The sequence below is a fragment of the Streptomyces sp. NPDC007164 genome, from assembly GCF_040634135.1.
In the GTDB taxonomy this organism is placed as follows: Bacteria; Actinomycetota; Actinomycetes; order Streptomycetales; family Streptomycetaceae; genus Streptomyces; species Streptomyces sanglieri.
On sequence record NZ_JBEYFB010000012.1, the window covers coordinates 56,553 to 112,816 of the forward strand.

Genomic DNA, 56,264 nt, shown 5'->3' on the forward strand with positions numbered 1-56,264 from the left:
GCGGTGACGTGGGCGCTCGGGGTGAAGGACGGCTTCAGCTTCTCGGCGGGTCTGATCGACTACGTCATCAACTGGAGCCTGGCCACGAAACCGTGGCTGATCATCCCCATCGGCCTGGTCTTCGCCGCCGTGTATTACGCGATCTTCCGGTTCGCGATCACCAGGTTCAACCTCCAGACACCGGGCCGCGAGCCCGATGAGCTGGAGGAGGAAATCGAGAGGAACCTCACGAAGTAGCAGCTCGGACGGGCTTCGGGCCCGCCCGGAGCAGGCCCCGAAGACCCCCGGACCCATGTGGTCCGGGGGTCTTCGTCATGTCACCGAGCGTGGGTGATGGCTCATGCGAAGTAGTCGGAATTTGCAGGTTCCTTATCTATCACTCACCGTGCTACAACTGGTCTACACCACTGAGTGGTCCAGACCACGTGGCGCTCTGCCGCGTATTTCGAGTCGCCGCCTCCCCCCTCAACGACCCGGGCGGCGCCTTGTCCAATGGAGGAAGTTGATGTCCACGGCAGACACCGCACCCGCGGTCACCAAGAAGAAGGGTGCCGGCGTGATGTCGGTCATGCAGCGCATCGGCCGCAGTCTCATGCTGCCGGTCGCGGTGCTGCCCGCGGCCGCGCTTCTGGTGCGCCTCGGCAACGACGACATGCTCGGCAGGGCCTCGTTCCCGGACTTCGTCACCAAGATCGCGAGCTTCATGGCCGCGGGTGGCAACGCGATCCTCGACAACATGGCGCTGCTGTTCGCCGTCGGCATCGCGATCGGCTTCGCGAAGAAGTCGGACGGTTCGACCGCGCTCGCGGCCGTCACCGGCTACCTGGTCTTCCAGAAGGTGCTCGCCACCTTCACCGACAGCAACCTTCCGCAGGTCGCGAAGGTGGTCGACGGCAAGATCGTCATGACGGACGCCCCCGTGGACGCCAAGGTCCTCGGCGGTGTGGTGATGGGCATCGTCGTCGCGCTGCTCTACCAGAAGTTCTACCGGACGAAGCTGCCCGCCTGGGCCGGCTTCTTCGGCGGCCGCCGCCTGGTCCCGATCCTCTCCGCCTTCGCGGGCCTGGTCATCGGCATCGTCTTCGGTTACATCTGGCCGGTCCTCGGCACCGGGCTGCACAACTTCGGCGAGTGGCTGGTCGGTTCCGGCGCGGTCGGTGCGGGCATCTTCGGTGTCGCCAACCGTGCGCTGATCCCGGTCGGCATGCACCACCTGCTGAACTCGTTCCCGTGGTTCCAGGCCGGTGAGTTCCACGGCAAGAGCGGCGACATCAACCGCTTCCTGGCCGGTGACCCGACGGCCGGACAGTTCATGACCGGCTTCTTCCCGATCATGATGTTCGCCCTCCCGGCCGCGTGCCTCGCCATCGTGCACTGCGCCCGCCCGGAGCGCCGCAAGGTCGTCGGCGGCATGATGTTCTCGCTCGCGCTCACCGCGTTCGTGACCGGTGTCACCGAGCCGATCGAGTTCACCTTCATGTTCATCGCCCCGGTGCTGTACGCGATCCACGCGGTGCTCACCGGTGTCTCGATGGCCCTCACCTGGGGCCTCGGCATGAAGGACGGCTTCGGCTTCTCCGCCGGTGCGGTCGACTTCTTCCTGAACCTCGGCATCGCGAGCAAGCCGTGGATGCTGGTGCTGGTCGGCCTCTGCTTCGCGGTGATCTACTACGTGGTCTTCCGCTTCGCGATCACCAAGTTCAACCTGCCGACTCCGGGCCGCGAGTCGGACGAGGAGCTCGCCGAGCTCCTCAAGGCCGAGGCGAAGTAACCCTAGCCCGCCGTACGTCGAAGCCCTCACCTCCCCGGCGGGAGGTGAGGGCTTCGTCGTGTCCGCGACGGGGGCTGGGGCCAAAGGCCCTAGACCTCGTACACCGCCCCGGGCACCGCGACCTCCGCCGGTCCGTCGAAGACCACGCGGGCGTCGGCCAGGTTGCGGTCGGCGTCGGTCCACGGCGGGATGTGGGTGAGGACCAGGCGCCCCACGCCGGCCCGGGCGGCGACCTCGCCCGCCTCGCGGCCGTTGAGGTGGAGGTCCGGGATGTCCTCCTTGCCATGGATGAACGATGCTTCACACAGGAACAGGTCGACGCCCTCGGCGAGTTCGTCCAGTGCCTCGCAGGGCCCCGTGTCGCCGGAGTACGCCAGCGAGCGGCCGCCGTGCTCGATGCGGATCCCGAAGGTTTCGACGGGGTGGCAGAGCTTCTCGGTACGGACGGAGAAGGGGCCGATCTCGAACGATCCGGGCTTCAGCGTGTGGAAGTCGAAGACCTCGCTCATCGCGTGCTCGGACGGGGTGTCGGCGTGCGCGGTGGTCAGCCGCTGTTCGGTGCCCTCGGGCCCGTGGACCGGGATGGGGGCGGGGCGTCCGCCGTCGTGCCGGTAGTAGCGGACGACGAAGTACGCGCACATGTCGATGCAGTGATCGGCATGGAGGTGACTGAGGAAAATGGCGTCGAGGTCATAGAGACCGACATGGCGCTGCAGCTCGCCGAGGGCGCCGTTGCCCATGTCGAGGAGCAGCCTGAAGCCGTCGGCCTCTACGAGGTAGCTCGAACACGCTGATCCCGCGGACGGGAACGAGCCGGAGCAGCCGACGACGGTGAGCTTCATGGAGCGTGAACCTCCGAGACGTGGGAACGGGGAGGGTTCGTGCGGTCTGTTGAGCGGTTCGTCGAGCGTAAGGCGCGAAACAGCCGGTCGCTCCTCCACGGCCGTCCGTTGTGGGGGAACTCACCTGCTCTGTCACCGGTTCGATGGAAGCGGTGGTGACGCCGGTACGGTCGGGACATGGACATGTCCTGGTGGTGGATCGCGCTCGTTCTTGTCGTGCTGCTCGCGCTCGTCGCGGCGGTCGCCGATGGGCGGGGGCGGGGCGGGCGCCCACCCCGTGGACGTTCCCGCAGGTCGGCGGGGACGGAGGGGGCGCGTTCCGGTGGGCGTCCGGGCGGCCGGACGCGCCCGCCGGCGGGGCCCGGTCGTGGGCCGGGGCCGGAGCGGCGGCCGCGGCCGGGCGAGATCTGGTGGGCCGAGGTGCCGTACGAGGACGGGCCCGGGGCGAAGGACCGGCCCTGTCTGGTGCTGTCGGTACGGGGTGGCTCGGCGCTCGTCGCGAAGATCACCAGCAAGCATCACGAGGACCGGCCCGGGGTGATCGCACTGCCCGCGGGAACGGTGGGCGACGCTCGGGACCGGGCGAGCTTCCTGGAGACGGACGAGCTGCGGGAGGTGGCGGTGCGCGGGTTCCGGCGCCGGGTGGGGGTCGTGGACCCGGGGGTGTGGGAGCGGGTGCGGAACCTCGGATGAGGTGAGGTCCCGGACGGGGTGAGGTGCGCCCGCGCCGGGCGCACCTCCCCGAAGGCGGTCAGGCCCAGAGCTGGCCGTGCAGGGTTTCGATGGCTGCTTCCGTGGTCGGGGCGGTGTAGACGCCCGTCGACAGGTACTTCCAGCCGCCGTCCGCGACGACGAAGACGATGTCGGCCGGCTCCCCCGCCTTGACGGCCTTGTTGCCCACGCCGATCGCCGCGTGGAGTGCGGCGCCGGTGGAGACGCCCGCGAAGATGCCCTCCTGCTGGAGGAGTTCGCGGGTGCGGGTGACGGCGTCGGCCGAGCCGACGGAGAAGCGGGTGGTGAGGACCGAGGCGTCGTAGAGCTCGGGGACGAAGCCCTCGTCGAGGTTGCGGAGTCCGTAGACCAGGTCGTCGTAGCGCGGCTCGGCGGCGACGATCCTGATGTCCGGCTTGTGTTCGCGCAGGTAGCGGCCGACGCCCATGAGCGTGCCCGTGGTGCCGAGGCCGGCCACGAAGTGGGTGATGGACGGGAGGTCGGTAAGGATCTCCGGGCCGGTGGTGGCGTAGTGGGCGCCCGCGTTGTCCGGGTTTCCGTACTGGTAGAGCATGACCCAGTCGGGGTGCTCGGCGGCCAGTTCCTTGGCGACGCGGACGGCCGTGTTGGAGCCGCCCGCCGCCGGGGAGGAGATGATCTCGGCGCCCCACATGGCGAGCAGGTCGCGCCGCTCCTGGGAGGTGTTCTCGGGCATGACGCACACGATGCGGTAGCCCTTGAGCTTGGCCGCCATGGCGAGCGAGATTCCGGTGTTGCCGCTGGTGGGCTCCAGGATGGTGCAGCCGGGGGTCAACCGGCCGTCCTTCTCCGCCTGTTCGACCATGTGGAGCGCGGGGCGGTCCTTGATCGAGCCGGTGGGGTTGCGGTCCTCCAGCTTGGCCCAGATCCGGACGTCGTCGGAGGGTGACAGCCGCGGCAGGCGGACGAGCGGGGTGTTGCCCACCGCGGCGAGCGGGCTGTCGTACCGCATCAGTTCATGCCGCCGGCGACGGCCGGGAGGATGGTGACGTTGTCGCCGTCGCTGAGCTTGGTGGAGATGCCGTCGAGGAAGCGGACGTCCTCGTCGTTGAGGTAGACGTTCACGAAGCGGCGGAGTTCGTCGCCGTCGACGATGCGCTCGCGGATGCCGTTGTGGCGGCTCTCCAGGTCCGTGAAGAGGTCGGCGAGGGTCGCTCCGTTGCCCTCGACGGCCTTGGCGCCGCCGGTGTAGGTGCGGAGGATGGTCGGGATGCGGACCTCGATGGCCATGGCGTGGGCTCCTGTCGGAAGCGGAGAGGTGGCGTGGGGCGCGCGGCTGGGCCCCCGCGCGGGGGTGGTGCGTACGTGTTGGTGTTCGGGCCGCGGGCCCTGCTCAGGCCTTGCGGCCGGCGGGCAGGCGGCACGTACAGATCGCGCTGCAGAGCCTGCACAGGTCGACGTGCAGCCGCGCGACGAGCAGCACGCCCGGCGTCTTGTCGCTCACGTCATGGAGAACCATGCGCTCATCGTATCGATTCCCGGCCCGTAATCCCGAGTGTGATCTCACCTGATGGATGCCGGGTGTTCGACAGGTGGACGGGGCCGTCGGTGAGTGCGGTCCCGTCCGGCCCGGTGTCCGGCGGTACGGCGGGGTCAGGCGGGTTCGTACGCCTCGACGACCTGGACGTCCTCCTCGGTGATCACGCCGTCCACGATGCGGTACGAGCGGAACTGGAAGGGGCCCGCGTCGTCGGTGTCCGCCGTGGAGACGAGGACGTAGTGGGCGCCGGGTTCGTTGGCGTAGGTGACGTCGGTGCGGGAGGGGTAGGCCTCGGTCGCGGTGTGGGAGTGGTAGACGATCACCGGCTCCTCGTCGCGGTCGTCCATCTCGCGGTAGAGCTTGAGGAGGTCGGCCGAGTCGAACTCGTAGAAGGTGGGCGAGCGGGCGGCGTTGAGCATCGGGATGAACCGTTCGGGGCGGCCGGTCCCGGCCGGGCCCGCGACCACGCCGCACGCCTCGTCGGGGTGGTCGGCACGGGAGTGCGCGACGATCTGGTCGTACAGCGCCTGGGTGATGGTCAGCATTTCGCCAGGATAGGCATGCGGGCCCGGCCGTACCGAAGTGTGGTACGACGGGGCCCGCATGGTGGACATGGCCGCCGGGGCGGCCGGGGGGGGGTGGAGAGGGCTCAGTTCTTCGCGAAGGCCTTGTTCTCGGGGTTGCGGGCCTTGAGGACCATGTACGAGATACCGAGGAGCGCGGCCCAGAGCGGGGCGCAGTACAGCGAGATCCTGGTTTCCTTGTCGATGCCCATCATCACGATGACCATGGCGATGAAGAACAGTGCGAAGACGCTGGTGTACGGGGCGCCGGGGGCCCGGAAGGCGGACCGCGGGAGCACGCCGAGGTCGGAGAGGCGCCGGTAGCGGAGCTGGCTGATCAGGATCATGATCCAGGCCCACATGCCGGAGATGGTGGCGAACGAGACGACGTAGGTGAAGGCGTCACCGGGCCACTGGTAGTTGATCCAGACACCGACGAGCATCAGGGCGGCGGAGAAGGTGGTGCCGACGAGCGGGGTGCCGCTCCTGGTGAGCCGGGTGAAGAACTTCGGGCCCTGCCCGTTGAGTGCGAGGTCGCGCAGCATGCGGCCGGTGGAGTACATGCCGGAGTTGCAGGAGGAGAGCGCGGCGGTCAGCACGACGAAGTTGACGATGCCGGCGCCGAGGCCGAGGCCCATCTCCTTGAAGGCGGCGACGAACGGCGAGACGTCGGGCTGGAACTCGGTCCACGGGACCACGGAGAGGATCATGATGAGGGCGCCGACGTAGAAGACGGCGATGCGCCACGGCACGGTGTTGATGGCCTTGGGCAGGACGGTCTTCGGGTCCTTGGACTCGCCCGCGGTGACGCCGACCAGCTCGACGGCGAGGAATGCGAACATCACGATCTGCAGCGTCATCAGGGTGCCCTTGATGCCGTGCGGGAAGAATCCGCCATCGGCCCAGAGGTGGGTGACGGACGCGGTGTCCCCGGCGTCGGAGAAGCCGAGGGTGAGAATTCCGGCGCAGATGAGGATCATGCCGACGATGGCGGTGACCTTGACCATCGAGAACCAGAATTCGAGTTCACCGAAGAGTTTCACGGAGATCAGGTTCACCCCGTACAGGATGACTGTGAAGATCAACGCGGAAACCCATTGTGGAATGTCGAACCAGAACGTCATGTACTGGGCCGCGGCGGTGACTTCGGTGATTCCGGTGACGACCCAGAACAGCCAGTAGGTCCAGCCGGTGACGAAGCCCGCGAAGGGGCCGATGAATTCACGGGCGTACTCGGAGAAGGAACCCGAGACCGGTCGGTACATGAGGAGTTCGCCGAGCGCCCGCATGATGAAGAAAATCACCAGACCCGCGACGGCATAGGCCAGGACGAGACTGGGCCCGGCCTTGGCGATCGCCTTTCCCGCACCGAGGAAGAGCCCGGTGCCGATGGCCCCGCCGATGGCGATCATCTGGATCTGACGGGCGCCGAGGGCCCGCTGGTATCCCTCACCGGACGCGCCGGAATCCGCGGTCTCTACGGCCTGCCCGCCGCTGTTCCCTTTGTCGACCTGCGCCGATGTCATGTGCTGCGCCTTTCTCCACACCGATCCGCGCCGTCGAGGCTGCGGATCGGGTCCTGATCCCCCCGGATATGGATGGAGTGCCGCCGGTGGTTGCCGGCCCGTAGCGCCCTCGGGAACAGGGGTGGCGTCCCCGAGTGGTCGTGAAGATTTATCACGGGCACCCGGGCGGCCCACCGGACGTTATGTGGCGTACACCACAGTTAAAAGCGGACAAGAGTTTCCTGCCGCGGCAAAGACGACCGTTCAGGTGACGGGATCGTTATTCGGATTTGAGCGTCTGTTGAGCGAACACTCGATGCTCGCCCAGAAGCGCGGCACTACGGCACTACGGCACTACGGCACCGACTGCGGGACGGCCCTTACGGCATCAGCGTTTCCACGAGCGTCTCCTGGAGCGCGCCGAGCCAGAGATAGGCCATGACCATCGGCTTTCGCGGGTCGCTGTCCGGGAGCCGGTAGAGCGAGCCGGCCTCGCCCTCGTCCTCGTCGGAGACCTCCAGGCGGGTGCCGATGGTGAGCCGGAGGTCGTTGAGGGCGCCGAGCCAGTTACGGCATTCGTCGCCGGTGAGTTCAAGTACGGCGCCGCCGTCCCCGTTGACTGTGAGCCCGTCCAGGGTGCGTACGACGGCGAGGGCGTCGGTGCGCTTGCGGGCGCGCAGGTCGTTCTCGGTGAAGCGGCGGAACTCGGCGGAGGCGGCCCGCAGTTCGGTGTCCCGGTCGCCGTACGCCTCGGGGAAGAGGCGGGCCAGGGCCGGGTCGGTGGGCGGCTCGCTGGGCCCCTCCGCGAAGAGGGCGGCGAGCGGGTCCGCGCCCTCGGCGGGCTCGTCGCCGGGTCCGATCAGTTCCAGCAGCTGGACGGCGAGGGAGCGCAGGATCGCGATCTCCACCTCGTCGAGCGCGACGGCCGCGCCGCCGCCGGGGGTGGCCTCGAAGTGGCCGGCCATGGGTTTTCTCCGATGGTGGGTCGGGCGGGGCAGGAGTCGGGCGAACGGGCGAACGGGCGAACGGGCGGGGAGGTCCGGCGGGGAGGTCTAGTTGCGGTCCTGCGTGAGCGTGGCCCACAGTCCGTAGCCGTGCATGGCCTGGACGTCGCGCTCCATCTCCTCGCGGCTGCCGCTGGAGACGACCGCGCGCCCCTTCTGGTGGACGTCCAGCATCAGCTTGTGCGCCTTGTCCTTGGAGTAGCCGAAGTAGGCCTGGAAGACATAGGTCACATAGCTCATGAGATTGACCGGGTCGTTGTGGACCAGCGTCACCCAGGGGACGTCCGGCTCGGGGACGACAACACTCTCCTCGGCCGATTCGGGACGCGTGATCTCTGTGGGTGCGACGCTCACCCACCCCATGCTGCCACTCGGGAGGGGGCATCGCACAAACGACCCGAGATCTCGTCACTCTGACGAAATAGGGGTAGCATCCGAAACATGAACTCTGCGGACCTTGGGCGACGGGTCGGTGTGCCGTCGACCGCGCTCTTCACCGACCAGTACGAGCTCACGATGGTGCAGGCCGCGCTGAAGGCCGGCACGGCCGATCGGCGCTCGGTCTTCGAGGCGTTCACGCGCCGGCTTCCCGAAGGGCGGCGCTACGGCGTCGTCGCGGGCATCGGACGGGTACTGGACGCGGTGGAGAACTTCCACTTCGACGACGAGATGCTCACCTTCCTGCGCGAACAGAACGTGGTGGACGGGCCGACCCTCGCCTGGCTGGCCGATTACCGCTTCAGCGGCGACATCTGGGGCTACCCCGAGGGCGAGGTGTACTTCCCCGGCTCCCCGATCCTGCGGGTCGAGGGCTCCTTCGCCGAGTGCGTGCTGCTGGAGACGGTCTTCCTGTCGATCCTCAACCACGACTCGGCGATCGCCGCCGCGGCCTCACGGATGTCCGCCGCGGCCGGCGGGCGCGGCCTGATCGAGATGGGTGCACGGCGCACCCATGAGCTGTCGGCGGTGGCCTCGGCGCGTGCCGCGTACATCGGCGGCTTCAACACCACCTCCGACCTGGCGGCGGGCTTCCGCTACAACATCCCGACCGTCGGGACGAGCGCCCACGCCTTCACGCTGCTCCACGACACCGAGCGCGACGCATTCCGGGCCCAGGTCGATTCACTCGGCCGGGGCACGACGCTGCTGGTCGACACGTACGACGTCACCGAGGCGGTGCGTACGGCGGTCGAGGTCGCCGGGACCGAGCTGGGCGCGGTACGGATCGACTCCGGCGATCTGCTGCTGGTCGCGCACCGGGTGCGGCAGCAGCTGGACGAGCTGGGCGCCACGGAGACGAAGATCGTGGTGACCTCGGACCTGGACGAGTACGCCATCGCCTCGCTGGCGGCGGCGCCGGTCGACGCGTACGGGGTGGGCACACAGCTGGTGACCGGCAGCGGGCAGCCCACCTGCTCGATGGTCTACAAGCTCGTCGCCCGCGCCGGCTCCGCCGATCCCGCCGAGCCGCTGCGTCCGGTGGCCAAGAAGTCGCTCGGCGTGAAGTCGTCGGTGGGCGGTCGCAAGTGGGCCGCGCGCCGGCTGGACGAGTACGGGGTCGCCGAGGCCGAGGTGATCGGCACCGGCGCGGTGCCCGCCGAGCTGGCCGACCGGCAACTGCTGGTCGAGCTGGTCAGGGGCGGCGAGGTGATCGCCCGCGAACCGCTGGACGCGGCGCGCGAGCGGCACATCGCGGCGCGGGCCGGGCTGCCGATGTCGGCGGTGCAGCTGTCGCGCGGCGAGCCGGTGATTCCCACCGAGTACATGTGACGGGGGCCGTGCGGTGCGGTGGCCGGGCGACCCCGGTCACCCCCGCGACCCGTGCCAGGTCCGCCACCTCGGTCACCCCGGCAACCTCTGCCACGTCTGCCACCCCGGTCACCTCCGCAACCCCGGTCACCCCGGTCACCTCCGCAACCCCGGTCACGTCTGCGGCGCCGGACGGCGCAAAGGCCGCGTTCCGTCCCCTCGCTGTCCGGGGCCGGAGTCTCTAGGCTCGAATACGCCCCCACAACCGCCGACCGTCCCCCACCTAAGGACACCCGTCATGCACCGCGCGTTGATCGTCGTCGACGTCCAGAACGACTTCTGCGAGGGCGGCAGCCTCGCCGTGCCGGGCGGCGCAGAGGTCGCCGCCGCCGTCACCGACCTGATCGGCGACGCCCAGGCCGGGTACCGCCATGTGGTGGCCACCCGCGACCACCACATCGACCCGGGCAGCCACTTCTCCGACCATCCGGACTTCGAGAACTCCTGGCCCCCGCACTGCGTGGCCGGCACGGAGGGCGTCGGATTCCACCCGAACTTCGCCCCCGCGGTCACCTCGGGGTCGATCGACGCGGTGTTCGACAAGGGCGCCTACGCGGCGGCGTACAGCGGCTTCGAAGGCCTCGACGAGAACGGTGTGGGGCTGGCCGACTGGCTGCGGGAGCACCATGTCACCGAGGTCGACGTGGTCGGCGTCGCGACCGACCACTGTGTGCGGGCGACGGCGCTGGACGCGGTCCGGGCGGGCTTCACCACACATGTGCTGCTCGACCTGACCGCCGGGGTCGCCGAGACGACCACGGAGCGGGCGCTGGAGGAGCTGCGCAGGGCGGGCGTGAAGCTGTCCGGCAAGCCGGTGGTCTGACTCGGTCTTCACCCGGCACGGCGGGAGCCGTGGCCCCGTGTCAGGCCGTCCGCCGGACGGGTATGGCCGGGCGGAGCAGGGCCCGGATCGGGTGCCAGAGCTCCTGTGCCCGCTCCGGTCTGGCGCGCCAGAGCAGCCCGTCGGGGTGGTGCAGCACGGCGGTGATCTCGTCGGGGGTGGGCGGCTCGGCGTTGCCGCGGAGGTAGACCGCGCGCAGTCCGGCGTTGCGCAGCCGGGTCAGGGCGCGGGCCCGGTTGGCCGCGTGCACCAGGACCCGGACCGGGGTGCCGGAACCCGGCCCGTCGACCGGATGGGGCAGGGTGATCGCCACCACCACATTGCCGTCCGGCAACTTGCAGAATCCTCCGCCTGCCATGTTCCGCGCTCCCCCGTGAGACGTCGTGTCAATAAGAATCCGAACAAGACGCACCTAAACACGATCGGCCGCCGCCCGCTAGAGGGCGACGGCCGATCATGCTCTGACCTGCGGTTATGCGGAACTACTTGTGCGAGGGGCCGACCTTGACGGTGATCGTCTGGCCGCTGCGGGGCTCCTTGACGATCGAGATCCGGGTGTTCGTGTCAGGGACCTGAACACTTCCGGTCGGGTTCTCCTTGTACCAGTAGGTGCCCTTGTGGTCGTCGAAGGCCGGGATGCCGTGCTGCGACTTGATCCGGACCGGTGCGTCCGCGTTGTGCAGCGTGAAGGCGTCCGTCGAGTACCAGCTGAAGGGCGCGTCGAACGGCTGGATCTTGTTGCGGATGATCGAGCCGTCGGCCCACTTCAGGGGCTTGGCGTGCGCGTCGACCGGCAGGATCAGGCCCTGGCCCGGGTGCTGCGACACGTTGTTGTCCTTCTGGGACTTGTCCCAGAGCCAGACGAGCAGACCGTTCTGGTACGGGTAGTGCTCGACCCAGTCCGGACGGGTCTTGGAGAAGCCGAAGTTGTACGGGCCGACCTTGAGGGTCTTGTCGTAGCTGACGTACTGACGGTTCTCCGCGATGTAGTACTGCGGGTAGTCCTTGGTGAACGACTCGCCGACGCGGGAGAAGCCCTTGGCGGTCCAGCCGTTGTCGTCGCCCTCGGCGTTGTCCGTGAAGAGCGCGGCGCCGTCGGCGGTCACCGAGATGGTGTCCGCGGCGAAGCCGATGCCGCCCGCGCCGCCGTCGGTGGCGTAACGGAAGCGGACGTCGATCTTCTTGCCCGCGTACGCGTCCAGCGGGTACGAGAGCTTCTGGTACTTGCCGGAGGCATCGGTCAGGGCCGGCTTGTCACTGGCGTCGCGCGTGATCGCCTTGCCGTCGGCCGTGCCGTCGATCGCGGTCCAGCTGGTGCCGCCGTTGTCCGACACCTCGGTGTAGAGGTAGTCGTAGTCCTTCTCGATGTCCCACCAGCCCGCGAGGTCCAGGGAGGCCTTGGACTTGCCGGTCAGGTCGACCGAGCGGGTCAGGGTGTTGTTCAGGTTGTCGCCCATGTCGCTCCACCACTGCTTGGAGCCCTCCGCCGGCTTGGTGACGGCGGTGGTGACGGGCTTCTCGGGCAGCGTGACGACGAGCGCCTGCTTGTTCTTGGTGTTGTACTCCGACACGCCCAGCTTGTGGGTGGACTTCGTCGAGGCCTTGGCCTCGGCGTAGTCGAGCCAGCCCAGCTGGAGCTTGTCCCAGGCGGTCATGTCGCCGGGCAGGTCACCGATCGAGTCCTTGCCCTTGCCGAGCCAGGAACCGGCCGACATCAGGGACCAGAAACCGACCGAGTTCTCGGCGGTGTTGGTGGTGTCGTAGAGGTCCGGCAGACCCAGGTCGTGGCCGTACTCGTGGGCGAAGACGCCCAGGCCGCCGTTCTCGGGCTGCGCGGTGTAGTCGCCGACCCAGATGCCGGTGTCACCGATCTGGGCGCCGCCCGCCTTGTTCTCGGCCGGGCCGGTCGCGCCGGCGTCGGTGCCGTAGGCGTACCAGCGGTGGGCCCAGATGGCGTTCGTGCCCTCGACGCCGCCACCCGCGGACTCGTCCTCACCGGCGTGGACGATCTGGAAGTGGTCGATGTAGCCGTCGGGCTCGTTGAAGTTGCCGTCGCCGTCGTAGTCGTAACGGTCCCACTGGTCGTACTTGGCGAGATCCGTCTTGATCTGCTCGGGCGTACGGCCCTGGGCCTTCTGGTCGGCGGCCCAGGCGTTCACGCCGTCCTTGATCATGTCCCAGGCGTTGGCGCAGTTGGTCGAACCGCAGTAGTTCGAGCCGTAACGGGCCTCGTTGTAAGGCACCTTGACCCAGTCGGAGACCTCGCCGTCGACCGAGTAGCGCCCGGAGGACGTCTTCTCGTAGTACGTCTTCAGCGAGTCCTTGCCGGCGCCCTCACCGAAGTAGAGGTCCTGGAAGTGCGCCTGGTTGTAATCGGCCTGCCAGGCGGTGCTGTTGTCCTTCTTGGGGTCCGGCTTGGCTATCTTGTTGTGCAGCGGGCCGGGCGTGCCCCCGTACTTCGGGACGGCCGGCTTCGGTCCGTCGCCGTCCGGGTCGAACATGGTGGTGTTGTCGACCTTGTCGCCGAACTCCACCAGGATCGTGAAGATCTTGTCCGTCTTCTCGCGGCCGAGCTCGACGTACTTCTTGTCGTCGAGCTTGACGACCTTGGAGCCGCCCCGCTTCGAGATCTTCTTGTCGCCCGATATGACCTGCTCAAGGGCGGCCTGACGCTGTGCGTCCTGCTGCTCGCTGAACGGGCCCTTCAGGTCGTGCTCGTTGCCCTTGGCCGACCCCGGGTCACGGCGGTCGACGCTGGTGCTCTTGGCTCCCGGCGCCTTGTCGTCTGCCTGGGCCGTGGCGAAAGCCGACGCCGTGGCGGCAGTGGCGGCCATGGCCACGACAACCGCAGCGGCGCGAAGCGCCCGTCTGTTTGTGGTCACTTGATGCAGTCCTCCCCGGCGCTCGCCGCTGCGGCCAGGGGGTGATGTGGGGCCGCGCGCGCGATACGCGTCACAAGTGACGACATTCGACCGGAGTTACGCGAGAAAAGACAGATCTTGACTTGGACAGGCCAAGTGCACTATGTAGGAGAACGCTTCCGTTATCCGGACGTTCACAAAGGGCCAACCGGCGCGTCGCGGACCACGGTTGGAGCGGCAAATGACTCCGTGCGCCCCCTGTGCACCGGCACCTTGGGTTAGGCCGTGCTTACCGGTGGCTCCGCTCGGGCATCCACCGTCGTAGAGTCGCTTGACAGTGCGACCGTGTTGAGAGACCGCCCATCCGATGCCCCGAGGACGGATACCGCCATGCCGCGTCCGACAGCCGCACAGCTCTCCTACGGTTCGGTCACCGTCATCTTCTCGACCCTCGCCATGCTGCTGCTCTCCCGTACGGGGTCGGGCCTCGGCATCGCCGTCATCGGGACCGCGGCGCTCGCGCTCGGTCTGCTGGTGGCCGTGACCGTACCCCAGCCGTCACGCGCGAAAACCGCGCAGCGGGCAGGTGCCCGCTCCGCGGTCCGGGTGAATCAGGACGCGGTCTCCGCGGCCGTCGAGGCCGAGGGCCTCGCCCGCGACGGGGCCCATGCCCCGGTCCCCGCGCCCCGAGAGGCCGCACCGCGTCCCGCGGCCGCCGCGGACGAGCGCGTGAGCCGGCACTCCGTACGCCACTGAGCCACCGGGGGCCGCGGGACGGGAACGGGGCCGGGACCGCGGGAGCGCGGGACGGCGTCAGTTGGTCTGGACGACCACCGTCTTCGCGGCCTTGTCCTGCAGGCCCTGCCGGTACGGCTTGTCCGTGAACATGAGCACGATGTTGATCAGCCACCACAGGCACGGGCAGCACAGCAGCGCCGGCAGCCACAGCACCACGGCCCGCAGGAACGAGGCACCGGTGTCCGGCACCCGGCCGTCGTTGAGCATCGCGACGCGCAGCTTCAGCAGCCGCTTGCCGATGGTCCGGCCGTCCTTGTGCGTGAAGTACGTGTCGTAGGCGACGTACACGACCAGACCGATCAGCGACCAGATCAGCTGGTGCCCGCTGTACGTCTGGCTGAAGACATCGCCGACGCCGCTGCCGTTGCCGTTGTTGTCCGACACCTCGACCGCACCGCCCCACGGCAGCGAGATCAGATACAGCGGGATCGAGACGATCAGGAAGTCGATCAGCCGGGCCAGGATGCGCTTGCCCGGCTCCGCGAGCGGCGGCATGCCGGCCAGCGGATCCGCACCGCCGTACGGTCCACCGCCGCCGTAGGGGCCCGGATCGTACGGCGGCGGGGGCGGGGGCGGAGCGCTGTCGTACGGCGAACCCGACGACGGCGGGGGCCCATGCGGCTTCTTGAGGAACGGGTCGTCCTCGGGCGGCTGACCGGACGTCGGCTGATCGTTGCTCATGGGGGCAGTGCACCCCGCCCCGGAGGCGCCCGCAACGGCTCAGGTGCGTTCGGGGGACGCCCGGCCCCGACGGCCCTTCACCCGGTGGGCCGTCGGCCGACCGGGTGCGGTCAGCCCGCCACGAAGGTGTGTGCCGCCTTGTCGTGCCAGCACTGGCGCCACGGCCGGTCGATCAGGCACCACAGCACATTGACCACCCCGATCACAAGGATGCCCAGCACGCCGTAGACCAGCCATCGGCGCAGTGCGGCACCGAAGGACGGGGCGCCGTGGGACTCGATGCCCCGCACTTCGAGCCCGCAGATCTTCTTGCCGAGGGTGCGCCCCCACTTGGCCGTCGGCAGCGCCTCCAGCAGGACCCCGAGTACGAGGAAAGCACCGAGCACCGCGCCGAACAGGCCGGCCGTGGTGGAGTCCACCAGCCAGACGGTGACCGTCTCACCGGAGAGCTTCGCCGCGTTGATCTTCTCGTCGATGTGGTCCAGCGCCTGCGAGACGAGCGGGAAGCCGGTCGCGCCGACGACCGCCATCAGCACGACGCTGTCGATCAGCCGGGCGGCGAACCGCTTGCCGAGCCCGGCGGGCCTGGCCGCCGCCTGGGCCTGCGCGAGCTGCTGGAAGGGGTCGTCGGCCGGCGGCTTCCAGGGCACGACGGGCTGCTGGGGCTGTTGTGCCTGTTGCTGCTGTTGGGCCTGCTGGAGCTGCTGGGGCTGGGGTCGGAGCTGCGGTTGGTGCTGCTGCGCCGGAAGTTGGGGACGGGCTGCCTGAGCGGGCGGCTGGGCGGGCTGATTGCCCTGCTGCGCCCAGGGGGCCGGGTTCTGAGCCTGCGCGGGGCTCTGCGTCTGTACGGGGTTCTGCGCCGGGGCGGAGGGCTGTGCGCCCGGCCCCGGGGGGATCGCGCGGATCGCCATCGTCCCCTCCGACGCCGCCGGTTCGGTCGTCCGGCGGGCCGGCGGACCGCCGCCCTGGCCCACGGCCCGGATCGTGACCGTCCCGTCGGTGGGCGGGCGCCCCGCGTCACCGGTGCCCGCGTCCGTACCGCTGCCGGGCCGGCCCTGACGGCCGATCCTGATCGCAACGGTGTTCTCCGGAGCGGGAGAAGGCGGAGAGGGAGACGGAGACGGGGAGAGAGAGGGAGACGGAGACGGGGAGAGAGAGGGAGAGGGAGAGAGCGGGGGCAACGGAGACGGCGACGGCGACGGCGCGGGAGAGGCGGCGGGCTGTCGCGGGTCCGGCGCGGGGGCGCGGTCGGCGGGGGTACGGACCGCCGGGACGCGATCGCCCGGCACCGGGTCGGCCGGGGCGCGCTCCGCGGGCGTACGCGGATCGCTCTGCCCGTCCGGCCGGCCCTGTTCGCCGTCCGGCCCGCCCGGCTCGCCGGGCTGCCCGGCGCCGCCCCAGGAGACCCGCCGGTCGCGTTCGCCGCCGAATCCGGTCTGCCGGGAGGCGTCGGCCTGCCAGGCGGTGGCCGGTTCGGGGCGGTTGCCCGCGTACGGCCCCTCGTCCAGGAAGACCGGACCGGTCTCGTCCACCGGAGCCGGTACCGACGACTGCGGCTGCGACTGTGGCTGCGACTGCGGCTGCGGCTGCGACTGTGGCTGTGGCTGTGGCTCGGGCTGCGGCTCGGGCGCCGGTACGGAGGGTGCTTCTCCGGAGGGGGCCACAGGCGTCGGCCCACCCTGCTCAGGGGCTGGGCGGCTCGTGCCTGGCACCCACGAAGCACCGTTCCAGTACCGGACATATCCGGGAATGGACGGGTCGGGGTAGTACCCCTCGCGGGGGCTTTCGTCACCGGGTGCCGGGGTTGGGGCGCTCATCACCGTGGTCCCGTATCTCTTCGAGGCCTGAATGCAACGGGTCCACATCTACCAGACGCCCGCGTACCCCTGGGCCACTCCAGGCGTTTGAGCCTCTTTCCCGTCGCCCGAAAATTTTTCTCGGAAGTCGCGTAATAGATGGCGTGGAAGGCGCTCTCTCCCTGTGCGGGCCGGTCATAAGACCGGTCCACAGGCACCGGAAGGACGCACTCATGCACACCACCGTGGAACGCGAGCTGGAACTCAAGCTGGTCCTGTCGCCCGAGCGCAGCATCCCCGTCCCCGCCCGTCTGACGTACCGAACGGAGGACCCGTACGCCGTGCACGTGGCCTTCCACATCGGCTCCGACTTCCCGGTCCACTGGACGTTCGCCCGCGATCTGCTGGTCGAGGGCGTGTTCCGGCCGTGCGGTCACGGGGACGTCCGGATCTGGCCGACCAAGGTCGACCGGCGCAACGTCATCTTCGTCGCGCTGACCTCGCCCGACGGGAACGCGCTCCTGGAGGTGCCCTCCGCCGCGGTGGCCGCCTGGGTGGAGCGGACGCTGCGGGTGGTCCCGCCCGGCACGGAGGCCGAGCGGCTCGGGATCGACGAGGGCCTCGCCGAGCTGCTCGCCCCGCTGCCGGCCGACGACCTGTGGCTGCGCGACCCGTGGCCGTCGGACGAGTCGCAGGACGGCGAGGCGTGAGCGGGCGCCGTTCCGCCCGGCCGTCGAAACACCGGCCGTCGAAGCGCCGACCGCCGTCGCGCCCGCCGTCGCGCCCACCGTCAGAACACCTTGCCGGGGTTCAGCAGCCCCAGCGGGTCGAAGGTCTGCTTGATGCCCCGGTGCAGCTCGACGCTGACCTCGCCGAGCTCGCGCGCCAGCCACTCCTTCTTCAGGAGGCCGACGCCGTGCTCGCCGGTGATCGTGCCGCCGAGCTCCAGGCCGAGCGCCATGATCTCGTCGAACGATTCGCGGGCCCGCCGGGACTCGTCCGCGTCGGTGTGGTCGAAGCAGACGACGGGGTGGGTGTTGCCGTCGCCCGCGTGCACGCAGACACCGATGGTGAGGTCGTACTTCTCGGCGACGGCCGCGGTGCCCTCCAGCATGGCGCCGAGCTTCGAGCGGGGTACGCAGACGTCGTCGATCATCGTGGCCGACTTGACGGTCTCCAGCGCGGTGAGCGACATCCGCCGGGCCTGGAGCAGCATTTCGGACTCGGCGGCGTCCTCGGCGGGGACCACGTCGGTGGCGCCCGCGGCGGTGCACAGCTCGGCGACGGCGGCCAGGTCGGCCGACGGGTCCGGAGTGTCGAAGGCGGCGAGCAGGAGCGCCTCGGTGGTGTCGGGGAGGCCCATGTTGGCCATCTTGTTGACGGCCCGGACCGTTGTACGGTCCATCAGTTCGAGGAGTGACGGAGTGTGACCACGCTCCATGATCCGGCAGATCGCGTCGCAGGCGCTCGCCGCGCTCGGGAACTCCGCGGCCAGGACCAGCTGCTGCGGCGGCCGGGGCTTCAGCGCGAGCACGGCCTTGACGACGATGCCGAGGCTGCCCTCCGAGCCGACGAAGAGCCGGGTGAGGTCGTATCCGGCGACGCCCTTCGCGGTACGGCGGCCGGTGGTGAGCAGCCGCCCGTCGGCGAGCACGACCTCCAGGCCGAGCACGTACTCGGCGGTGACCCCGTACTTCACGCAGCACAGGCCGCCGGACGCGGTGCCGATGTTGCCGCCGATGGTGCACATCTCCCAGCTGGAGGGGTCCGGCGGGTAGTAGAGACCGTGCTCGTCGACCGCCCGGGACAGCACCGCGTTGATGACGCCGGGCTCGACGACGGCGATCCGGTCGACCGGGCTGATCTCCAGGATCCGGTCCATCTTCACCAGGGACAGCACGATGCAGCCGTCGGAGGCGTTGGCCGCGCCCGACAGGCCGGTACGGGCCCCCTGCGGGACCACCGGGACGTGCAGGGCCGTGGCGGTGCGCATGACGTGCTGGACCTGCTCGACGGTGCGCGGGAGCACGACGACCGCGGGCGTGCCCGCCTCGCAGAAGCTCGCCATGTCGTGGGCGTACGAGGCCGTGACGTCGGGATCCGTGATCAGGGCCTCGGCGGGCAGACCGGCACGGAGTTGTTCGAGAAGACCGTCCATGATCCAAGCGTGACACCCGGGCCCATTGGTGTGAACCCGTCTGCGGCGGCCTTCACAAGGCGCGGTGTGCTCTTATTACTGACGCAGAGTGATCGGCATGGATGTCATGCCGCAGCAGCCTCCGCAGCCCCCCGATCCGAGCAGCCGCCCTCCCCTTGACGTCTCCGATTTCTCCGGCGCCTCCGCGCTCTCCGCGCTCGCCGACCCGGCGTCACTGGCCGAGCCCCCGCCCGTCTCGCTGCGTACGACGCTGCGCAGGGCGGCCCTGGGGACGGTAGCCGCCGCGGTGCTGGTGACGGGTGCCGTGGTGGCCGTTCCGGACGACGGGAAGAAGGCGTCGCGGCCGCCCGTGCCCGGCCCGGTCTCGCGTGCGCTGAGGGCGACCGCCGCCGGTGCCCCGGCCTCGCTCTCCGATCTGACGGCGCTGATCGGGGACCGGCAGCAGTGGGTGGGCACGCATCCGTCCGACGCACGGTCCTGGGCGCTGCTGGGTACGGCCTACGTGGAGTGGGGGCGGCGTTCCGCGGACGCGGCGTACTACGGCCGGGCCGAGCAGGCGCTGAAGCGCTCGCTGAACGTCCAGCCGGGCGAGAACGGGAACACGGCGGCCCTGGTGGGGCTCGCGGAGCTCGCCGATGCCCGGCACGACTTCGTCGCGGCGCGGAAGTGGGGCGAGACGGTGCGGGCGCGGGAGCCGAAGCAGTGGGCCGTGTATCCGGCGCTGATCGACGCGTACGGCGGGCTCGGGGACCACCGGGCCGTGCACACGGCGGTGGAGCGCTTCACGGCGCTGCGCGCGGGGGTTCCGGCGCTCGTGCAGACGGCACGGATGCAGCGGGACCGCGGCCGGCCCGAGGACGCGCTGGCCGACGCGCGGGACGCGGCGGACCGGGCGGCCACGCCCGCGCAGAAGGCGGAGTGCCTGCATCTGCTGGGCGAACTGGCCTGGGAGCGGGGCGAGCCCAAGGAGGCGGTCGCGCAGTTCGGCGCGGCGCTGCGGACCGACCGGGCCCACCACGCGTCGCTCGCGGGCCGGGCCAGGGCGCTGGTGGCGCTCGGCCGTACGGACGAGGCCCGGCGCGACTACCGGGCGGCGCTGGCGCAACTCCCCCGGCCCGAATACCTGCTGGAGCTCGGGGAGCTGTACGAGTCGCTGGGGCTGGGCACGGAGGCCGACGAGCAGTACGCACAGCTCGGCCGGGCGCTCGCCCTGGACGAGGGCCAGGGCGTGGACCACGCGCTGCTGCGCGGCCGTTTCGAGGCCGATCACGGGGATCCGGCGGCGGCGGTCGGGCTGCTGGACGCCGCGTGGTCGCGCTCGCACCGCAGCGCGGCGGTGGCGGACGCGCTGGGCTGGGCCCTGCATCGCTCCGGCGCCCCGTCCGCCGCCCTTGAGTACGCGGCCCGAGCGGTCGACACGAACGGGCAGAACGCCTCGTACGCGTATCACCTGGGCGTGATCCAGAAGGCGTTGCGGGAGTACGGTCCGGCGCGCCGCAATCTGGAGAAGGCCCTGCGCACCAACCCCGGGTTCTCCCCCTTGGCCGGGCCCTCCGCCCAGGAGGCCCTGGCCGGTCTGGCCCCTCCCCCGCCGGGCGGCCCGCCGGACGTGCAGCCGCCCCCGGAGTCCGAACCGCCGGCACCCGCACCACAGGCGCCCGCGGCTCCCCCGGCTCTCCCGGCGCGACCCGATGCGCCGGAGACGAGGGCGGAGGCGACGTCGCGGGCGGTGCCGAAGCCCGCGACGGAGCAGCCGGAGCAGTCCGAGAGGCGGAAGCCCGAGCCGGAACGGCCCGAAGCGCAGAATCCACAGCTCCAGAGGTCACAGCCGCAGAAGCCCGAAGCGCAGAACCCGGCCCCGGGCTCCCCCTGACGGGGCCCGGGGCCGGTCGCGTGCCGATCCGGGGGATCAGAGGTTGCCGCGCTTCTCCTGCTCGCGCTCGATCGCCTCGAAGAGGGCCTTGAAGTTGCCCTTGCCGAAGCCCATCGAGCCGTGGCGCTCGATCATCTCGAAGAAGACGGTCGGGCGGTCCTGGACCGGCTTGGTGAAGATCTGCAGCAGGTAGCCGTCCTCGTCGCGGTCGACGAGGATCTTCTGTTCGCGGAGGATCTCCACCGGCACGCGGGTCTCGCCCGCCCACTCGCCGAGGGTGTCGTAGTAGGAGTCGGGCGTGTCCAGGAACTGGACGCCCGCAGCGCGCATCGCCCGTACCGAGGCGACGATGTCGTTCGTGGCGAGCGCGATGTGCTGGACGCCGGCGCCGCCGTAGAACTCCAGGTACTCGTCGATCTGGGACTTCTTCTTGGCGATCGCCGGTTCGTTGATCGGGAACTTGACCTTGAGGGTGCCGTCGGCGACGACCTTAGACATGAGCGCGGAGTACTCGGTGGCGATGTCGTCGCCCACGAACTCCTTCATGTTGGTGAAGCCCATGACCTTGTTGTAGAAGCCGACCCACTCGTTCATCCGGCCGAGTTCCACGTTGCCGACGCAGTGGTCGACGGCCTGGAAGGTGCGGCTGGCGGGCGGCTCGACGATCGGCGCGGCGGCGACGTAGCCGGGCAGGTACGGGCCCTCGTAGCCGGTGCGCTCGACGAGGGTGTGGCGGGTCTTGCCGTACGTGGCGATCGCGGCGAGCACGACGCTGCCGTGCTCGTCCTTGACCTCGTGCGGCTCGTCGAGGCCGAGAGCGCCGTGCTCGACCGCGTACGCGTAGGCCGCGCGGGCGTCCGGGACCTCGATGGCCAGGTCGACGACGCCGTCGCCGTGCTCGGCCACATGGGCGTCGAGGAAGCGGCCATGGTCGGTGGCGGCCTTGATGACGGAGGTGAAGACGAAACGGGCCGATCCGTTGGTCAGTACGTAACTCGCCGTCTCGCGGCTGCCGTTCTCCGGTCCGGAGTAGGCGACCAGCTTCATGCCGAACGCCGTCGAGTAATAGTGCGCGGCCTGCTTGGCGTTGCCGACGGCGAAGACGACCGCGTCCATTCCCTTGACCGGGAAGGGGTCGGCCTGCCGGGCTGTTTCGGGGGTGGTGTGCAGAGTCTCAGTCATGTCCGAAGGCTCTCGCCGCTTCGCAAGGTGCGCAATAGTTCACGGAATCACTGGTCAATCTGTATAGCGCATGGGGATGATGAGCGGGCTATCTGTACATGATGACCATCACGTCGACCCTTCGGAGCGGACCATGGCGATCGATCATCTGGACGGGCGGCTGATCGTGCTGCTGGCCCGCGAGCCCCGCATCGGCGTACTGGAAGCATCGCGCAGACTCGACGTGGCCCGCGGCACGGTGCAGGCCCGGCTCGACCGGCTTCAGTCGAATGGCGTCATCCGCGGATTCGGCCCGGCGGTCGATCCGGCGGCGCTCGGCTACCCCGTCACCGCGTTCGCCACCCTGGAGATCAAGCAGGGCCAAGGGGCCGACGTACGGGCCCACTTGGCCGGCGTACCGGAGGTGCTGGAGTTGCACACCACCACCGGGCACGGCGACATGCTCTGCCGGCTCGTCGCGCGTTCCAACGCCGATCTTCAACGGGTGATCGACCGGGTTGTCGGTTTTGATGGCATTGTCCGGGCCTCCACGGCCATCGTCATGGAGAACCCGGTCCCGCTGCGGATCATCCCGCTCGTCGAGCAGGCCGCGGCGGACCACGACTGAGCCGAGGAGTGACGTGTGAGCTTCTGGGAGTACCTGGGCAACCGGCACCAACAGCTGCTCACCGACGCGTACCAGCATGTCAGCGCCGTGTTCCAGTGCATGGTGATCGCCACCCTGCTGGGCATCCTCATCGGGGTCGTCACCTACCGCAGCGGCTGGGCGGGGTCACTGGCCATCACCTCGACGGCGACGATCCTCACCATCCCCTCCCTCGCCGCGATCGGTCTGCTCATCCCGATCGTCGGCCTAGGGGTCGCGCCCACGGTGATCACCCTGACGCTGTACGGGCTGCTGCCCGTCGTCCGCAACTCCATCGTGGGGCTGCGCGGCGTCGATCCGGCGCTGGTCGACGCGGCGAAGGGCATCGGGATGTCGCGGCTGGCCCGCCTCTGCCGGGTGGAACTGCCGCTCGCCTGGCCGCCGATCCTCACCGGCATCCGGGTCTCCACCCAGATGCTGATGGGCATCGCCGCCATCGCCGCGTACGCCTCGGGCCCGGGCCTGGGCAACGAGATCTTCCGCGGCATCGCCTCGCTGGGCAGCGCCAACGCGCTCAATCAGGTGCTCGCGGGCACGCTCGGCATCGTCATCCTCGCCCTGCTCTTCGACGCCGCGTACGTACTGCTCGGGCGGCTCACCATCCCGAGGGGGATCCGTGTCTGAGACCGCCACCGGGAACACCACCGCCGCCGGCGGCGCCGGAACTCCGAAGACCACGTCCGGCGCCACCATCCAGCTGGAGGACCTGACCAAGCGCTATCCGGGCAATCCCAGCCCGGCGGTGGACAGCGTCTCGATGGAGATCAAGGCGGGCGAGACGGTGATCTTCGTGGGCCCGTCCGGCTGCGGGAAGTCCACCACCCTGAAGATGATCAACCGGCTGATCGAGCCGTCGTCCGGGCGGATCAGGATCAACGACGAGGACGTCACCGACATCGACCCGGTGAAGCTGCGCCGCAAGATCGGCTATGCCATCCAGTCGTCCGGGCTCTTCCCGCACATGACGGTCGCCGAGAACATCGCCCTCGTACCGAAGATGGTCGGCTGGTCGAAGTCGAAGGTGAAGGACCGGGTCGAGGAGATGCTCGATCTGGTGGGGCTGGACCCGCGGGAGTTCCACGGGCGCTATCCCCGCGCGCTCTCCGGCGGTCAGCAGCAACGGGTGGGCGTGGCGCGGGCGCTGGCGGCCGATCCGCCGGTGCTGCTGATGGACGAGCCGTTCGGCGCGGTCGACCCGATCACCCGCGACCACCTCCAGGACGAGCTGATCCGGCTCCAGCACGAACTGCACAAGACGATCGTCTTCGTCACCCACGACTTCGACGAGGCGATCAAGCTGGGCGACCGGATCGCGGTGCTGCGGGAGCGTTCGCACATCGCGCAGTTCGACACCCCGGAAGCCATTCTCACCAATCCGACGGACGACTTCGTCTCGGGCTTCGTCGGTGCCGGGGCGGCGCTGAAGCGGCTCAACCTCACCCGGGTACGCGATGTGGAGATGGCCGCGTTCCCCACGGTGACGGTAGACGACCCGCTCCAGTCGATCTTCAACAAGCTGCGCAGCGGCCCGCACAACGAGCTGCTGATGCTGGACCGCAGGAACCGCCCGTACAAGTGGCTGCGGCGCGGCGACCTGATGCGGGCCCGGGGTTCGCTGGCGCGGGCCGGGCAGCTGGTCCACGACACGGTGACGCGTGACGCGACGCTGCACGACGCGCTGGAGGCGGTGCTGACCGACAGCGGCGGGCGGGCCGCGGTGACCGGGCGGCGCGGTGAGTTCATCGGCGTCGTCGACATGCAGACCCTGATGAACTCCGTCCATGAACTGCTGGAGGCCGACCGGCTCGCCGCCATGGAGCACCAGCACGACCTGGAGGAGATGCGCAGCCACCAGACCGAGGCGGAGCTGGAGGGCGGTGCGGGCGCATGACCCCCAACACCCCGTTGAACCCCGAGCCCTCCCGCCGGGCGCGCTCCGGGCCCCGTGTGCCACCCGTTCCCTCCTCCGACAAGGACCGCCCGCCCGGCGAGCACGACGTCAAGGGCCATGCTTTCCGGGACGAGGAGGAGGAGCCGGCCCCGCCGCCGGCCGGTCCGCCGCGCCGGTTCACCTGGCACAAGCTGGTGCTGATGCCGGTGGCGCTCGCGATCGTGCTGGCCATCACCTATCTCTGGATCACCAATGTCCACCTGGACTCGATCGCGCGGAACTCGCTCACCGGCGGCAATGTGCAGCTGCGCTGGTGGCAGCATGTGCGGCTGACCGCGATCTCGACGTTCTGGGTGCTGATCATCGCCATTCCGCTGGGCATCGCGCTGACCCGGCGCAGGCTGAGCAAGGGTGCCCCGGTGGTCACCGCGGTCGCCAACATCGGGCAGGCGACACCGGCGATCGGTCTGCTGGCACTGCTGGTGATCTGGCTGGGCATCGGTCCGTCGACGGCGATCATCGGCATGGTGATCTACGCGGTGCTGCCGGTCTTCTCCAACACGGTGGCCGGTCTCAAGGCGATCGAACCGAATCTGGTCGAGGCCTCGCGCGGCATCGGCATGTCGGCGACGGGCACGCTCACCAAGGTCGAACTGCCGCTGGCCGTACCGCTGATCCTGGCCGGGGTACGTACCGCGCTGGTGCTCAACGTCGGCACGGCGACCCTGGCCACCTTCGTCGGCGGCGGCGGTCTCGGTGACCTGATCACCTCGGGCATCCAGACCCAGCGGATGCCGGTGCTGGTGCTCGGTTCGGTACTGACGGTGGTGCTGGCGCTGCTGGTGGACTGGCTGGCCTCACTGGTCGAGGTGGCGCTGACGCCGCGCGGACTGGAGGTGGGGTGATGGATCCGCGGAAGGTGCGTACCGGCCTGGTGGGGGCGGTGGCGCTGGCGCTGCTGCTCTCCGGGTGCGGGCTGAAGAGCGGCTCGCCGATGGCGGACAACGTGATGCCGGGCTCGGTCGGCCGGGGGGAGCCGCTGGACGGTGCCTCGTTGACCGTCACCTCGAAGAACTTCAGCGAGAACATCATCCTGGGCCAGATGATCGGTCTGGTCTTCAAGGCCGCGGGCGCGGAGGTCCTGGACCGGACGAACCTGCCCGGCTCGATCAGTGCGCGCGAGGCGATCGTCAAGGGCGACGCGGACGCGATGTACGAGTACACGGGCACCGGCTGGATCACGTACCTCGGTCATGCGAAGCCGATCCCCGACCCGCTGAAGCAGTGGACGGCGGTCCGCGACGAGGACCGCCGGACGGGGGTGACCTGGCTGCCGGCGTCCACGCTCAACAACACCTACGCGCTCGCCATCAGCCGGAAGAACAACGCGAAGTACCACCTGAAGACGCTCTCCGACGTGGCGGCACTGGCGAAGAAGGACCCGTCGGCGGTGACGATCTGTGTGGAGAACGAGTTCGCCTCGCGCGACGACGGGCTGCCGGGCATGGAGAAGGCCTACGGGATGTCGCTCCCGGCCGCCAACATCAAGAAGATGGACGCCGGGATCATCTACACCCAGGTCTCCAAGTCCGACTCCTGCCTGCTGGGCGAGGTCTTCACCACGGACGGCCGGATCAAGGCGATGAACCTCGAAGTGCTCGTGGACGACAAGCACTTCTTCCCCAACTACAACGCGGCCCCGGTCATCCACACCAAGACCTTCGAGAAGTACCCGCAGATCGCCGGGCTGCTCGACCCGGTCAGCAGGAAGCTGACCACCGAGGTCGCCCAGGTGCTCAACGCGAAGGTGGACGTGGACGGGCAGGACCCGCACGAGGTGGCGAAGGACTGGCTGATCCAGGAGGGGTTCATCAAGCAGGGGTGAGCCCGTGCCAGGAGGCACGCCACTCACAGGGATTCACCCGCCAAGATCTACTTGCAAAGGACCTGTTGCAAAAGATCTGTTGCAAAGGGGCCTTTGCAACTCTACGATTCAACCATGCCCGCAACAGAGGACGGCGCCGAGGCGCCCGCCGAAGCCGAGAACGTCCACAAGGTCGATGCCCGCACCCTGCGCGGACTGGCCCATCCCCTGCGGCTGCGGCTGCTGGCCGCGCTGCGGGAGTACGGCCCCGCCACCGCCTCCGGTCTCGCCGGCCGGCTCGGCGAGTCCAGCGGTGCCACCAGCTACCACCTCAGGCAGCTGGCGGCCTACGGATTCGTCGAGGACGACCCGGAGCGCGGCAAGGGCCGCGAGCGCTGGTGGCGGGCCGCGCACCGGGGCACCCTCTTCGACAGCGGCAGATTCCTGAGCCACCCCGACCCCGAGGTGCGCGGTGCGGTCGACGTCGTACTCCACGAGATGGCCACCGCACACTCCCGGGAGGTGAACACCTGGATCGGCACCATGCGCGAGTGGCCCGAGGAGTGGCGCCAGAGCTGGGACATCAGCGACTTCCAGGTGCGCCTCACCCCGGACCTCGCCCAGGAGCTGATCGGGAAGGTCCACGAGCTCATCGAGAGCTACCGGGGCCTGGTTCCCGAGGACGCCGAGGGATCGGCCAACGTCCGCAGCCATCTGCACCTCTTCCCGCGCCCCGCGGAGTAACCAGCCCCTCCCGACCGGAAGGACACCGTCATGCACTCCGACACACATCTGCTGCTGCACCGCCTGCGCGCCGCCGAACTACGGCGGTACGCAACGGAGTTCGGGCTGATATCGGCCGCACCGGGCGCCGATCTGCGCACCCGGCTGGGCTGGGCCCTGGTCGAGCTGGGGCTGCGCGTACTGCCCCACCGGGCCGGCCACGCCCACGTCGTACCCGGTCCGGCATGACCGGTCGGGGGGACCGCGGCCGTATCCCGCTCATCGCCGTACTGACCGCCAACTCCATATCCACGGCCGGTACTTCACTCACCCTGATCGGCGTCCCGTGGTTCGTGCTGGAGACCACGGGCAGCGCCGGCCGGGCCGGTGTCGTCGCCTTCTGCGCGACGCTGCCGATCGTCGTCTCCGCCCTGATCGGCGGGCCCGTCATCGACCGGATCGGCCGCCGCCGGGTCTCCGTCTCCTCCGACCTGGTGTGCGGCCTCGCCGTCGCCGCCATTCCGCTGCTGCACTACGCGGACGTCCTGGCGTTCTGGATGCTGTGCGCGCTGATGGCGGTCGGCGGACTCATGCACACCCCGGGCAACACCGCACGCTACGTACTGGTGCCGGATCTCGCCGCGCACGCCGGCACCACCCTCGCCCGCGCCGCCAGCCTCTTCGACGCCGTCTCGCGCGGCGCCCGGATGGTCGGGGCGGCGCTGGCCGGTGTGCTGATCGCGCTCGTCGGCGCGGAGACCGTACTGCTGCTGGACGCGGTGACGTTCCTGACGTCCGCGCTGCTCATCGCGGCAGGCGTACGAGGGGTGCGCGCGGCCGAGCCCCGGAAGGCGGCGCCGGTCTCGCTGCGGGCGTACCGCACCGAGCTGCGCGAGGGCTACGCCTACTTGCTGGGCAACCGGCTGCTGCTGACGGTCGTGCTGATGGTGATGTTCATGAACGGCACCGATCAGGGCTGGTACGCCGTCCTGCTGCCGGTGCACGCCTCCGCCGAACTGGGCGGGGCCGGGGACATCGGGCTGCTCACCGCGCTGTTCGGTGCGGGTGGCCTGGCCGGGGCGCTGCTGTACGGGGCGGTCGGGCACCGCTTCTCGCGGTGGTCGGTGTTCACGGTGTGCGTGCTGTTGTGCGGCGCGCCCAGGTATGTGGTCGCGGCGCTGACCGGGACGACACTGCCGCTCGCCGTGACCATGGCGCTGAGCGGACTCGTGGGCGGGGTACTGAACCCGATCCTGACGACGGTGGTCTACGGAACGGTCCCCGACGAGCTGCGCAGCCGGGTCTCCGGGGTCCTCACGGCGGGCGGCGAACTGGCCATGCCGGTGGGCGGTCTCGCGGCCGGCCTGCTGGTCGAGAGCGCAGGTGTGAAGGGCGCGCTGCTGGCGATGGGCGGGGTGTACCTGCTGGCGACGCTGAGCCCGCTGGTGTTCCCGGTGTGGCGCACGATGGACGGTGCGGGGGTGGCGGACGACCGTGCGTCCGTGCCGTCGCAGGCGTCCGAGGAGATCAGCAGCTCGGGACCTTGTGCCCCTGCTCCAGTGCCCGGAGCGAGGACACCGCGCTCTTCAGGGTCGTGACCGGAATCAGTCGCAGCCCCTCGGGCAGCTCGGCGCCCGCCTCCCGGCACTCCGCCTTCGGCACGAGGAAGACGGTCGCCCCGTCGCGGCGCGCGGCCTGAGTCTTCAGCGACACCCCGCCGACCGCCCCGACCGCCCCGTTCGCCTCGATCGTGCCGGTGCCCGCGATGTTGTGGCCACCGGTGAGATCGCCCCCGGAGCCGTCCCCGTCGAGCTTGTCGACGATGCCGAGCGCGAAGAACAGACCGGCGCTGGGACCGCCCACATCGGCGAGATTCAGCGTCACGTCCACCGAGCCGGGCTTCTTCCCGAGGTAGTTCAGTGCGGCGTCCACCGCGGAGTCCTGCGACTTCCGCATGTCGTCGAGGTTGTGCTTCTCGATCTCCTTCTCGGAGCCGCCGGTCGGGTAGACGGAGTCGCGGGGCAGCACCGCCCGGTCCGTACGGAACCAGCCGTCGATCACATCACCGATGCCGACATCGGCGGTGGGCCCGGTCGCGAGGATCGTCGTCATCCGCAGCTCGCCCTCGGTGGGCCGGGTCGGCGCGCCCTTGATGCTGATCACCGGCTTGCCGTGATCGTCCCCGAGCACATTCGCGGTCGAGCCGGGCTGCGCCAGGGTGAACGGCAGCGGTGCGAAGGCGGCCACACCGAACAGGGCGAGGACGGGCAGGGCGCACAGGGCGAGGGCACGGGGACGCGAGAGACGAGGGAGCACCCGCCCAATCTAACCGCCGGAGCGGACGCGCGGGCCGAGCGCCCCGTACGCGGCCGAAGGGCGCTCGGGGCGCCCCGTACCCGGCCCGAGGGCGTTCCTACGGCGTGCGCCGGGTTCCCATCGACATGGCCAGGGCGACCACCCAGCCGATGAACGTCCAGCCGAGGAACAGATTGATCACGAACACCGAGCCGGTGTTCACCCCGCGCCCCGCAGCGATGAAAAAGGGCAGGAAGTACAACGGGATACCCACGATGACGAGAATCGTGAAAATAGAACCATCCATCGGAACCCCCCGGAACGGCCACGCGCTTCGGTCAAGGCGTGAGCCTCGAAAACATACGGCCCGGCCGGGCACCCGCTAAGACGTGATCCAGCCAGAATGCCGCCCCGCGGGCCGGTGGCGAGCGGCTCCACCGCAGGGCTCGCTGCCGCAGGGCTCGCTACCGGAGCGCGTCCGCCACTTCCCGGGCCGCGTCCACCACACGGGGGCCGACGCGTTCGGGTACGGAGTCCGCGAGCATCACCACCCCCACACTGCCCTCGACACCGGTCACCCCGACCAGCGCGGCCGCGGCCCCGCTCGCCCCGGCCTCCAGCTCGCCGTGGGTGAGGGTGAAGGCGGTCTCGCCGGCCGGCTTCTGGCGGGCGGCGAGGATCGCCCGGCCCGCGGCGCCCCGGTCCAGCGGATGGCGGAAACCGGCCCGGTAGGCCACGTGGTAATCGGTCCAGGTCGGCTCGACGACCGCGACGGCCAGCGCGTCGCTGCCGTCGACCAGCGTGAGGTGGGCGGTGGCCCCGATGTCCTCGGCGAGCGAGCGCAGCGCGGGCAGCGCGGCCTCGCGCACCAGCGGATGCACCTGGCGGCCCAGCCGCAGCACGCCCAGGCCCACCCTGGCCCGTCCGCCCAAGTCGCGGCGCACCAGGGCGTGTTGTTCCAGGGTGGCGAGCAGGCGGTAGACCACGGTCCGGTTGACCCCGAGTTTGTTGGACAACTCGGTGACGGTCAGGCCGTGGTCGGTGTCGGCAAGCAGTTTGAGGACCCTCAGGCCCCGGTCGAGCGTCTGGGAGGTTTCCGCGGTCACGACGCCCTCTCCTCTTTGATGAGCGGCAGCGGCTGATTCCCACGAAATGTGCGCCACCGGTCCCAGCGGCGACGCACGGAGAGGCCGCCGGCCTGGCAGGCACCGGCTGCGCCCCGCTGCGGCTCTGCCACGGGGCGTTCATTTTTTGGGACAGTAGCGAGCGAGTCCGCTCAGCGGAAGACCTCGTCCAGAATCCGGGCGTTGTCGGAAGAGGAGTTGGCTTGAAGCAGCATAAGCGCCGGTCAGCGCGGCGCCGACCGAATCCTGGAGGTCTACGCGCGTCCAGGTCGGCCGACGCCTTCACGGCGCTACGCGCACCGGAAGTGAACTGTCGTTAACTCACGGTGAACGACTGCTGCACAATTTTTCCGTTCACGAGCACCTCACAGGCCCGGATCGACTTCGTCGCCGGGTCCCGGACGGTGAAGTCGAGGGCGAAAGTGCCGTCGAGTCCGATGACCCGGGTGACGTAGGGATCGGCTGTCTGCTTCCCGTCCGCGGTGCGGCCGGTCACCGAGACCGTGGCGACGGGGGCGAACCCCCGGCCGGTCACCTGGACCGCCGTGCCGACGGGCCCCTCGGGCGGCGAGAGCGCGAAGGACGGTCCGGCGGGGACGGTTCCGTCCTGGACGGTGAACGACGCCGTCTCGGTACGGGGGTTGACGAGGACCTCCCGGACCCGGAGGGCGACGGTGTCGGCGGCGTTGACCGTGAAGGTCTGCGAGAACGCCCCGTCCAGCCCGACCACCTTGGTCTTCGCCGGGTCGGACGTCTGCGAGCCGTCGGCCCGCAGCCCGACGATGGACACGGTCGCGACCTTCGCGAAGCCCTGCCCGATGACGGTGACGGCGGTGCCCTTCGGGCCGGCCGAGGGGGTGAGCACGACGAAGGACGGGGCGACGGTCAGCGGGGTGAGTGCCTGCGCTCTCCCGGCGGTGACCTGGAGCGCGTACACGGCACGCGGGGTGGACCCGGCCACGGTGACCGTGCCGGCGAGCGTTCCGTCGGCGCCGATCCGGAGGGTGGAGCCGCTGATCCGGGCGCTGTCGCAGGAACCGCCGTCGGCGGCGCAGAGTGCGGCGGTGGGCGTGGAGCCGGACGGCCAGTCACCGCCGGAGAGGGCGATCGTTCCGCCCGGCCTGACCTTCGCGGCGCCCGCGGCGAGCGTCGCGGAGGCGTCGGTCACGGTGAACGGGGTGGTGAGCACGGTGGCCGGATCGTTTCCCTCGTCCACCTGGATCGCGGCGATGGCGGGGTCGGAGACGGTGAACTCGGCGCTGAACGTGCCGTCGGGGGTGCTCTTCACATAGACGGCGGTGTCGTCGAGCGTCGCCCCGCTCGCGTCCAGGCCGACAGTGTTGATCCACCGGTCCTGGAAGTAGTTGCTGCCGGTGACGGAGATGACGCTGCCGACCGGCGCACCGGGGCGGGAGAGCGCGATGGCGCGCGGCCCGCCGGGCACGTACGCCCCGACGGTCAGGGGCGCGGTCGCCTCCTTCGTACCGTCGCCGACCTTCACCAGGTACGAGCCGTCGGGCACGGCGCCGGCGGCGGCGAGCACCGCGCTTCCGCTCAGCTCCCCCGAGCCGCTGATGGAAAGGGTGCTGGAGGCGAACTTGCCGGTGTCGCAGCCGCCGCCGTCCGCCGAGCAGAGCGACGGTACGGGGGTGGCGCCTGCGGTCCAGAGGCTGCCGGACAGGGCGACGGCGGTGGACGGCCGGACGGCGGTGGTGGGCGCGGTCAGGGTGGGCGGATGCCCTGCGGTGCCCTCGGCGGTCACGGTGCCGATGGAGCCGCCGCCGCTCACCACGTCGCACGGGGTCTCGTAGGTGGAGCCGAGCACCTTCGTACGCGTCAGGTTGCGTATCGGGGTGAAGGTGATCGGGCCGCTCGCATCGGTGGGGATGAGGAAGTCCCCTTCGTACGGCGGGATTTCGATGGGCTTGCCGGACGGGATGTCGAGGTTGATCTGGGGGCCGGTGACGGTGACCGTGCCGGTGGCGCCGCCGGACATCGCGAAGTCGATGCTGGGGGTGGTGGGCACATCGTTCAGGCTGAGTCCGCTGGTGGCGGGGGACGGTCCGAGGGCGACCTTGGCGTGGACCTTGCCGCCCGGGTCGACGATCGCCGGCGAGAGGTCGACGCTCATCTGCTGCGGTCCGGTCGCCTCGCCCTGTCCCGCGGGCAAGGAGCAGTGCACGGTCGGGGTGACGGTGCCTGCCTCGGCGGCGGGCGCGAGTGCGACGGTGCCGCCGGTCCAGACGAGCACGGCCCCGGCGGTGAGCGCCACGGCGCGGCGTAACCCGGCACGCTTTCTGTGAACCATCCTCGGACGTTCGGTTCTTCCGGGTCTGACGGACATGGACATGCGTCTCCTCCATGGCTGAGTTGCAGGCTGTTGCCGGCCGTTGCCGGTTGCGGGAATTCCAGAATTCGAAATGGCGGCGCCCGCCCGCTCCGATGCGATACGGAGCGGGCGGGCGCCTCCGGAACTTCCCCTCACGGTTCCCGGAAAATCTTCCGGATAATTCAGAGAAGAGTGAGGGTGAGAGTCGCGCTGTAATCTCCCGGCGGGGTGAATCCGGGAACGGTGAGGGTGAGATCGGCGTCGGCGTCGAACCGGCCGCCGGTGAACGGGCGGGAGCCGTCCGGGTCCATCCGGCACAGGCTCGCCGCCCCGCTCCCGAGCGCGCCGGGCGAACCGGCCACCGGCGCCCCCACGCTGCCGCTCCGCGCCGTGCACCTGGGCGTCCACCGGACGGCGTCGGCCGGGATGGTGGTGCCGGCGGTGCCGGTGAAGCCGGAGAGCGTGGCGGTCAGCGACCAGCCGCTGTTCACACCGCGGCCGTCCTCCACCTCGACCCGGTTGAGCCGGGAGCGCTGCACACCGCTGCCGGTGCCCAGCACCGTCGTACCGAAGTCGACGGTGTCACCGTCCTGGACCATGGACAGCGTCCCGGCCCTGACCGAGGTGCTGAGCCGCTGGTCGGCACTGCCGCCGTCCCCTCCCCCGCCGTCGGAGACGGTGAACGGCGCGGTCCGCACGGTCGCCGGATCGTTGCCCTCGTCCGCCCGGACCGCGACGACGGCGTCGGAGATGACGGTGAACTCGACGGCGAACGTGCCGTCCGAGCCGCTCTTGACGTAGACCGCGCTGTCGTCGAGCCCGGTGCCCGAGGCATCGAGGCCGATGACGTTGATCCAGCGGTCCGGGTTGTAGTTCTTGCCGCTGACCGTGATCACACTGCCCACCGGTCCGCTGCTCCGCGACAGCGAGATCTCGCGGTCACCGGCCGCGACGGCCCGGACGGTGAGGGGGGCGGTGGCCTCCTTCGTACCGTCGTTGACCTTCACCTCGTACGCGCCGTCCGGCACCGCACCGGCCTCGGCGAGGGTGGCCGTGCCGGCCAGCGTCCCATCACCGCCGACCGTGAGCGTATGGCTCCTGAACTTCAGCGGATCGCAGCCGCCACCGCCCACCGCACAGAGCGAGGGCACCGGCGTCCCGCCGGGCGTCCACCCCGAACCACCCAGCGCCACCGCGGTGTTGGGGCGTATCGGATCGGCGGGGGCGGTCAGCGTGGCAGGCTCGGATCCGGTGCCCTCCACCGTGACACCGCCGACACTGCCACCGCCGTCAACGACATCGCAGGGCGTCTCGAAGACCGAGCCGAGCACCTTGGTCTGCGTCAGCGTACGGAGCGGGGCGAACGAGACGTCCCCGGAGGCGTTCGCCGGGACCAGGAAGTCCCCTTCGTACGGCGGGAGTTCGATGGGTGTCCCGGCCGGGATGTCCATCGTGAACTCGGCGCCCCGCACGGTGACGGTGCCGGTCGCCCCGCCGGACATGGCGAGGTCGAGGCTGGGGATGGTCGGCACGTCCTCCAGCGCCAGCGCGCTGGTGGCGGGGGACGGACCCAGCGTGACCTTGGCGTGCACCTTCCCGCCCGGGGCGACGACCGCGGGCGACAGTTCGACGGTCATCTCCTGCGGCCCGGTCGCCTCGCCCTGTCCGGCGGGCAGGGTGCAGTGGACGGTCGGGGTGACCGTACCGGCAGCCCGCGATCCGGCTGCCGGCGCGTCCTGCGGTGCGGCCTGGGCGGTGGCTCCGGCGCAGCTCAGGGACAGTACGAAGCAGGCAGCGAGCAGACCGGTCACGCCGGGTCTTCGTCGTCGTATCACCAGACACCCCTCCATGGCCCATTGATTGCGCACATTGAGGAGGTCGGGTGCCAAGAAGTCAAGAGAGAGTTGATTGATCCTTATCTGAAATGCCCGAAAAGCATTTCCATGGGAATTTCAAGTGCCTCTGTGGACATCTCTTGACTTCTCCGAAGCTCACGGTTTCACTGCTGCCGACATGCCGGGCCCGGCACGCAGATCCACTTCTTCAGCTGTTCGGTGGATCTGCGGAATTCAGAACCGGAAGGAGTTCCCCCCGTCATGTCGTCGAATCGAAGACACATCCCGCTGGTGCTGGCCGTGGCCTGTTCCGCGGCCGCCGCTCTCGCCCTGGCGCCGACGGCCCAGGCCGTGACCCCGCTCACCGCGACGGCCACGTACGACTGCGGTGCCTGGGGCAGCGGTCTCGCCACCCTGACCGCCACCGACTCGGGCACGTCCAAGACCATCAAGATCACGTCCACCGCGATCACCATGCCGACCGGCACCAGCGCCGACCCGAACAGCATCACGACAACGCTCAAGCTCAGCAAGACCTCGGGCGGCGTCACCAGCCAGGTGCAGTTCTCCGGCAAGACCAACCCCGGCCTGAGCGGCGGCAACCCCATCACCCTGGGCCCGCTGAAGCTCACCTCCGGCACCCTGGCCGCGGGTGACAGCACGAATTCCGTGGTGCTGGCCTCTCCCCCGAGCGCCACCAACTGGTCACTGCAGATCGTGGCCTCGTCCCCGACGTCGGCCACGGTCCCGTGCGTGGCCACGGCGAACCAGTCGGCGCCGTTCGTCTGGTAGCCGTTCCTCCCAGCTGCACCCCATCCGCACCACCCCCATCCGCACGCACGACAGTCGCACCACCCTCATCCGCACGCACGCATGACGCCGGCCCGGGGCGAGGACCGCTGTCCCCACCCCGGGCCGGCACCCGCACGCCCCCGCCGACTCACGTCATACGGGTGGCCCACTCCTGGACCTTCTTGATCCGCTGCTGGATCTGCCCCGCCGTGGCCTCCGCGCTCGGCGGCCCGCCGCACACCCGCCGCAGCTCGGTGTGGATCACTCCGTGCGGCTTGCCGCTCTGGTGCGTGTAGGCCGAGACCATCGTGTTGAGCTGCTTGCGCAGCCCGAGCAGCTGCTTGTGCGTGACCACCGGCCGCGCGTCGGCCGGCTTCTCCAGCAGGTCGGCCTCCTCGGCCGGCCTCTGACGGCTGTGCGCGATCTGCCGGGACTGCCGCTTCTGGAGCAGCAGCTGCACCTGGTCGGGCTCCAGCAGCCCCGGAATCCCCAGGTAGTCCTGCTCCTCCTCGCTGCCGGGGTGCGCCTGCATGCCGAATTCGGCACCGTCGTACAGCACCCGGTCGAAGACCGCGTCCGATTCGAGGGCCTCGAAGGGCAGCTGCTCCTCGGTCTCCTCGTCCTCCAGCCTCTCGGCGTCGGCGAGGAGCTTGTCCTCCTCCGCGAACGGGTTCTCCTCGTCGCTGCCCTTCTTGGGCTTGTCGAGGACGTGGTCCCGCTCGACCTCCATCTCGTTGGCGAAGTCGAGCAGCATCGGAATGGTCGGCACGAAGACCGAGGCGGTCTCGCCGCGCCTGCGCGAACGCACGAAACGCCCGACGGCCTGCGCGAAGAAGAGCGGCGTGGAGATGGTGGTGGCGTACACGCCGACGGCCAGGCGCGGCACGTCGACGCCTTCCGACACCATGCGGACCGCGACCATCCAGCGTGAGTCGTCCCCGCTGAACTGGTCGATCTTCTTCGAGGCGGCCTTCTCGTCGGAGAGGACCACGGTGGCCTTCTCGCCGGTGACCCGCTTGAGGATCTTGGCGTACTCGCGCGCCGATTCCTGGTCGGTGGCGATGACCAGCCCGCCCGCGTCCGGGATTCCCTTGCGGACCTCGGTCAGCCGCTTGTCGGCGGCGCTCAGCACATTGGGGATCCACTCGCCGGTGGGCGACAGCGCGGTGCGCCAGGCCTGCCCGATGGCGTCCTTGGTCATCGGCTCACCGAGCCGGGCGGCGATCTCGTCGCCGGCCTTGGTGCGCCAGCGCATGTTGCCGCTGTAGCTGAGGAAGATCACGGGCCGGACGACGCCGTCGGCGAGCGCGTTGCCGTAGCCGTAGGTGTAGTCGGCCGAGGAACGCCGGATGCCGTCGTTGCCCTCCTCGTACACGACGAAGGGGATCGGGTTGGTGTCCGACCGGAACGGCGTACCGGTGAGCGCGAGCCGCCGGGTGGCCGGGTCGAACGCCTCCTGGCAGGCCTCGCCCCAGGACTTCGAGTCACCGGCGTGGTGGATCTCGTCGAGGATCACCAGGGTCTTGCGCTGCTCGCAGCGGTTGCGGTGCAGCATCGGCCGGACGCCGACACCCGCGTAGGTGACCGCGACGCCGTCGTACTCCTTGCTGAGCGGGCCCGCGCTGTAGTCGGGGTCGAGCTTGATCCCTATCCGGGCCGCTGCCTCGGCCCACTGCTTCTTCAGGTGCTCGGTCGGCGCGACGACGGTGATCTGCTGCACGACGTGGTGGTGCAGCAGCCATGACGCGAGGGTCAGCGCGAAGGTGGTCTTCCCCGCGCCGGGGGTGGCGACCGCGAGGAAGTCGCGCGGCTGCTCCTGGATGTACTTCTCCATGGCGCCCTGCTGCCAGGCTCGCAGCTTGCCGGCCGTGCCCCAGGGGGCGCGGCCGGGAAAGGCGGGTGAGAGGTGGTGGGAGGCGGTAGTAGTCACGGTCTCCGGTTCGGGTCTCTCGGGTACGTGGGGCGCTGTCCCGCGGGCCGGAACGGACCCGCCCGCGATACGACAACCGGGCCACCTTACCGGGGGGCGGGGTGGAACCCCGTACGAACCAGCCGTGGTTCGGCGCCTCTGAGACCCGCTTCACAGAGGGCTCGCTACTTGGCGAACCTGGGCAGTTGCTCCGAGGTCTTGGGCATGTCCAGTTCCCCCTGGCAGACGTCCAGCACGAATTGCTCGGCCTCATCCACATCGAAGCCGGCGTCCAGCGGGTGTCCGTTCATGTGCAGGAAGACCCAGGTCGCGTACCAGGCGATGCGCTTGTTCCCATCGACGAGCGCAGGGTTGCGGGCCAGCGACTCCATCAACGCGGCAGCCTTCTGCCAAACGTCCGGATAGGCGTCCTGACCGAACACGCTCGACTGCGGGCGGGCCGGCGCCGAGTCGAGCAGGCCGTAGTCACGCACCTCCGCCGCGCCGAGGCGCTCCGCCGGGTCGAGCAGCTCGGGCAGGGTCAGGTACTGCATCGGGCGAGCCTCCGGTTGAGCTCCTCGCTCGCCTTCAGCGCATGCTCCGCCGCCTCGTCGAAGAGGCGTGAGTGTTCGTTCATGACGGTGATCACCGCATCGTGGGCGAAGGACTGCATGCTCCGCCCCTCCGCCTGGGCACGCGCACGCAGGGCATCCAGCTCTTCTTCGGTAAACCGAAGATTCAGACCAGCCATGAACCGACGGTACTGCGCGGTACTACGCGTCTGCCCGCACCCGCGCCGCCACCCACGCCCCCACCAGCGCAACCCCCGCCATCGGCAGGAAGACCACCGCGAACGCCCCCGGATGAGACCCCGCGGCCCCCGCCCCCGCCCCCGCCGCGTCGTGCACGGCCCCCACGGCCCCGCCGCCGAGCGCCGAGAAGGCCGCTCCGCCCGCGGCCAGCAGCAGTACGTTGGAGAGCCCGTCGGAGATCTGGAGGGCTGCCGAGTTCGCCCCCGCCTCCTCCGGCGCCGACAGCTTCAGCAGCAGCACGCTCGTCGACGCGAGCACCACGCCCATGCCGAAGCACCCGAAGGCCCAGGCCACGGCGACGGTCCAGACCGGCACCGAGTCGATCAGCACGGACGGCGCGGCCGCGATCGCGGCGGCGACCAGCACCATGCCGCCCACCATCATCCGCTCCCGGTACGGCTCCAGGCGCGGCCGGGACTGTACGTACGAACCGAGTGCCCAGGTCCCGCCACCGGCCGCGAGCGAGAACCCGGCCATCGTCGGACTGAGTCCGCGCTGGGTCACCAGCATCAGCGGTACGAAGGACTCGGCGGCGATGAACGACCCGGCCGCCACGCCACGCAGCAGCACCACGGAGGGCAGCCCGCGCGCCGCCCGTCCGGTGCCGGGCGGCAGCAGCCCGCGCACGGCGGGCACGAGCAGTGCGACACCCACGGCGGCCGGCAGCAGCGCGAACCAGTTCAGCTCCTGCCCGGCGTACTGGAGCAGCGCCGCGCCCAGCGAGATCCCGAGCGCGAGCATGATGCGCCGCCGGTCGTACGGCTCGACGGGCGCCGCCGGATCGGCCGGCCCCGCCGCCCGCCGCCGGATCGCGGGCAGCGCGAGCGCCAGCGGGAACACGACGAGGACCGGGATGCCGATGAAGACCCAGCGCCACCCCAGGTGCTCGGTCACACTCCCGGCGGCGAGCGGCCCGACGACCGAGGGGATCACCCAGCTCGCGGCGAACGCGGCCAGGATCGACGGCTGCAGCCGCTTCGGGTAGGCCCGGCTGATCACCACGTACAACGCCACGATCACCAGCCCGCCGCCGAGCCCCTGCACGGCCCGCCCCGCGACGAAGACCCACATGGTCCCGGCGGTCCCGCAGAGCAGCAGCCCCGCCGCGAACGCGCTGATCCCGGCGGCGAGCGGCCCCAGCGGACCGCGCCGGTCCGCCCACTGCCCGGAGAGCACCATGGCGAAGAGGCTGGTCGTGAAGTACGCGGAGAACGCGAACGCGTACAACGGAATGCCGTGCAGCTCCCGCGCGGCGACCGGCATCGCGGTCCCCACCGCGGTCGCCTCGAAGGCGATCAGAAACACGACGGAGACGATGCCGATGCTCAGCGCCCGATAGCTCCGCCCGAGCACCCCTCCGGATTCGGCGGCGGCAGGGGCGTCCACGGCGAGAGGCGGGACATCGACGTCGTCCCGCGGTTCCAGGGCACTCATGAGCCCAAGAGTAAGGGGCGAAATCCCATATGAGCCCTGTCGCGAGACGGTCCGCCGGTCCGCCGTTGGTCGTAGGACCACGATGCCGATCGTGAACGCGGTATGGCAGTCGCATTGCACCCCGCCCCGCACCCTTGAACGGCCGGCACACCCGCCCCTACGGTCGAACCACAACGAGAAACACACGGCCGTGTGCCCGAGTGGTTCAGGGGCTCGACTGCAACTCGAGTTACACCGGTTCGAATCCGGTCACGGCCTCGAATGACCGAAACGGCTGTCCCTGCGGCAAAAGGGGCAGCCGTTTCCGCGCGTACGAAGGTCCGTACACCTACGAAAGTCAGTGACCAAGGAATTCAGGACCGGCCGCCCCTGGAATCCCCACACGCGCCCGGTCGAGCCCCGCGAGAACCGCGTCCACCGACTCCTGCACGGTCTGCCCGGACGTATCCAGCCAGAGCCCGATCCGAGGCGTCTCCTCCCGCAGCACCCGGTCCAGCGACTCCACCGTCCACCCGGCCCCGTAACCGCTCTTCCCCCGCCCGGCCTCCCGCTCGGCAACGGCCTGCGGCTCGGGAGCGAGCACGACGACGTACAGCGGCCGTGTCCGTACGAGTTCGACGTACGCGGCCAACTCCTCGCCCAGCACCACGTCCTGGACCACGGCGGTCCAGCCCTCACCCGCATACGCGTCGGCCGTCATCGCCGACAGCCGGTACCGGAGCCGGAGTTGAGCAGCAGCCTCCTCGTACGCCCCCGGCACCATCTCGGCCCGCCCGGAGACCACCATCCGCCGGAAGACATCCCCGCGCACATGAACGGACCGGGGCAACCGCTCGGCGAGGGCCTGGGCCACGGTCGACTTGCCGGAAGCCATTACCCCGGTGATGAGGACCACGGCGGGACCGGGATCAGTAGCCCGCAGCATGCTCACGGTCGGCCCGCCACTGCGCCGGCCAGGAAGGCGGTCCAGGCGACGGGGGCGACGGCGAGGGTGGGGAGGTCGACGACCTTGGAGTCACGGACGTGGACGGTGTGGGGGTAGGTGGCGACCTCTGTGCAGGCGCCGCCCTCGTTGTTGCTGCAGCTGGACTTGAACCAGGAGAGCTCGGGCCCGGTGGTCACAGTTGCCTCGCCTTCGTTTCGATGATCTCCGCCGACTCCCACGGAGTGAGCGCCTGGGCCCGCAGGATGCCAAAGAGGTCGAACATGTCACCGACCTGCTCCGGCTGTGAAATCAACCTATCGCTGCCCTGGCTCTCCGCGAAGACCAGATTGCGGCCTTCCGCCGTGCACATCAACTGCATCAGCCCGTTCAACCCCGCGTGCGCGTGCTGATCCGAGGGCATCACCTGCACCGTGAGGTGGTTCATCCGCCGCATGCACTCCAGCAGATGCGGCAACTGCTCCTCCAACACCTCGGCTCCGCCGAGCGTCCGTTCCAGGATCGACTTCTCGATGACGAACCCGACGTACGGCGGAGGCGTCCGTCACACGTCTGCAGACGCCGGACCGTTGGCGGGCGTCGTGACCGCAACCCGCACCGCGCCGGTGGTCGAGGCTGCGACCTGTGCGATCGTGCCCTCTTCGGGGTGGCGGGCGACGACGGCGGGGGTGCCCTCACGCGTCGGCACGTGGCGCACAATCCATCCCTCGCGCTGGAAGTACGCCTGCGCGCGTGCCAGGGCCCGTACTCTCACATCCTCCGGCAACGACTCCGTCGACCAGGCGTGATGAACCGACGCCCCGGCCTCGTCCCGGACCGTGCTGAGGCCTTCCCCTGGCCGCGTGGGCGCAGACCCGGCCCGCAGGACGTCGTAGACACGGCTGGAATGGCCGAGGGCCCGACGTCGGGCGGGATCGTCGGCCTGCGACTCCTCCAGGGCAACGGGGTCGGCCGCAGTCGACCCCGAGGACTTCCCCGGCGGGAGGAAGCAGGGTGATGTCACCTTGAGAGAGGCGAGGCCTTCGCCCTTGGCCCGATCCACGACGCCGGTCATGGCGTCCATCCAGAAATCGTCGGGCTCCGTGCGCATGTAGATCGCAGGAAAGGGGCCAGGCCAGTCGGCTTCGCCCGACGTGTTGTATTTGTGGCCTCGCTTCAGCCAGGCGTCCCGTGCCTGTCGCACGAGCTTCTGGGCCTCGCGCCCTGGAACACCGGTCAGTTTGTAGACCACGGTGACCTGCACGCGGTCGTCAGGGCCGTGGTCGTCCCGGGCGATGCAGGGGCCGACGGGCGCCGGGCCGATGCGCTCCAGTGTCGGTGCGGGGGACATCCCGTCCACCGCCTGGTGAATGATTTCCTCTGCCCGGTCGATCGCCTGCTGCTCGTTCATCGTGACCTGTTTCGGTGTCTTTCCGCCGGTTTCCAGTCCGCTCTCCTGCACCCCGCACGCGGTCACCGTGGCCGTCATGGCCAGCAGCGCGGCAGCCGGGAATATCCTGCGCAGATTCACGGCCGCCCTCCGGTAACGATCTTTGCCAGGCTGCCGAGGGGCTTTGCGTCCCAGTACTGGGAGTGCGCGGGCATCATCTCCCCGCCAGAGCCCGGCAGCTTTCCGTCGGGGACGTCGAAGACCACGCCGCCGAAGTCGTCGGAGACCGGGTCGGTTCCGTGAACGATCGAGTGGTCGTCGAAAAGCTCCATGTAGGCCTTCGGGTTGAGGGGTGCCAGGGGACCTGCCGGCGGCGGGGCGAGGTTGATGAGATCGTTCTTGGCTGTGGCCGCGAAGACATGGTCCGCCGGGATGTTCAGGTCCTTCGCGTGGTCCACGCCCACGCCCGGGCTACCCACCATGATCGCGTTGTCGACCGGCAGGTCTATATGGGAGCTCATCGTCTGGCCTGCCACCAGGGATCCATAGCTGTGCCCCAGGAGCGTCTGGTTCACATCGCGATGGTTGGCTTCCTCAATACCCTGAAGGAAATTGCCCAACGGCTCCTCGGCCTTGTCCGCCCACTCGGTCTCCATCGCATCGCTCGCGATGGCCTGCGGGGCGTCGTAGCCGAGCCACACGATCGAGGCCGTCGAATGAGCGAGATCCTGGCGCTCCGCCGCCAATTGGAGCGCCTCAGCCCTGCCGAGGTCTCCGTCAATGGACTCCAGCTTGGCAAACGTTCCGGGTACGTACGTCACCACGTTGTCGGCAGTGTCCGGATTTCCGATGGAGACAATGGCGCGCCCCATATTGTTGCCGTCAAATCCGAGCAGATAGGGGCGAGTGCTCTCGCTCGTGTAGCTGTCGAAACGCTTCTGGATGTCGTCCATGCCCTTGAAGCCGTTCTCGATCTGCTGTTTCTTCTCGTTCCACTCCTTCCACTCCTCGGTCGGGACCATCGCACCCTTCACCTCGCGACCCGTGAGGGGGCTGATGTAGGGCTTGTAGTGTTCCGGTTCCTTCTTGAGCCACGCGTCGTACTCCACTTGCTTGGCGCCGCGTTGTTCCGCAAGCACGGTGCGATTTGCTTCGTCGCGTACGTCGGAGGGGAGACCGTCGAGCGCTCCGATACTCGCGGGGTGCATGGAGACATAAGCTGCACGCTGCTCCTCGGACAGACCTTTCCACCAGTTGGCGTTGTCCTGGGGCCAGTCGTTCTTGGGCGGTGGCTTGATCGTGTCGAGATAGGCATCAGCCGCCCCGCGCACGCCCCCCGTATCCGACCTGACATCCGCCCAATCCCGGGCAGACACGGTCAGGTCGTCATCAGCCTTGAGGGCCCGTATTTTCGGTGCCCACTTCGTGTCCGCGTCCGTGGCTTCCTTGAGCGCGTCGGCGATCCGGTTCGCGTACCCCGTCGCCTTGCCGTAGTTCGGGTTCGGGTGGATGTTCGCCGCCTGGCGCTCCAGGGCATCGGAGGTCGGACTGCCTCCGACGCTTCCTGTCACCGTGCCGCCGTCAGCGACCTTCTCTTCGCCTGGCCTCCGGCCCGCCGGGTATGTGACCGAGCCGTCCCCATTCACCGTGCAGCCGTCCGCCTGGGCGTCCTCGATCGCCGCGTTCAGAGTCCGCTTGGCAGCCGCCATGTCATAGGCGAAGCCGTTGAGGGCCGTGCTGATCACGCCGCATTCGGTCAGGGTGTAGTGGAAGTTCTTCGCCAGGGCTTGAAGCTGCTTCTGTGACGCCTCCGCCGCCTCGCCCTCCAACGTCCCGCGCATGCCGGCGGCGACGGTGTTCTCGATGTGGTCCTTGGCTGCCTGGGCCACTTTGCCCATGGAGCGGTACCCGTCGGCGGCGTCCTCGAACTCGGAGGGCTTGAAGGCCTTGAGTGTGGCGTAGTCCATCCTGGTGTCACTGGCCCTTCGCCCGGCCGCCGATGGCGTCCGTGTCCGCGTACTTGACGTTCAGCTTCTGCATCTCGCCCTCGACCGCGCCATCGGTCGACAACAGGTCGTGGCCCACCTGTTCCAGAATCTTTTGGAGCGCGCCGCACCGCTCGCTGACCTTTTCGGCGTACCTCTTCCAGGAGTCGTACACGTCTTTCTGCGCGGCCGTGCTCAGACAACCCGTGGTTGCGCCGAGCCCTGCCTGGCTGTCCTCCAGTTGAGTCAGCGCGGTGCCAATGCTCCGGCGAAGCGAACCCACCCCTTCCCCAGCCGTGACCCAGGCCTTCTTGCTGGACTTCAGACCACCTGTTACGGCGCTGGGCCCAGTGGGTGGCTCCATCGGAACGTGGTTGATCCGCATCGCCACGGGCTGCCGATCGGTCAGCTCGGATTTGATCTGTTCCCACTCGTCCCACGCCATGCGCAGCCCCCGTTTACCCTTGCTGATCATTCCGGCCAAGAACACTACATCGCAGCGGCAGCACGCAGTCCGTATCTGTGCCTATACCCAGGGCGAGTTGGAGTCGGGGGGAGTGGCCGGTGGGGGTACGCATGACGGGTGCGTGGGCTGCGGGCACGGATGGGGATGTGGGGGCTGGAGCGGGTACGTGGCTGGGACGACGGCATGCCTTCGACGACGGACCCGAACGGCCAGGGCCGCGACCACTGCGCCGATCAGAGCGACGGCACCAATGCCGAGGCCGATCCAGAGACCGGTGTTGCTTCTGTCATCGGATGCGGGGGCTGCGGCGGCCTGCTTCTCGTCCTTCTTCTCCTGGCTTCCGGTTGCTCTGGAAGGTTCGGCGGAGGGGCTGGGGCTCTTGGCCGCCGCGAGGTCGGGAAGCGGGTACACGTCTGCCGGGCCGGGGGTGCCCGGGGTTTTGAGGGCGATGCGGGGGCGGACGATGCCGTAGCCGACGTAGTTGTTGCGCTTGGCGCCGCTGGTGGGGGCGCCGGCCGTGTTCAGCATGACGCGGAGGACCTGATTGTTGGTCCAGTCGGGGTGCTTGGCCCAGATGAGGGCGGCGGAGGCGGAGGCGATGGCGGTGGCATCGCTGGTTCCGCTCGTCTTGCACAGTTGGGTTCCGCCCGTGCAGGGATGGACCATGTCGATCCCGGGTGCTGTGAGGTCGATCTGCGGCCCGTGTTGGGACTCGTCGGTCTTCTTCGAGTCATGGCCGATGGCGCCTACGCCGACAACCCCGGGCGTCCCAGCCGGGTATTCGAGCAGGTTGGCTCCATCACCGCTGTTGCCGGCTGCCGCGAAGATCAGCGATCCATTGTCGAGCGCATACTTCACCGCATCTGTAAGCGCTTGCGAACCTGCCTGCGCACCCAGGGAAATGTTGATGACCTTTGCGCCGCGTTCCACCGCGTACCGAATCGCCACAGGAGCAACTCGATTGAACTTTGCGTCCCCCTCGGCCTGGGTTGCCCCTACTCCCGAATCGGGCATGCGGATCGGTAGGATCTTCGCTCCTGGCGCAAGACCGAAGGCGCCGTTCCCTCCGTTGCTCCGGCCCGTCCCCGCGATCAGGCCGGCCATGCTCGTACCGTGGCCGTCGTAGTCGGTGTGCTCATCACCCGCGACGTCCGACTCCAAGTTCCTTCCCTTGAGGACCCGCCCGGCCAGGTCCGGGTTCGCCGGGTCCACACCGGTATCGAGCACTGCAACGACAACGCCCTTGCCCGTACTCGTTTCCCACATGTCGTCTGCCTTCATGGCGTCGAGATGCCACTGCATGGAACGCGTGGAGTCAGCAAACGCGGGCACAACAGAACCGCCTACCAGGAGTAGGCCCAGCGCAGCCGCCAGCGCGGGTCGCCGTCGTGTCGGTCCTTCGTTCCTGATGCGCATCCAAGTCCCTCATGAGTTCCCTGCTGATCAGTCGATGACCGGCGGAACAACGCGTCGGCCGCCCTGCTGCCAGGTCTCATCGTCTTCGACCAGGTAGTCCGGCCGATCAACGTTCTCGTCCCGCCCTGTCCTGTGCGCCCCGGAGCCATTGCGCGTCGAGCCGCCCGAGGCTCCGCCCCTCACCAGACCGGAGCCCCCTGCAGTGAACGGGCGTGCAGACCCGCGACTCTGTTGTTGGCGACCGCCGACCGCGCCACCAGACTCCCCGGCCAGCCGGCGGCTGCTGCCGCCCGTGATCGGAGAGACTCCGGAACCGACTCCGCCGCCCATACCCGGGACACGCCCCATGGGCGCTGTGCCGCGGGGGCTCTCGTTGCCGATGACCGTTCCACGAGGGATTCCCACAGCAGAGCGTCCTGACTCCGGGGGTACAGCGCGGCCACCCGTGATCCCGTTGGGCCCGGGGGCACGGCCCACCGGACCGGGGCCCTGCGGAGTCACCCCCGGAGCAGACACTGACGGACGCGGCAAACCAGTCGTGCTGCCTCCTCCACTGGTGCTGCGCGGTGCTGAGCGGCTGCCATGAGGAGCGAGCGGAATGACGCCCGGCGTCAGCGAGGGAAGAATGTCAGGCCTGGGCCCGGTCTGCGGCACTACTGGATTCGCAACCGGTGAGGGCGGCGTATCCGGCAGCGCGGCCACTCCATCTATTTCCATGTCCACCGACCTGGAGACGGGGGGCGACATCGTGTGCGAGGTGGGATTCACGCTGCTGACAGGCGCGGTCACATCAACCATGGCTTCAGCGCGGTTTCCTGGTACACCGGGGTGCACCACACCACTGGAAGCGGATGTGGGCGTCGACCCTGGCGGAATTCGTCCATTCTGTCGTCCGTCGCGCCTATCAGCGCCTTGCAGTGCGATCGCCCCCGGCAATGCCGGAAACACCGGCTTCTCCAGAGACATCATCTGCGACGACGAGAGGGTGTACGTCTGCGACAGCCTCCGCATCTGCGCGGCCGCCTCTTCCCTGTTCCTCTTCCCCGACTCGATCAGCGTCTCCGCGGACTTCCTCGCCACATCCGAAGCATCCGGATCGTTCCGGGCAGCGAGAGCTGCCTCCAGGTTGGCCTGTGCACCCGCCTCGGTGCGGGGAATCGACGCCTGCGCCAATGCGATCGCGTTCGATGCCTCACCGAGCCACTTGGACACGCCTTCGCTGTAATCTCCCAGGCGCAGCGTCGCATTGGCCAAATCTGCACTCCATGTGCGGAACGCATCGGCCCCTTGGCCCTTCCACTCCACCCACTGCGGACGGACCTTCAGGTCCTCGGCGATCTTGCGGATCTCCGACGCCGCGCTCGAAAGACGATCCGCCGCGCCCTGGATCTCAGCGCTTTTGGCCGCGTCCAGCCACTCCAGCATCCGCTCGTGGCTCATGCTGTCGAAGGTCGGGCTCACGTCGCCGCCTCTTCCGTCCCCGTAGTCCCCGTCACGTGCCCGCGCCTCCGGACGTGTCCTCCGGCGGAGACGCCGTCCTCTCCGGTCGGCCCGAATGCCCGTCGTCCTGCTTCGCCGCTGCTGCCTGCTCGGCCTTGTGGCGGGCGCTCATGCCGTCCTGGATCGCGAGCATGCGGCCCCGGATGTCCAGGTCGACGTTCTCGTAGCCCTTATGAGCCCCGAGCACGGCGATGCTCATGCCCTCGATGGAGTCGGAGAGCAGCTGGGACAGCTCCTCCAGCTCCTTGATGACCTTGGAGTACGAGCCGTGCAGGGCGTCCGCCTCCGACCACTCGCCCTTGCCGCCGCCGAATCGTTCGCGCCCCATCGTGTCTTCGCCGACCTTCCCCGGGCCCGCCGGGGAAGTCTTGAGGTCGTGCAGGAGGACGTCGATGCGGTCGCGGAACTTCGTGAACGACGAGAGCTCGGTGACCAGTTCGCCCGCGACTCCCGGGGACACCGCCCCGGCGGCCCCCACCGCTCCGATGACGTGCCATGGGTGTGCCGGGGTTTCCGCCCCAGGACCGCTCTGCCCCACATCGCCCTCCCCCGTTCGGCGACAGCCGATCGGCGCGTCGGCCCTCGGCTTCACTGCTCACCCTAGTGAGCAGTGGTGAAACCGCGCACTTCCGGGTTGCGTCCGCAACCCGGATCACGCCATTCGTGCGGGGCTCAGGAGTTGGACGCCGCCACCGCTGCCTGGGGCCTGATGGGGAGGCGGTTGATCGGGCGGCCGGTGGCTGCTCGTACGGCGGCGGCCACTGCTGCCGGGGACGTCACCACGGGGACCGCCGAGGCGGGCTTGGCGCCGAAGGGGGCCACCACGTCGCGTTCCTCGACGAGTTTGACGATGCGGATCTCGGGGGCGTCCAGGGCGGTCGGGAGGGCGTAGCCGGTGAGGTCGGGGTGGCGGATCAGGCCGCGGGCGCTGCGGAGGTTCTCGGTGAGGGCGGCGCCGATGCCCTGGGTGATGCCGGCCTCGATACGGGTCGCCAGCTGGGACGGGTTGAGGACCCGGCCGACGTCCTGGGCGATCGCCATCTCCACGACCCGGACGGAGCCGAGCTCGATGTCCACGTCCACCACGGCGCGGATCGCGCAGAAGGCGAGGCCGACGAAGGCGTCGCCCTGGCCGGATTCGTCGAGGGGCTCGGTCGGGTGGGGGCGGCACTGGGCGGTGGCCCAGAGTTCCTTGCCGTCCATCGCCTCGGTGACCGTCGTGGACAGCACGCCGTCGTACGAGGTGATCTTGCCGTCGGCGATCTGCAGCAGTTCCGTGGACATGCCGAACTTGTGGGCCAGCGGCTGGAGGAGCTGGGTGCGGACCATCTTGGCGGCGCGTTCCACCGCTCCGGCCGAGACCCAGGTGTGGCGGCCGTGCGTGGCCGGCCCCGCCGGGGGCTGGTCGGTGTCGACGGACGCGACGTGGACCTCTTCGATGCCCAGGGTCTCCTGGACGACCTGGCGGGCGAGGGTCGAGAAGCCCTGGCCCGTCTCGACCGCCGCGCAGATGACCGTGGCGATGCCGTCGTGGACCCTGACGGTGGCCGTGGAGACCTCGTCGGCGCCTTCCGCGCCGAGCATGTGGACCATGCCGAGCGCGTAGCCGACCCCTCGGCGCACCGCACCGGGTTCGCCCGCGCCCTCGGGGCCGCCGGGGAGCAGCCAGTCGTCCTCCGGGGAGTCCTTGGGAAGTGCGGGGAGGGGGAAGTCCCTTACGGATTCCAGGAGTTCGGCCACCGGCGCCGGACAGGTCACCGTCTGGCCGGTGGGCAGGATGTCGCCGGTGGACAGGGCGTTGCGCAGGCGCAGTTCGGCCGGGTCGATGCCGAGCTTGGCGGCCAGCTTGTCCATCTGGCCCTCGTAAGCCGCGCAGACCTGCATCGCGCCCTCGCCCCGGACGTGTCCGGACGGCGGGTTGTTCGTACGGACCGCCCAGCCCTCGATGAAGGCGTGCGGGACGACGTACGGGCCGCAGGCGAACGCGACCGCGGCGGCCAGCGACTCGGACGAGGAGTCGGCGTACGCGCCCGCGTCGAGCAGGATCTGCGCCTCGACCTTCACCAGCCGGCCTTCGGCGTCCGCGTGGTGGCGGTAGCGCAGCAGAGTGGGATGCCGGTGGGAGTGGCCGAGGAAGGACTCCTCGCGGGTGGCTGCCAGCTTGACCGGGCAGCCGGTACGCAGGGCGAGCAGGCCGAGCGGGAGCTGAAACCCGGGCTCCTCGCGGTCGCCGGTGGCGCCGGGGACACCCGTGACGACGACCTTCACCCGGTCCGGTTCGAGGCCGAAGCAGGCGGCGGCGAGATCGCGGTCGGTGTGCGGGTCGGTGGAGGCGGTGTAGATCTCCACGCCACCGTCGGGGCGGGGCACGGCGAGCCCGGCCTCGGCGCCGATGGGGGCCGGGTCCTGGCGGCCGATGCGGTACAGGCCCTCGACCACGACCTCGCCGGTGGCCTCGGGGTCGCCGTACTGGAGCGGGATGTGGCGGATCAGGTTGCCGTCGGGGTGCAGCGGTTCGGCGGCGAAGGCCTTCTCCGGGTCGGTGACCGGTTCCAGGATCTCGTACTCGACGGCGATGGCCGCGGCGGCGAGCCTGGCCGTGTCCGGGTGGTCGGCGGCGACCGCGGCGATCGGCTCGCCGTGGTGGCGGACCAGGTCGGACGCGAAGACCGGACGGTCGACGACCCGGCGTCCGTACACGGTCTCCCCCGGGATCTCCTCGTGCGTGATGACGGCCCGTACCCCCGTCATCCCGACAGCGGCCGAGGTGTCGATGGACAGGATCCGGGCGTGCGGGTGCGGGGAGCGGAGGACGGCCGCCCAGAGCAGGCCCTCGGCCCAGAGGTCGGCGGCGTACGGGAAGGTGCCCTCGGTCTTGGCGCGCGCGTCGGCGGGGGGCAGCGAGACGCCGAGGCCGAGCGCGGGCGGCTCGGTGTCGGGGCCCTCGGCCGTCGGGTCGGTGCCCGTCTGGGTGGTGATCCGTGTGCTGGTCGCGTTGGCAGCGGTGGCTGCGTCGTTGCTCACGCCATGCCTCCGTCCTGCGGGTGGGGCTGCTGGACGCCACCGGCGCCGGGGGTCGCCTGGTGCGGGATACGGGCCTCGTCGGGCTCCGGGGACGTGGAGTCCGACGAGGCGGGATCGATGGGCGCCTCGCGGCCTGCGACGACCTCGTTGACGGCGTCGAGGACGCCGCGGTAGCCGGAACAGCGGCAGAGGTTTCCGCAGAGCGCCTGGCGCGTCTCCAGTTCGCTGGGGGCGTGATTGCCCTCCAGCAGGTCGTGGACGGTCATCGCCATGCCGGGGATGCAGAAGCCGCACTGGACGGCGCCGCACTTGGCCAGCGCGCGCTGGACGTCGGACGGCTCGCCGTCCACGGCCAGGCCCTCGACCGTACGGACCTCGCTGCCCGCCGCGGTCGCCGCCGGGACCAGGCAGGAGGCGACCAGTCGGCCGTCCACCTGGACGTTGCACGCGCCGCACTCGCCCTGCGAGCAGCCGTCCTTGGCGCCGGCGAGGCCGAGGCGCTCGCGCAGCACGTAGAGGAGCGACTCGCCGATCCAGGCGTCGGTGACGGGGCGGTCGGCGCCGTTCACGTGCAGGACGTAGGACGCGGCGGGGTGTTCGTCGGGAACGCCTGGCGGGCCGGATTCTTCCGGCTCGGGATCGGCCGACCGGGAATCGGCCGGTTGAGGATCTGCCGACCGGGGGTCTGCCTGCTGGGGGTCTTCCGGCTGAGGATCGGCCGGCTGAGGATCTGCCTGCTGGGATTCCTGGAGGGCTGCGTCAGGTGCGGTCACCGGCACCGGAGGTGCCGCGGTTTCGGGGGCCGCCGCCGTCTGCGGGTCCTCGGACTCGGGATCCAGCTCGGGCTTCGGCTTCGGCTCAGGTTCCGGCTCCGGCTTCGGCTCCGGCTGCGGTTCGTCCTCCGCCGGGTGCTCGGAGGCGGCTTCGGCAACGGTTCCGGAGGGCGCTTCCGGGGTGTGCGGGGCACCGGCACCATCCGGTACGGGGACGGCCTCGGCCGCCACGGCCGGTACCGCCTCGGGGGCGTGCGGGGTGTCCTCGTACGTTACGGACGACGCCTCGACCTGTGCCTGTACCTGGGCCTGGGCCTGCTCGGACTCGGCTCCCGGCGTGTACTCCGGCTCCCTGTCCGTCAGGAGTGCGGGATCGGCCGCGAGGTCCGCCCCGGCCTCGGGCACGGGCGCGGTCGCGGGCTCCGCGACGGGCTCCGGGGCCTGCTCCTGGACCGGTTCCTGCGTCGCCCACGGTGCGGGCGCGCCGCCCGGCAGCGTGGCCGGCGGGGTCCGGTCCCCGTACCACTGGGCGGCCAGGGCCGAGGCCGCGAACTCGCCCGACTCCTCCGGGATATCGCCATCCGCCACCGGAATCGTCCACTGGCCGGTGTGGCCGGTGTGACCCGTGGGGTCGGTGTGGCCACCGTGCTGCCCGGTGTGGTCGACGGGAGCGGCGGGGTCGGCGAGACCCTGCTGCCCCGCCCGGCCCGTGTGGATGCCGTACTCCGTGGACTCGGTGAAGTTCCACTGGCCCGTGGCCGCCGGGGTCTCCCGGTACTGCTCCTGCGCGTACGGATCGTGCGGGGTCTGCGGGCTCTGCGGCGCGTGCGGGGCCTGGGGCGCCTGCTGCGGGTACTCGTAGTCGTAGTCGTACGGGCCCTGCTGATGGTTCGGGGCCTGCTGATAGTTCGGGCCCTGCTGCTGGTTCGGGTCCGGCCAGTGCACCGCCCCGGGGGCCTGCTGCTCCGCCCCCGTACCCCGCTCCTGCTGACTCTGCGTCTGCACGATCCAGCTGCCCGTGGCCGACGGGTCGAGCCCGGCCGCCGGGGTCAGCGGCACGATCATCGGCGGCACGTATCCGTGGCCGGGCGCGGCCAGCGGGATGTCCGCCAGGTCCTCCGGCGGCAGATGGACGAAGGCGGTAGCCTCCGCGTCGTACTCGCCGCCCTGCGGTGTCGGCTGCCAGCCCCCGTGCCGCAGGTGCTCCTGCTGCCCGTGCTGATCGTGCTGATCGTTGTGGTCCTCGTTGCTCACGACAGTGCCCTCCCCAGCGCTCGTCGGGCCAGCGCGGCGACGGTCCGCCGCAGGTGCAGTACGGCGGGGGGCAGCGGTACCGCCTCGCCCCCGTCGGACGGTGGCTGGTCCGGGATGCAGGCCGCGGCGACGTACTCGCCGAAGGCGGCCAGCGCGTCGGGGGCCAAGCCCCGTTCACCGTCCCAGTCGATCAGGGAGGCGATCCAGCGTTCGGCCTCCAGCGGCCGCAGCGGCATCGGCGCGATGGCGCCGACCGCGCAGCGCACCCCGCGCCGGGCCGGGTCGAGGACGATCGCGACGGACGCGGTGGCGCGGCCGGGGCCGGTGCGGCCGGTGGCCTTCAGGAAGACCTGGGGGGCGTGCAGCAGCGGTACCCGGACGAAGCCGATGAGTTCGGCGGGTTCGAGCATGTCGCGGCCGGCCAGCAGGTGCGAGACCGGGATCTCGCGCCGGGCGCCGCCCGGACCCGCGATGACCAGCTCGGCCTCCAGCGCGGCGAGCACCGGCAGGGCGTCGCCGGTCGGGGCCGCGGTGGCGATGTTGCCGCCGAGCGTTCCGGCGTTACGGATCTGGGGCGGTCCGGCCGCGCGTGCCGACGCGGCCAGTGCGGGGATCAGGGCCGCGAAGTCGGGCCGTCCCATGCGTGCGTGGGTGAGGCCGGCGCCGAGCAGGGCGTGGCCGTCCTGGTAGTGCCAGCCGCGCAGTTCGCTGATCCGGCCGAGGCCGACCAGGCCCGAGGGGCGCAGCAGCCCCTTGTTGACGGCCGACATCAGGTCTGTTCCGCCCGCCACGGGAACGGCGGCAGGCATGGCTCCGAGCGCCGCCACGGCCTCGTCGAGCGAGGCCGGCAGCGTCACGGACTGCGTCGCCTGCGGTGCGTGCGTGGTCAACCCAGCTGCCCCTTCCCGGTGTCCCGGCTGTCCGGCTGTTTCGCCGTACGGTACGTGCTCAAAGCCTGGACGTGGCAACTCTGGCACATCTTCGGATCGGACCGACGCGAGGGTCCGCGAAGGGCGTATCCATCCCCGATCAGGGGAATGTTCCCGTTTCACCCTGCTTCGGCGCAGAGTGTGAATTGCAGTTCTTCGGTATGGCTCGTGGGTGATTGTTCTGTTCTGGCGCCCGAGTGCCGCGTTCCGTTCCGGCAGGGCGAGTTCCGGACAAAAAACCAGTCGGCCGGCCCGCTCCTCAGGAGTGGGCCGGCCGGCGACCGGGTGCGGCCGGGATCACACGTTCGGGGGCACCCCGTCGATGGGTCGTCCCAGCACTCCGGGTCGCTGCTGACGGGGCAGCGGGCCGGCCGGCGGCCGGTAGTCGACGCCGAGGGCGTCGAGCCGGGCGTAGTGCGTGGTCATTCGGTGCTCGAAGGCGGCGAAGTCCCGCTCGGCGGAGGCGGGCAGCGGCGACCAGGCGACCTCCGCGAACGCCGCGAGGCGCGGGAAGACCTGGTAGTCGACGCGGGCCCGGTTCTGCATCACCTCGGTCCAGACATTGGCCTGGGTGCCCAGGATGTGACGGGCCGCCTCCTCGGAGAGGCCCGCCGGTACGGGCTCGAAGCGGTAGACGTCCTCCAGGGTGCGGACGAAGCCGATGGGCATCGGCTCGTCGGGGCCGCCGTCCTGACGGTGGTCCAGGTACACGTGCTGCTCCGGGCACATGACGACATCGTGGCCTGCCTCGGCGGCGGCGATGCCTCCGCCGTAGCCCCGCCAGGACGACACGGCGGCGCCCGCCGGGAGGCCGCCCTCCAGGATCTCGTCCCAGCCGATCAGGCGGCGGCCGCGCGCGGTGAGCCAGGTGTCGAAGTGCCGGATGATCCAGGACTGCAGTTCGTCCTCGTTGGCCAGGCCGAATTCGTCGATCCGGGCCTGGGCGACCGGCGACTCCTTCCACTGGTCCTTGCGGCACTCGTCGCCGCCGATGTGGATGAACGGCGAGGTGGCGGCGGGGAAGAGGTCGAGCACCTCTTCGAGGACGCCCTCGAAGAAGCGCAGGGTGTTGTCGGTGGGGGTGAGTACGTTCGCGTTGATGCCCCAGGTGTCCCAGACGGAGAGGGCGGTGGTGTCGACGACGTCCGCGTTGCCCAGTTCGGGGTACGCGGCGATGGCGGCCTGCGAGTGGCCGGGGATGTCGATCTCGGGGACGACCCGGATGTGCCGCTCGGCGGCGTACGCGACGATCTCGCGGATGTCGTCCTGCGTGTAGTACCCGCCGTGCGGGGTCTCGTCCCACAGCTCGGAGGCCCGGTGGCCGTGCTTGGTGCGCGAGCGCCAGGAACCGACCTCGGTGAGCCGGGGGAAGCGCTTGATCTCGATGCGCCAGCCCTGGTCGTCGGTGAGGTGGAAGTGGAAGACGTTCAGCTTGTGCGCGGCGAGGAGGTCGAGATAGCGCAGCACGTCGTCCTTGGGCAGGAAGTGCCGTGCCACGTCGAGCATCATGCCGCGCCAGGGGAAGCGGGGGGCGTCCTCGATGTCCGCGACGGGGATCGCGCGCTGCGTGCCGGGGCTGACGGGTGCGCGGCGGAAGGCCTCGGGGCCCAGGAGCTGACGGAGGGTCTGCGCGCCCCAGAAGACCCCGGCGGGACTGCCTCCGGTGATCTCGACGCCGGTGCCGGTGCCGGTGCTCAGCCGGTAGCCCTCCGGTTCCAGCGCCGGGTCGATGCCCAGCCGGACGGTGTCAGTGGCGTGTTCGCCGCCCTCAGCAGCCGGCCGGGGGGCGAGCGGCAGGCCGAAGGCGGCGCCGAGCGTGGTGCGCAGCCAGCGTTCGGTGTTCTCCGTGCCGGGGGCCGCCGTGATGGTGGTGGACGGTCCGAACAGGAAGCCGCAGCGCCCTTCACCACCGGCGCGCACGGGCGCCGGGATCAGGTCGGGCGCCGGGACCGGGCCGGACGCCGGGACCGGGCCGGAGATCGGGTTGGGGGTCGGGGCCGTGTCCATGTCCATGGCGTCAGTCCTTTACCGCTCCGCCGAGTCCCGAGACCAGGCGGCGCTGTACGAGTACGAAGAAGACCAGAACGGGAATGGTCATCACCGTCGAGGCTGCCATGATCCCTCCCCAGTCGTTCTCATCGGGTTTGAAGAAGACCAGCAGCGCCATGGGGAGCGTCGACTGGGAGGTGTCGCTGATGATGAACGACTTCGCGAACAGGAAGTCGTTCCAGGTGGAGATGAACGAGAAGACGCTGGTCGCCACCAGGCCGGGGAAGACCAGCGGGAAGAGGATCTGCCACAGGAAGCGGGTGCGGCTCGCACCGTCCATGTAGGCGGCCTCCTCCAGTGCCTCCGGGACGGCCTTGACGAAGCCGCGCAGCATCCAGATCGCGAACGGCAGCGAGAAGGCCAGGTGCGGCAGGATCAGCGAACCGAGCGTGTTCAGCTGGCCGAAGTCCCGCATCAGGAAGAACAGCGGGATGGTCAGCGCCTCGACCGGCACCATCTGCGCGACCAGGAACATGATCAGCAGCGTGGTCCGGAAGCGGAACCTGAACCGGGTCACGGCCGTCGCCGCCAGGAAGGCGATCAGCGCGGAGGCGATGACGACCGTGCCGGCGACGAGCAGGCTGTTGAGGAAGTACCGCCCGAAGTCGTTCTGCTCGAAGACCAGGCGGAACGAGTCCAGGGACGGCGACAGCGTCCACGGACGGGGGTCGGTGGACTGGATCTCGCCCGCCGGTTTGAGCGCGGAGAGCACCATCCAGTACAGCGGGAAGGCGACCGCGGCGGCGATCAGCAGGGCCGCGGCCTCGGCGGCCAGCCGGCCGGGCCGGCGGACGCGCAGCATGCTCCGTGCGCTCACAGTTCCTCCCCCTGACGCCGCACCAGCCGCAGATAGACGAGCGTGACGGCCAGCAGGATCACCAGCATCACGACGCCGATCGCCGAGCCGAGGCTGTACTGCGAGGACGCGAACGCCTTCTGGTACGCGTACACGTTGAGCACCAGGTTCTGGCCGGCGATGCCGCCGCCG

54 protein-coding genes, 1 tRNA gene and 1 pseudogene (2 of these 56 cut by a window edge) are annotated in these 56,264 nt (G+C 70.0%); 18 read left to right on the plus strand and 38 right to left on the minus strand.

Features of this window, described 5'->3' with window-relative positions; translation table 11 throughout:
- Positions 1-237 carry the 3' portion of a PTS transporter subunit EIIC gene (locus ABZ622_RS17755; RefSeq protein WP_360544060.1) on the plus strand. It extends 1,074 nt beyond the left edge of the window, so 237 of the gene's 1,311 nt are visible here — the last part of the coding sequence; its start codon lies off the left edge, out of view; the stop codon is at positions 235-237.
- Positions 238-505: 268 nt separating this feature from the next.
- Positions 506-1,771, plus strand: a complete 1,266-nt coding sequence (locus ABZ622_RS17760) for a PTS transporter subunit EIIC (RefSeq protein WP_360544062.1) — start codon at positions 506-508, stop codon at positions 1,769-1,771.
- 89 nt (positions 1,772-1,860) lie between these two features.
- Here ABZ622_RS17760 and ABZ622_RS17765 read toward each other — a convergent pair whose 3' ends face one another.
- Entirely contained in the window at positions 1,861-2,613 is a 753-nt protein-coding gene (locus tag ABZ622_RS17765; RefSeq protein WP_360544064.1) for an MBL fold metallo-hydrolase, read from the minus strand.
- A 177-nt stretch (positions 2,614-2,790) separates the two neighbouring features.
- On the opposite strand from ABZ622_RS17765, the gene ABZ622_RS17770 reads away from it, so the two are divergent.
- Positions 2,791-3,306 (plus strand): type II toxin-antitoxin system PemK/MazF family toxin, encoded by a 516-nt coding sequence (locus ABZ622_RS17770; RefSeq protein ID WP_360544066.1) that lies wholly within the window; start codon positions 2,791-2,793, stop codon positions 3,304-3,306.
- Positions 3,307-3,364: 58 nt separating this feature from the next.
- Here ABZ622_RS17770 and ABZ622_RS17775 read toward each other — a convergent pair whose 3' ends face one another.
- The 7 genes from ABZ622_RS17775 to clpS form a co-directional block, all read right to left on the minus strand.
- Positions 3,365-4,315: a cysteine synthase gene (locus tag ABZ622_RS17775; RefSeq protein WP_360544068.1), complete on the minus strand. Its 951-nt coding sequence runs from the start codon at positions 4,313-4,315 to the stop codon at positions 3,365-3,367.
- Positions 4,315-4,593 carry a MoaD family protein gene (locus ABZ622_RS17780; RefSeq protein WP_259935048.1) on the minus strand — a complete coding sequence of 93 codons (279 nt, stop codon included), beginning with the start codon at positions 4,591-4,593 and terminating at the stop codon, positions 4,315-4,317. The genes ABZ622_RS17775 and ABZ622_RS17780 overlap by 1 nt, the downstream gene beginning before the upstream one ends.
- A gap of 103 nt (positions 4,594-4,696) precedes the next feature.
- Positions 4,697-4,822, minus strand: a complete 126-nt coding sequence (locus ABZ622_RS17785; protein WP_360544070.1) for a putative leader peptide — start codon at positions 4,820-4,822, stop codon at positions 4,697-4,699.
- A gap of 134 nt (positions 4,823-4,956) precedes the next feature.
- Positions 4,957-5,388 (minus strand): M67 family metallopeptidase, encoded by a 432-nt coding sequence (locus tag ABZ622_RS17790; RefSeq protein ID WP_360544072.1) that lies wholly within the window; start codon positions 5,386-5,388, stop codon positions 4,957-4,959.
- 104 nt (positions 5,389-5,492) lie between these two features.
- Positions 5,493-6,932, minus strand: coding sequence for an amino acid permease (locus ABZ622_RS17795; protein ID WP_360544074.1), 1,440 nt, complete (start codon positions 6,930-6,932; stop codon positions 5,493-5,495).
- Between the two features lie 359 nt (positions 6,933-7,291).
- On the minus strand, positions 7,292-7,876 hold the full coding sequence (locus ABZ622_RS17800) for a DUF2017 domain-containing protein (protein WP_360544076.1): 585 nt from the start codon (positions 7,874-7,876) through the stop codon (positions 7,292-7,294).
- Between the two features lie 87 nt (positions 7,877-7,963).
- Complete coding sequence (gene clpS / locus ABZ622_RS17805) at positions 7,964-8,278, minus strand: ATP-dependent Clp protease adapter ClpS (protein WP_360544078.1); 315 nt, start codon at positions 8,276-8,278, stop codon at positions 7,964-7,966.
- A gap of 78 nt (positions 8,279-8,356) precedes the next feature.
- Between clpS and ABZ622_RS17810 the strand changes: the two genes are divergently transcribed.
- The gene (locus tag ABZ622_RS17810) at positions 8,357-9,685 is read left to right on the plus strand and encodes a nicotinate phosphoribosyltransferase (RefSeq protein ID WP_360544080.1); all 1,329 of its coding nucleotides are present in this window, start codon (positions 8,357-8,359) and stop codon (positions 9,683-9,685) included.
- Between the two features lie 277 nt (positions 9,686-9,962).
- Positions 9,963-10,547 (plus strand): nicotinamidase, encoded by a 585-nt coding sequence (locus ABZ622_RS17815; protein WP_360544082.1) that lies wholly within the window; start codon positions 9,963-9,965, stop codon positions 10,545-10,547.
- Between the two features lie 40 nt (positions 10,548-10,587).
- Here the strand turns inward: ABZ622_RS17815 and ABZ622_RS17820 are convergent, their stop codons facing one another.
- Positions 10,588-10,923 carry a hypothetical protein gene (locus tag ABZ622_RS17820; protein WP_266915580.1) on the minus strand — a complete coding sequence of 112 codons (336 nt, stop codon included), beginning with the start codon at positions 10,921-10,923 and terminating at the stop codon, positions 10,588-10,590.
- Between the two features lie 124 nt (positions 10,924-11,047).
- Entirely contained in the window at positions 11,048-13,447 is a 2,400-nt protein-coding gene (locus ABZ622_RS17825) for an immune inhibitor A domain-containing protein (protein WP_360544084.1), read from the minus strand.
- 369 nt (positions 13,448-13,816) lie between these two features.
- On the opposite strand from ABZ622_RS17825, the gene ABZ622_RS17830 reads away from it, so the two are divergent.
- Positions 13,817-14,182: a hypothetical protein gene (locus ABZ622_RS17830; protein ID WP_360544086.1), complete on the plus strand. Its 366-nt coding sequence runs from the start codon at positions 13,817-13,819 to the stop codon at positions 14,180-14,182.
- Between the two features lie 57 nt (positions 14,183-14,239).
- Here the strand turns inward: ABZ622_RS17830 and ABZ622_RS17835 are convergent, their stop codons facing one another.
- The gene (locus ABZ622_RS17835) at positions 14,240-14,905 is read right to left on the minus strand and encodes an RDD family protein (protein ID WP_360544088.1); all 666 of its coding nucleotides are present in this window, start codon (positions 14,903-14,905) and stop codon (positions 14,240-14,242) included.
- Between the two features lie 110 nt (positions 14,906-15,015).
- The gene (locus ABZ622_RS17840) at positions 15,016-16,722 is read right to left on the minus strand and encodes an RDD family protein (protein ID WP_360544090.1); all 1,707 of its coding nucleotides are present in this window, start codon (positions 16,720-16,722) and stop codon (positions 15,016-15,018) included.
- Between the two features lie 212 nt (positions 16,723-16,934).
- Between ABZ622_RS17840 and ABZ622_RS17845 the strand changes: the two genes are divergently transcribed.
- A complete protein-coding gene (locus tag ABZ622_RS17845) occupies positions 16,935-17,411 on the plus strand; it encodes an SsgA family sporulation/cell division regulator (protein WP_360544092.1) in 477 nt (158 codons plus the stop codon).
- 80 nt (positions 17,412-17,491) lie between these two features.
- Here ABZ622_RS17845 and ABZ622_RS17850 read toward each other — a convergent pair whose 3' ends face one another.
- Positions 17,492-18,859 (minus strand): FAD-linked oxidase C-terminal domain-containing protein, encoded by a 1,368-nt coding sequence (locus tag ABZ622_RS17850; protein ID WP_360544094.1) that lies wholly within the window; start codon positions 18,857-18,859, stop codon positions 17,492-17,494.
- A gap of 97 nt (positions 18,860-18,956) precedes the next feature.
- Between ABZ622_RS17850 and ABZ622_RS17855 the strand changes: the two genes are divergently transcribed.
- Positions 18,957-20,732: a tetratricopeptide repeat protein gene (locus tag ABZ622_RS17855; RefSeq protein ID WP_360544096.1), complete on the plus strand. Its 1,776-nt coding sequence runs from the start codon at positions 18,957-18,959 to the stop codon at positions 20,730-20,732.
- 36 nt (positions 20,733-20,768) lie between these two features.
- On the opposite strand, the gene hppD is transcribed toward ABZ622_RS17855, so the two are convergent.
- A complete protein-coding gene (gene hppD / locus ABZ622_RS17860; protein WP_360544098.1) occupies positions 20,769-21,914 on the minus strand; it encodes a 4-hydroxyphenylpyruvate dioxygenase in 1,146 nt (381 codons plus the stop codon).
- Positions 21,915-22,047: 133 nt separating this feature from the next.
- Here hppD and ABZ622_RS17865 point away from each other — a divergent pair, with 133 nt between their 5' ends.
- From ABZ622_RS17865 to ABZ622_RS17900, 8 genes are all read left to right on the plus strand, one after another.
- Entirely contained in the window at positions 22,048-22,521 is a 474-nt protein-coding gene (locus ABZ622_RS17865) for an Lrp/AsnC family transcriptional regulator (protein WP_360544100.1), read from the plus strand.
- Positions 22,522-22,536: 15 nt separating this feature from the next.
- A complete protein-coding gene (locus tag ABZ622_RS17870) occupies positions 22,537-23,184 on the plus strand; it encodes an ABC transporter permease (RefSeq protein WP_360544102.1) in 648 nt (215 codons plus the stop codon).
- The gene (locus tag ABZ622_RS17875; RefSeq protein WP_360544104.1) at positions 23,177-24,451 is read left to right on the plus strand and encodes a betaine/proline/choline family ABC transporter ATP-binding protein; all 1,275 of its coding nucleotides are present in this window, start codon (positions 23,177-23,179) and stop codon (positions 24,449-24,451) included. Before ABZ622_RS17870 ends, ABZ622_RS17875 begins: the two co-directional genes overlap by 8 nt.
- Positions 24,448-25,356 carry an ABC transporter permease gene (locus ABZ622_RS17880; RefSeq protein WP_360544106.1) on the plus strand — a complete coding sequence of 303 codons (909 nt, stop codon included), beginning with the start codon at positions 24,448-24,450 and terminating at the stop codon, positions 25,354-25,356. Before ABZ622_RS17875 ends, ABZ622_RS17880 begins: the two co-directional genes overlap by 4 nt.
- Complete coding sequence (locus ABZ622_RS17885) at positions 25,356-26,336, plus strand: glycine betaine ABC transporter substrate-binding protein (RefSeq protein WP_360544108.1); 981 nt, start codon at positions 25,356-25,358, stop codon at positions 26,334-26,336. The genes ABZ622_RS17880 and ABZ622_RS17885 overlap by 1 nt, the downstream gene beginning before the upstream one ends.
- 114 nt (positions 26,337-26,450) lie before the next feature.
- Positions 26,451-27,059 carry a winged helix-turn-helix domain-containing protein gene (locus ABZ622_RS17890; RefSeq protein ID WP_360544110.1) on the plus strand — a complete coding sequence of 203 codons (609 nt, stop codon included), beginning with the start codon at positions 26,451-26,453 and terminating at the stop codon, positions 27,057-27,059.
- A 30-nt stretch (positions 27,060-27,089) separates the two neighbouring features.
- Entirely contained in the window at positions 27,090-27,287 is a 198-nt protein-coding gene (locus ABZ622_RS17895; RefSeq protein ID WP_360544112.1) for a hypothetical protein, read from the plus strand.
- Positions 27,284-28,636, plus strand: coding sequence for an MFS transporter (locus ABZ622_RS17900; protein ID WP_360544114.1), 1,353 nt, complete (start codon positions 27,284-27,286; stop codon positions 28,634-28,636). Before ABZ622_RS17895 ends, ABZ622_RS17900 begins: the two co-directional genes overlap by 4 nt.
- On the opposite strand, the gene ABZ622_RS17905 is transcribed toward ABZ622_RS17900, so the two are convergent.
- The 5 genes from ABZ622_RS17905 to ABZ622_RS17925 form a co-directional block, all read right to left on the minus strand.
- On the minus strand, positions 28,566-29,354 hold the full coding sequence (locus ABZ622_RS17905) for a S16 family serine protease (protein ID WP_360544116.1): 789 nt from the start codon (positions 29,352-29,354) through the stop codon (positions 28,566-28,568). The genes ABZ622_RS17900 and ABZ622_RS17905 overlap by 71 nt on opposite strands.
- A gap of 97 nt (positions 29,355-29,451) precedes the next feature.
- Positions 29,452-29,640: a superinfection immunity protein gene (locus ABZ622_RS17910; protein WP_360544118.1), complete on the minus strand. Its 189-nt coding sequence runs from the start codon at positions 29,638-29,640 to the stop codon at positions 29,452-29,454.
- 157 nt (positions 29,641-29,797) lie between these two features.
- Positions 29,798-30,439: a helix-turn-helix domain-containing protein gene (locus ABZ622_RS17915; protein ID WP_360544120.1), complete on the minus strand. Its 642-nt coding sequence runs from the start codon at positions 30,437-30,439 to the stop codon at positions 29,798-29,800.
- Between the two features lie 334 nt (positions 30,440-30,773).
- Positions 30,774-32,765 carry a hypothetical protein gene (locus tag ABZ622_RS17920; RefSeq protein ID WP_360544122.1) on the minus strand — a complete coding sequence of 664 codons (1,992 nt, stop codon included), beginning with the start codon at positions 32,763-32,765 and terminating at the stop codon, positions 30,774-30,776.
- 203 nt (positions 32,766-32,968) lie between these two features.
- Positions 32,969-34,675 carry a hypothetical protein gene (locus ABZ622_RS17925; RefSeq protein WP_360544124.1) on the minus strand — a complete coding sequence of 569 codons (1,707 nt, stop codon included), beginning with the start codon at positions 34,673-34,675 and terminating at the stop codon, positions 32,969-32,971.
- A gap of 207 nt (positions 34,676-34,882) precedes the next feature.
- Here ABZ622_RS17925 and ABZ622_RS17930 point away from each other — a divergent pair, with 207 nt between their 5' ends.
- Positions 34,883-35,413, plus strand: a complete 531-nt coding sequence (locus tag ABZ622_RS17930; protein ID WP_360544126.1) for a hypothetical protein — start codon at positions 34,883-34,885, stop codon at positions 35,411-35,413.
- Between the two features lie 148 nt (positions 35,414-35,561).
- Here ABZ622_RS17930 and ABZ622_RS17935 read toward each other — a convergent pair whose 3' ends face one another.
- The 4 genes from ABZ622_RS17935 to ABZ622_RS17950 form a co-directional block, all read right to left on the minus strand.
- The gene (locus tag ABZ622_RS17935) at positions 35,562-37,343 is read right to left on the minus strand and encodes a DEAD/DEAH box helicase (protein WP_360544128.1); all 1,782 of its coding nucleotides are present in this window, start codon (positions 37,341-37,343) and stop codon (positions 35,562-35,564) included.
- Between the two features lie 164 nt (positions 37,344-37,507).
- Entirely contained in the window at positions 37,508-37,876 is a 369-nt protein-coding gene (locus ABZ622_RS17940) for a Fic family protein (protein ID WP_360544130.1), read from the minus strand.
- Entirely contained in the window at positions 37,864-38,073 is a 210-nt protein-coding gene (locus tag ABZ622_RS17945; RefSeq protein ID WP_360544132.1) for a hypothetical protein, read from the minus strand. The genes ABZ622_RS17940 and ABZ622_RS17945 overlap by 13 nt, the downstream gene beginning before the upstream one ends.
- A 22-nt stretch (positions 38,074-38,095) precedes the next feature.
- Positions 38,096-39,568, minus strand: coding sequence for an MFS transporter (locus ABZ622_RS17950; RefSeq protein ID WP_360544134.1), 1,473 nt, complete (start codon positions 39,566-39,568; stop codon positions 38,096-38,098).
- A 186-nt stretch (positions 39,569-39,754) separates the two neighbouring features.
- On the opposite strand from ABZ622_RS17950, the gene ABZ622_RS17955 reads away from it, so the two are divergent.
- Positions 39,755-39,826 (plus strand) — tRNA-Cys (locus tag ABZ622_RS17955).
- 79 nt (positions 39,827-39,905) lie between these two features.
- On the opposite strand, the gene ABZ622_RS17960 is transcribed toward ABZ622_RS17955, so the two are convergent.
- The 15 genes and pseudogenes from ABZ622_RS17960 to ABZ622_RS18030 all read right to left on the minus strand — a co-directional run.
- Positions 39,906-40,493: an AAA family ATPase gene (locus ABZ622_RS17960; RefSeq protein ID WP_360544281.1), complete on the minus strand. Its 588-nt coding sequence runs from the start codon at positions 40,491-40,493 to the stop codon at positions 39,906-39,908.
- Positions 40,494-40,495: 2 nt separating this feature from the next.
- A complete protein-coding gene (locus ABZ622_RS17965; RefSeq protein WP_360544136.1) occupies positions 40,496-40,690 on the minus strand; it encodes a DUF397 domain-containing protein in 195 nt (64 codons plus the stop codon).
- A pseudogene (locus tag ABZ622_RS17970) lies at positions 40,687-41,040 on the minus strand (Scr1 family TA system antitoxin-like transcriptional regulator); the annotation flags it as partial. The gene ABZ622_RS17965 and the pseudogene ABZ622_RS17970, both read right to left, overlap by 4 nt.
- 15 nt (positions 41,041-41,055) lie before the next feature.
- Entirely contained in the window at positions 41,056-42,021 is a 966-nt protein-coding gene (locus ABZ622_RS17975; RefSeq protein ID WP_360544138.1) for a hypothetical protein, read from the minus strand.
- Positions 42,018-43,847: an alpha/beta hydrolase gene (locus ABZ622_RS17980; protein WP_360544140.1), complete on the minus strand. Its 1,830-nt coding sequence runs from the start codon at positions 43,845-43,847 to the stop codon at positions 42,018-42,020. Before ABZ622_RS17980 ends, ABZ622_RS17975 begins: the two co-directional genes overlap by 4 nt.
- 7 nt (positions 43,848-43,854) lie before the next feature.
- Positions 43,855-44,340 carry a hypothetical protein gene (locus tag ABZ622_RS17985; RefSeq protein ID WP_360544142.1) on the minus strand — a complete coding sequence of 162 codons (486 nt, stop codon included), beginning with the start codon at positions 44,338-44,340 and terminating at the stop codon, positions 43,855-43,857.
- Between the two features lie 51 nt (positions 44,341-44,391).
- Positions 44,392-45,633, minus strand: coding sequence for a type VII secretion-associated serine protease mycosin (mycP, locus tag ABZ622_RS17990; RefSeq protein ID WP_360544144.1), 1,242 nt, complete (start codon positions 45,631-45,633; stop codon positions 44,392-44,394).
- Positions 45,634-45,774: 141 nt separating this feature from the next.
- Positions 45,775-47,208, minus strand: coding sequence for a hypothetical protein (locus ABZ622_RS17995; protein WP_360544146.1), 1,434 nt, complete (start codon positions 47,206-47,208; stop codon positions 45,775-45,777).
- A gap of 31 nt (positions 47,209-47,239) precedes the next feature.
- Complete coding sequence (locus tag ABZ622_RS18000) at positions 47,240-47,785, minus strand: hypothetical protein (protein ID WP_360544148.1); 546 nt, start codon at positions 47,783-47,785, stop codon at positions 47,240-47,242.
- 134 nt (positions 47,786-47,919) lie between these two features.
- Positions 47,920-50,271: a xanthine dehydrogenase family protein molybdopterin-binding subunit gene (locus ABZ622_RS18005; RefSeq protein WP_360544150.1), complete on the minus strand. Its 2,352-nt coding sequence runs from the start codon at positions 50,269-50,271 to the stop codon at positions 47,920-47,922.
- Positions 50,268-52,298 carry a 2Fe-2S iron-sulfur cluster-binding protein gene (locus tag ABZ622_RS18010; RefSeq protein ID WP_360544152.1) on the minus strand — a complete coding sequence of 677 codons (2,031 nt, stop codon included), beginning with the start codon at positions 52,296-52,298 and terminating at the stop codon, positions 50,268-50,270. The genes ABZ622_RS18005 and ABZ622_RS18010 overlap by 4 nt, the downstream gene beginning before the upstream one ends.
- A complete protein-coding gene (locus tag ABZ622_RS18015) occupies positions 52,295-53,188 on the minus strand; it encodes an FAD binding domain-containing protein (RefSeq protein WP_124723254.1) in 894 nt (297 codons plus the stop codon). Before ABZ622_RS18015 ends, ABZ622_RS18010 begins: the two co-directional genes overlap by 4 nt.
- Positions 53,189-53,524: 336 nt before the next feature.
- Positions 53,525-55,240, minus strand: a complete 1,716-nt coding sequence (locus ABZ622_RS18020; protein ID WP_360544154.1) for a beta-N-acetylhexosaminidase — start codon at positions 55,238-55,240, stop codon at positions 53,525-53,527.
- A gap of 4 nt (positions 55,241-55,244) precedes the next feature.
- Positions 55,245-56,093, minus strand: coding sequence for a carbohydrate ABC transporter permease (locus ABZ622_RS18025; protein WP_360544156.1), 849 nt, complete (start codon positions 56,091-56,093; stop codon positions 55,245-55,247).
- A protein-coding gene (locus ABZ622_RS18030; RefSeq protein ID WP_360544158.1) for a sugar ABC transporter permease crosses the window boundary here: on the minus strand, positions 56,090-56,264 show its end. 800 nt of this gene lie beyond the right edge of the window; 175 of the gene's 975 nt are visible here — the last part of the coding sequence; its start codon lies off the right edge, out of view; it ends in the stop codon at positions 56,090-56,092. Before ABZ622_RS18030 ends, ABZ622_RS18025 begins: the two co-directional genes overlap by 4 nt.

Coding starts and splice junctions, on each gene's coding strand:
- ABZ622_RS17760 (WP_360544062.1), top strand. CDS start 506: ATGTCCACGGCAGACACCGCACCCGCGGTCACCAAGAAGAAGGGTGCC.
- ABZ622_RS17765 (WP_360544064.1), bottom strand. CDS start 2,613: ATGAAGCTCACCGTCGTCGGCTGCTCCGGCTCGTTCCCGTCCGCGGGA.
- ABZ622_RS17770 (WP_360544066.1), top strand. CDS start 2,791: ATGGACATGTCCTGGTGGTGGATCGCGCTCGTTCTTGTCGTGCTGCTC.
- ABZ622_RS17775 (WP_360544068.1), bottom strand. CDS start 4,315: ATGCGGTACGACAGCCCGCTCGCCGCGGTGGGCAACACCCCGCTCGTC.
- ABZ622_RS17780 (WP_259935048.1), bottom strand. CDS start 4,593: ATGGCCATCGAGGTCCGCATCCCGACCATCCTCCGCACCTACACCGGC.
- ABZ622_RS17785 (WP_360544070.1), bottom strand. CDS start 4,822: ATGGTTCTCCATGACGTGAGCGACAAGACGCCGGGCGTGCTGCTCGTC.
- ABZ622_RS17790 (WP_360544072.1), bottom strand. CDS start 5,388: ATGCTGACCATCACCCAGGCGCTGTACGACCAGATCGTCGCGCACTCC.
- ABZ622_RS17795 (WP_360544074.1), bottom strand. CDS start 6,932: ATGACATCGGCGCAGGTCGACAAAGGGAACAGCGGCGGGCAGGCCGTA.
- ABZ622_RS17800 (WP_360544076.1), bottom strand. CDS start 7,876: ATGGCCGGCCACTTCGAGGCCACCCCCGGCGGCGGCGCGGCCGTCGCG.
- clpS (WP_360544078.1), bottom strand. CDS start 8,278: ATGGGGTGGGTGAGCGTCGCACCCACAGAGATCACGCGTCCCGAATCG.
- ABZ622_RS17810 (WP_360544080.1), top strand. CDS start 8,357: ATGAACTCTGCGGACCTTGGGCGACGGGTCGGTGTGCCGTCGACCGCG.
- ABZ622_RS17815 (WP_360544082.1), top strand. CDS start 9,963: ATGCACCGCGCGTTGATCGTCGTCGACGTCCAGAACGACTTCTGCGAG.
- ABZ622_RS17820 (WP_266915580.1), bottom strand. CDS start 10,923: ATGGCAGGCGGAGGATTCTGCAAGTTGCCGGACGGCAATGTGGTGGTG.
- ABZ622_RS17830 (WP_360544086.1), top strand. CDS start 13,817: ATGCCGCGTCCGACAGCCGCACAGCTCTCCTACGGTTCGGTCACCGTC.
- ABZ622_RS17835 (WP_360544088.1), bottom strand. CDS start 14,905: ATGAGCAACGATCAGCCGACGTCCGGTCAGCCGCCCGAGGACGACCCG.
- ABZ622_RS17840 (WP_360544090.1), bottom strand. CDS start 16,722: ATGAGCGCCCCAACCCCGGCACCCGGTGACGAAAGCCCCCGCGAGGGG.
- ABZ622_RS17845 (WP_360544092.1), top strand. CDS start 16,935: ATGCACACCACCGTGGAACGCGAGCTGGAACTCAAGCTGGTCCTGTCG.
- ABZ622_RS17850 (WP_360544094.1), bottom strand. CDS start 18,859: ATGGACGGTCTTCTCGAACAACTCCGTGCCGGTCTGCCCGCCGAGGCC.
- ABZ622_RS17855 (WP_360544096.1), top strand. CDS start 18,957: ATGGATGTCATGCCGCAGCAGCCTCCGCAGCCCCCCGATCCGAGCAGC.
- hppD (WP_360544098.1), bottom strand. CDS start 21,914: ATGACTGAGACTCTGCACACCACCCCCGAAACAGCCCGGCAGGCCGAC.
- ABZ622_RS17865 (WP_360544100.1), top strand. CDS start 22,048: ATGGCGATCGATCATCTGGACGGGCGGCTGATCGTGCTGCTGGCCCGC.
- ABZ622_RS17880 (WP_360544106.1), top strand. CDS start 24,448: ATGACCCCCAACACCCCGTTGAACCCCGAGCCCTCCCGCCGGGCGCGC.
- ABZ622_RS17885 (WP_360544108.1), top strand. CDS start 25,356: ATGGATCCGCGGAAGGTGCGTACCGGCCTGGTGGGGGCGGTGGCGCTG.
- ABZ622_RS17890 (WP_360544110.1), top strand. CDS start 26,451: ATGCCCGCAACAGAGGACGGCGCCGAGGCGCCCGCCGAAGCCGAGAAC.
- ABZ622_RS17895 (WP_360544112.1), top strand. CDS start 27,090: ATGCACTCCGACACACATCTGCTGCTGCACCGCCTGCGCGCCGCCGAA.
- ABZ622_RS17900 (WP_360544114.1), top strand. CDS start 27,284: ATGACCGGTCGGGGGGACCGCGGCCGTATCCCGCTCATCGCCGTACTG.
- ABZ622_RS17910 (WP_360544118.1), bottom strand. CDS start 29,640: ATGGATGGTTCTATTTTCACGATTCTCGTCATCGTGGGTATCCCGTTG.
- ABZ622_RS17920 (WP_360544122.1), bottom strand. CDS start 32,765: ATGGTTCACAGAAAGCGTGCCGGGTTACGCCGCGCCGTGGCGCTCACC.
- ABZ622_RS17930 (WP_360544126.1), top strand. CDS start 34,883: ATGTCGTCGAATCGAAGACACATCCCGCTGGTGCTGGCCGTGGCCTGT.
- ABZ622_RS17940 (WP_360544130.1), bottom strand. CDS start 37,876: ATGCAGTACCTGACCCTGCCCGAGCTGCTCGACCCGGCGGAGCGCCTC.
- ABZ622_RS17945 (WP_360544132.1), bottom strand. CDS start 38,073: ATGGCTGGTCTGAATCTTCGGTTTACCGAAGAAGAGCTGGATGCCCTG.
- ABZ622_RS17950 (WP_360544134.1), bottom strand. CDS start 39,568: ATGAGTGCCCTGGAACCGCGGGACGACGTCGATGTCCCGCCTCTCGCC.
- ABZ622_RS17960 (WP_360544281.1), bottom strand. CDS start 40,493: ATGCTGCGGGCTACTGATCCCGGTCCCGCCGTGGTCCTCATCACCGGG.
- ABZ622_RS17980 (WP_360544140.1), bottom strand. CDS start 43,847: ATGGACTACGCCACACTCAAGGCCTTCAAGCCCTCCGAGTTCGAGGAC.
- ABZ622_RS17985 (WP_360544142.1), bottom strand. CDS start 44,340: ATGATCAGCAAGGGTAAACGGGGGCTGCGCATGGCGTGGGACGAGTGG.
- mycP (WP_360544144.1), bottom strand. CDS start 45,633: ATGCAGTGGCATCTCGACGCCATGAAGGCAGACGACATGTGGGAAACG.
- ABZ622_RS18020 (WP_360544154.1), bottom strand. CDS start 55,240: ATGGACATGGACACGGCCCCGACCCCCAACCCGATCTCCGGCCCGGTC.